General features: G+C 64.8%; 52 protein-coding genes and 2 pseudogenes (2 of these 54 running past the window's edge). 37 read left to right on the forward strand and 17 right to left on the reverse strand.

The window, feature by feature from the left end; all coding sequences use genetic code 11:
• From VZC37_RS21660 to VZC37_RS21695, 8 genes are all read left to right on the forward strand, one after another.
• Positions 1 to 176: the 3' end of an FAD-dependent oxidoreductase gene (locus VZC37_RS21660; RefSeq protein WP_330435655.1), read on the forward strand. The gene continues 961 nt to the left of window position 1, outside the view; 176 of the gene's 1137 nt are visible here — the last part of the coding sequence; its start codon lies off the left edge, out of view; its stop codon occupies positions 174 to 176.
• A gap of 23 nt (positions 177 to 199) precedes the next feature.
• Positions 200 to 1144 carry a VOC family protein gene (locus VZC37_RS21665; protein WP_330435657.1) on the forward strand — a complete coding sequence of 315 codons (945 nt, stop codon included), beginning with the start codon at positions 200 to 202 and terminating at the stop codon, positions 1142 to 1144.
• A 26-nt stretch (positions 1145 to 1170) separates the two neighbouring features.
• Positions 1171 to 2172 carry a fumarylacetoacetate hydrolase family protein gene (locus tag VZC37_RS21670; RefSeq protein ID WP_330435660.1) on the forward strand — a complete coding sequence of 334 codons (1002 nt, stop codon included), beginning with the start codon at positions 1171 to 1173 and terminating at the stop codon, positions 2170 to 2172.
• A complete protein-coding gene (locus VZC37_RS21675) occupies positions 2169 to 2945 on the forward strand; it encodes an SDR family NAD(P)-dependent oxidoreductase (RefSeq protein ID WP_330435662.1) in 777 nt (258 codons plus the stop codon). Before VZC37_RS21670 ends, VZC37_RS21675 begins: the two co-directional genes overlap by 4 nt.
• The gene (locus tag VZC37_RS21680) at positions 2942 to 3940 is read left to right on the forward strand and encodes a cyclase family protein (RefSeq protein ID WP_330435664.1); all 999 of its coding nucleotides are present in this window, start codon (positions 2942 to 2944) and stop codon (positions 3938 to 3940) included. The genes VZC37_RS21675 and VZC37_RS21680 overlap by 4 nt, the downstream gene beginning before the upstream one ends.
• A 67-nt stretch (positions 3941 to 4007) precedes the next feature.
• Positions 4008 to 5204, forward strand: a complete 1197-nt coding sequence (locus tag VZC37_RS21685; protein ID WP_330435666.1) for an alpha/beta hydrolase family protein — start codon at positions 4008 to 4010, stop codon at positions 5202 to 5204.
• A gap of 1 nt (position 5205) precedes the next feature.
• A complete protein-coding gene (locus VZC37_RS21690; RefSeq protein WP_330435668.1) occupies positions 5206 to 5736 on the forward strand; it encodes a hypothetical protein in 531 nt (176 codons plus the stop codon).
• Positions 5737 to 5881: 145 nt separating this feature from the next.
• Positions 5882 to 7483 carry an HNH endonuclease signature motif containing protein gene (locus VZC37_RS21695; RefSeq protein ID WP_330435670.1) on the forward strand — a complete coding sequence of 534 codons (1602 nt, stop codon included), beginning with the start codon at positions 5882 to 5884 and terminating at the stop codon, positions 7481 to 7483.
• A 93-nt stretch (positions 7484 to 7576) separates the two neighbouring features.
• Here the strand turns inward: VZC37_RS21695 and VZC37_RS21700 are convergent, their stop codons facing one another.
• The 8 genes from VZC37_RS21700 to VZC37_RS21735 form a co-directional block, all read right to left on the reverse strand.
• Positions 7577 to 8953, reverse strand: coding sequence for an MFS transporter (locus VZC37_RS21700; protein ID WP_330435672.1), 1377 nt, complete (start codon positions 8951 to 8953; stop codon positions 7577 to 7579).
• Between the two features lie 139 nt (positions 8954 to 9092).
• On the reverse strand, positions 9093 to 10295 hold the full coding sequence (locus VZC37_RS21705; RefSeq protein ID WP_330435674.1) for a cytochrome P450: 1203 nt from the start codon (positions 10293 to 10295) through the stop codon (positions 9093 to 9095).
• Positions 10296 to 10337: 42 nt separating this feature from the next.
• A complete protein-coding gene (locus tag VZC37_RS21710; protein WP_330435676.1) occupies positions 10338 to 11291 on the reverse strand; it encodes a PDR/VanB family oxidoreductase in 954 nt (317 codons plus the stop codon).
• 112 nt (positions 11292 to 11403) lie between these two features.
• Positions 11404 to 12165 (reverse strand): IclR family transcriptional regulator, encoded by a 762-nt coding sequence (locus VZC37_RS21715; protein WP_330435677.1) that lies wholly within the window; start codon positions 12163 to 12165, stop codon positions 11404 to 11406.
• Positions 12166 to 12229: 64 nt separating this feature from the next.
• Complete coding sequence (locus tag VZC37_RS21720; protein WP_330435679.1) at positions 12230 to 13102, reverse strand: sugar phosphate isomerase/epimerase family protein; 873 nt, start codon at positions 13100 to 13102, stop codon at positions 12230 to 12232.
• Complete coding sequence (locus VZC37_RS21725) at positions 13102 to 14076, reverse strand: sugar ABC transporter substrate-binding protein (RefSeq protein WP_330436009.1); 975 nt, start codon at positions 14074 to 14076, stop codon at positions 13102 to 13104. The genes VZC37_RS21720 and VZC37_RS21725 overlap by 1 nt, the downstream gene beginning before the upstream one ends.
• A gap of 80 nt (positions 14077 to 14156) precedes the next feature.
• Positions 14157 to 15155: a sugar phosphate isomerase/epimerase family protein gene (locus tag VZC37_RS21730; protein ID WP_330435681.1), complete on the reverse strand. Its 999-nt coding sequence runs from the start codon at positions 15153 to 15155 to the stop codon at positions 14157 to 14159.
• Positions 15156 to 15196: 41 nt separating this feature from the next.
• Entirely contained in the window at positions 15197 to 16378 is a 1182-nt protein-coding gene (locus VZC37_RS21735) for a Gfo/Idh/MocA family protein (RefSeq protein WP_330435683.1), read from the reverse strand.
• A gap of 160 nt (positions 16379 to 16538) precedes the next feature.
• On the opposite strand from VZC37_RS21735, the gene VZC37_RS21740 reads away from it, so the two are divergent.
• Complete coding sequence (locus VZC37_RS21740; protein WP_330435686.1) at positions 16539 to 17576, forward strand: LacI family DNA-binding transcriptional regulator; 1038 nt, start codon at positions 16539 to 16541, stop codon at positions 17574 to 17576.
• A 77-nt stretch (positions 17577 to 17653) separates the two neighbouring features.
• Here the strand turns inward: VZC37_RS21740 and VZC37_RS21745 are convergent, their stop codons facing one another.
• Positions 17654 to 18013 (reverse strand): nuclear transport factor 2 family protein, encoded by a 360-nt coding sequence (locus VZC37_RS21745; RefSeq protein WP_330435687.1) that lies wholly within the window; start codon positions 18011 to 18013, stop codon positions 17654 to 17656.
• A 294-nt stretch (positions 18014 to 18307) separates the two neighbouring features.
• Here VZC37_RS21745 and VZC37_RS21750 point away from each other — a divergent pair, with 294 nt between their 5' ends.
• On the forward strand, positions 18308 to 18577 hold the full coding sequence (locus tag VZC37_RS21750; protein WP_330435689.1) for a hypothetical protein: 270 nt from the start codon (positions 18308 to 18310) through the stop codon (positions 18575 to 18577).
• Positions 18578 to 18613: 36 nt separating this feature from the next.
• Here VZC37_RS21750 and VZC37_RS21755 read toward each other — a convergent pair whose 3' ends face one another.
• Positions 18614 to 18982, reverse strand: coding sequence for a hypothetical protein (locus VZC37_RS21755; RefSeq protein WP_330435691.1), 369 nt, complete (start codon positions 18980 to 18982; stop codon positions 18614 to 18616).
• Between the two features lie 444 nt (positions 18983 to 19426).
• Here VZC37_RS21755 and VZC37_RS21760 point away from each other — a divergent pair, with 444 nt between their 5' ends.
• From VZC37_RS21760 to VZC37_RS21800, 9 genes are all read left to right on the forward strand, one after another.
• On the forward strand, positions 19427 to 20032 hold the full coding sequence (locus VZC37_RS21760) for a TetR/AcrR family transcriptional regulator (protein WP_330435694.1): 606 nt from the start codon (positions 19427 to 19429) through the stop codon (positions 20030 to 20032).
• Positions 20033 to 20269: 237 nt separating this feature from the next.
• Positions 20270 to 21430, forward strand: coding sequence for an acyl-CoA dehydrogenase family protein (locus tag VZC37_RS21765; protein WP_330435697.1), 1161 nt, complete (start codon positions 20270 to 20272; stop codon positions 21428 to 21430).
• A gap of 21 nt (positions 21431 to 21451) precedes the next feature.
• Complete coding sequence (locus VZC37_RS21770) at positions 21452 to 22483, forward strand: NADPH:quinone oxidoreductase family protein (protein WP_330435699.1); 1032 nt, start codon at positions 21452 to 21454, stop codon at positions 22481 to 22483.
• Between the two features lie 450 nt (positions 22484 to 22933).
• Positions 22934 to 23701: an enoyl-CoA hydratase/isomerase family protein gene (locus VZC37_RS21775; RefSeq protein ID WP_330435701.1), complete on the forward strand. Its 768-nt coding sequence runs from the start codon at positions 22934 to 22936 to the stop codon at positions 23699 to 23701.
• Positions 23698 to 24816, forward strand: coding sequence for a zinc-binding dehydrogenase (locus tag VZC37_RS21780; RefSeq protein ID WP_330435704.1), 1119 nt, complete (start codon positions 23698 to 23700; stop codon positions 24814 to 24816). The genes VZC37_RS21775 and VZC37_RS21780 overlap by 4 nt, the downstream gene beginning before the upstream one ends.
• Positions 24816 to 25301: an FAS1-like dehydratase domain-containing protein gene (locus tag VZC37_RS21785; protein WP_330435705.1), complete on the forward strand. Its 486-nt coding sequence runs from the start codon at positions 24816 to 24818 to the stop codon at positions 25299 to 25301. The genes VZC37_RS21780 and VZC37_RS21785 overlap by 1 nt, the downstream gene beginning before the upstream one ends.
• On the forward strand, positions 25298 to 25720 hold the full coding sequence (locus tag VZC37_RS21790; protein ID WP_330435707.1) for a MaoC/PaaZ C-terminal domain-containing protein: 423 nt from the start codon (positions 25298 to 25300) through the stop codon (positions 25718 to 25720). Before VZC37_RS21785 ends, VZC37_RS21790 begins: the two co-directional genes overlap by 4 nt.
• 31 nt (positions 25721 to 25751) lie before the next feature.
• A complete protein-coding gene (locus VZC37_RS21795; protein WP_330435709.1) occupies positions 25752 to 27335 on the forward strand; it encodes an AMP-binding protein in 1584 nt (527 codons plus the stop codon).
• A 38-nt stretch (positions 27336 to 27373) separates the two neighbouring features.
• Positions 27374 to 28156 carry an SDR family NAD(P)-dependent oxidoreductase gene (locus VZC37_RS21800; protein WP_330435711.1) on the forward strand — a complete coding sequence of 261 codons (783 nt, stop codon included), beginning with the start codon at positions 27374 to 27376 and terminating at the stop codon, positions 28154 to 28156.
• 56 nt (positions 28157 to 28212) lie between these two features.
• Here the strand turns inward: VZC37_RS21800 and VZC37_RS21805 are convergent, their stop codons facing one another.
• Together VZC37_RS21805 and VZC37_RS21810 are read right to left on the reverse strand one after the other, a co-directional pair.
• Entirely contained in the window at positions 28213 to 28455 is a 243-nt protein-coding gene (locus tag VZC37_RS21805; protein ID WP_330435713.1) for a hypothetical protein, read from the reverse strand.
• Between the two features lie 13 nt (positions 28456 to 28468).
• Positions 28469 to 29035: an SDR family oxidoreductase gene (locus VZC37_RS21810; protein ID WP_330435715.1), complete on the reverse strand. Its 567-nt coding sequence runs from the start codon at positions 29033 to 29035 to the stop codon at positions 28469 to 28471.
• On the opposite strand from VZC37_RS21810, the pseudogene VZC37_RS21815 reads away from it, so the two are divergent.
• A pseudogene (locus VZC37_RS21815) lies at positions 29027 to 29601 on the forward strand (ATP-binding protein). The gene VZC37_RS21810 and the pseudogene VZC37_RS21815 sit on opposite strands and share 9 nt — an antisense overlap.
• A gap of 300 nt (positions 29602 to 29901) precedes the next feature.
• Here the strand turns inward: VZC37_RS21815 and VZC37_RS21820 are convergent.
• Positions 29902 to 31437 carry a class I adenylate-forming enzyme family protein gene (locus tag VZC37_RS21820; protein ID WP_330435716.1) on the reverse strand — a complete coding sequence of 512 codons (1536 nt, stop codon included), beginning with the start codon at positions 31435 to 31437 and terminating at the stop codon, positions 29902 to 29904.
• A gap of 153 nt (positions 31438 to 31590) precedes the next feature.
• Here VZC37_RS21820 and VZC37_RS21825 point away from each other — a divergent pair, with 153 nt between their 5' ends.
• Positions 31591 to 32559, forward strand: a complete 969-nt coding sequence (locus VZC37_RS21825; RefSeq protein WP_330435718.1) for a transposase — start codon at positions 31591 to 31593, stop codon at positions 32557 to 32559.
• Positions 32560 to 32871: 312 nt separating this feature from the next.
• Here VZC37_RS21825 and VZC37_RS21830 read toward each other — a convergent pair whose 3' ends face one another.
• Together VZC37_RS21830 and VZC37_RS21835 are read right to left on the reverse strand one after the other, a co-directional pair.
• On the reverse strand, positions 32872 to 33861 hold the full coding sequence (locus VZC37_RS21830) for an alpha-ketoacid dehydrogenase subunit beta (protein WP_330435720.1): 990 nt from the start codon (positions 33859 to 33861) through the stop codon (positions 32872 to 32874).
• Positions 33858 to 34784 carry a thiamine pyrophosphate-dependent dehydrogenase E1 component subunit alpha gene (locus VZC37_RS21835; protein ID WP_330435722.1) on the reverse strand — a complete coding sequence of 309 codons (927 nt, stop codon included), beginning with the start codon at positions 34782 to 34784 and terminating at the stop codon, positions 33858 to 33860. Before VZC37_RS21835 ends, VZC37_RS21830 begins: the two co-directional genes overlap by 4 nt.
• A 447-nt stretch (positions 34785 to 35231) precedes the next feature.
• On the opposite strand from VZC37_RS21835, the gene VZC37_RS21840 reads away from it, so the two are divergent.
• The 7 genes and pseudogenes from VZC37_RS21840 (at position 35232) to VZC37_RS21870 (ending at position 43361) form a co-directional block, all read left to right on the forward strand.
• Positions 35232 to 35459 (forward strand): hypothetical protein, encoded by a 228-nt coding sequence (locus VZC37_RS21840; protein ID WP_330435724.1) that lies wholly within the window; start codon positions 35232 to 35234, stop codon positions 35457 to 35459.
• Positions 35456 to 37501, forward strand: a complete 2046-nt coding sequence (locus tag VZC37_RS21845) for a hydantoinase/oxoprolinase family protein (protein ID WP_330435726.1) — start codon at positions 35456 to 35458, stop codon at positions 37499 to 37501. The genes VZC37_RS21840 and VZC37_RS21845 overlap by 4 nt, the downstream gene beginning before the upstream one ends.
• A 2-nt stretch (positions 37502 to 37503) precedes the next feature.
• Positions 37504 to 39444 carry a hydantoinase B/oxoprolinase family protein gene (locus VZC37_RS21850; RefSeq protein ID WP_330435728.1) on the forward strand — a complete coding sequence of 647 codons (1941 nt, stop codon included), beginning with the start codon at positions 37504 to 37506 and terminating at the stop codon, positions 39442 to 39444.
• A gap of 20 nt (positions 39445 to 39464) precedes the next feature.
• Positions 39465 to 40166: an SDR family NAD(P)-dependent oxidoreductase gene (locus tag VZC37_RS21855; RefSeq protein WP_330435730.1), complete on the forward strand. Its 702-nt coding sequence runs from the start codon at positions 39465 to 39467 to the stop codon at positions 40164 to 40166.
• Positions 40167 to 40225: 59 nt separating this feature from the next.
• The gene (locus VZC37_RS21860) at positions 40226 to 41062 is read left to right on the forward strand and encodes a mycofactocin-coupled SDR family oxidoreductase (protein WP_330435732.1); all 837 of its coding nucleotides are present in this window, start codon (positions 40226 to 40228) and stop codon (positions 41060 to 41062) included.
• Positions 41063 to 41116: 54 nt separating this feature from the next.
• Positions 41117 to 41595 (forward strand): annotated as a pseudogene (locus VZC37_RS21865) (thiolase family protein); the annotation flags it as partial.
• Between the two features lie 377 nt (positions 41596 to 41972).
• A complete protein-coding gene (locus VZC37_RS21870) occupies positions 41973 to 43361 on the forward strand; it encodes an MFS transporter (RefSeq protein WP_330435734.1) in 1389 nt (462 codons plus the stop codon).
• Between the two features lie 192 nt (positions 43362 to 43553).
• Here the strand turns inward: VZC37_RS21870 and VZC37_RS21875 are convergent, their stop codons facing one another.
• Positions 43554 to 44429, reverse strand: coding sequence for a bile acid:sodium symporter family protein (locus VZC37_RS21875; protein WP_330435736.1), 876 nt, complete (start codon positions 44427 to 44429; stop codon positions 43554 to 43556).
• Positions 44430 to 44476: 47 nt separating this feature from the next.
• Positions 44477 to 45817, reverse strand: a complete 1341-nt coding sequence (locus VZC37_RS21880; RefSeq protein ID WP_330435738.1) for a lipase family protein — start codon at positions 45815 to 45817, stop codon at positions 44477 to 44479.
• 322 nt (positions 45818 to 46139) lie between these two features.
• Here VZC37_RS21880 and VZC37_RS21885 point away from each other — a divergent pair, with 322 nt between their 5' ends.
• The 9 genes from VZC37_RS21885 to VZC37_RS21925 form a co-directional block, all read left to right on the forward strand.
• Positions 46140 to 48068, forward strand: coding sequence for a YhgE/Pip domain-containing protein (locus tag VZC37_RS21885; protein WP_330435740.1), 1929 nt, complete (start codon positions 46140 to 46142; stop codon positions 48066 to 48068).
• Between the two features lie 39 nt (positions 48069 to 48107).
• Positions 48108 to 48785: a TetR/AcrR family transcriptional regulator gene (locus tag VZC37_RS21890; RefSeq protein ID WP_330435742.1), complete on the forward strand. Its 678-nt coding sequence runs from the start codon at positions 48108 to 48110 to the stop codon at positions 48783 to 48785.
• Between the two features lie 405 nt (positions 48786 to 49190).
• A complete protein-coding gene (locus tag VZC37_RS21895) occupies positions 49191 to 50291 on the forward strand; it encodes a sugar ABC transporter substrate-binding protein (RefSeq protein WP_330435744.1) in 1101 nt (366 codons plus the stop codon).
• A 62-nt stretch (positions 50292 to 50353) separates the two neighbouring features.
• A complete protein-coding gene (locus tag VZC37_RS21900) occupies positions 50354 to 51985 on the forward strand; it encodes a sugar ABC transporter ATP-binding protein (protein ID WP_330435746.1) in 1632 nt (543 codons plus the stop codon).
• A 6-nt stretch (positions 51986 to 51991) separates the two neighbouring features.
• The gene (locus tag VZC37_RS21905) at positions 51992 to 53035 is read left to right on the forward strand and encodes an ABC transporter permease (RefSeq protein ID WP_330435748.1); all 1044 of its coding nucleotides are present in this window, start codon (positions 51992 to 51994) and stop codon (positions 53033 to 53035) included.
• Between the two features lie 103 nt (positions 53036 to 53138).
• A complete protein-coding gene (locus VZC37_RS21910) occupies positions 53139 to 54638 on the forward strand; it encodes an aldehyde dehydrogenase (protein ID WP_330435750.1) in 1500 nt (499 codons plus the stop codon).
• Between the two features lie 200 nt (positions 54639 to 54838).
• Positions 54839 to 55627: a FadR/GntR family transcriptional regulator gene (locus tag VZC37_RS21915; RefSeq protein ID WP_330435751.1), complete on the forward strand. Its 789-nt coding sequence runs from the start codon at positions 54839 to 54841 to the stop codon at positions 55625 to 55627.
• A 144-nt stretch (positions 55628 to 55771) separates the two neighbouring features.
• Entirely contained in the window at positions 55772 to 56545 is a 774-nt protein-coding gene (locus VZC37_RS21920; RefSeq protein ID WP_330435753.1) for an enoyl-CoA hydratase/isomerase family protein, read from the forward strand.
• Positions 56546 to 56656: 111 nt separating this feature from the next.
• Positions 56657 to 57671, forward strand: partial view of an AMP-binding protein gene (locus VZC37_RS21925; protein WP_330435755.1) — the 5' portion only. 671 nt of this gene lie beyond the right edge of the window; the window shows 1015 of its 1686 coding nt (coding positions 1–1015); its start codon is at positions 56657 to 56659; its stop codon lies off the right edge, out of view.

The following is a 57671-nucleotide window of genomic DNA, read 5'->3' on the forward strand; positions in this document are numbered from 1 at the left end:
GCATGCCCGTCGGCGACGAGCTGTGGCGCACCTTCCACGATCGCCGGCTCCCGCGCGCCGGAGCGGTCGTCAACGGGTCACTGCAACTCGGCCAATGGATGCTCGACAACGACCCGGCCGCCGACGTCCCCGGCCTGATGGGACGCATCGCGGCGCTCGTCAGCGCGCCCGCCTGACCATCCAGCCCACACAGGGAGACATGACCATGACCGACTACGCATTCACACATCTGCGCCACGTGGCGCTCGCCGTGCCCGACTACGAGAAGCAACTCGCCTTCTACACCGAGCAGTGGGGCCTGTCCGTTGCCGGAAGCGACGGTGACGTCACCTATCTCGCTGCCGAGGGATCGCCCGAGTCCTACATCGTCCGTATCCGTAAGGACGCCGACAAACGTCTCGACCTCATCTCTTATGGGGTCTCAGACGCCGACGCAGTCGATGCACTCGCGGAGCGGCTGGGACGTGGCGGTGTGCAGGTGGTCGGCGAACCGCACGATCTGCAAACACCTGGCGGCGGTTATGGATTCCGATTCTTCGATAACGAGGGTCGCACCATCGAGGTCTCTGCCGACGTGGCCCCGCGCGGACATCGCAAGATCGAGGAGGGCGAATCCATTCCGGTCAAGCTCTCCCACGTCGTTGTCAACAGCACCGACCCCGAGAGCACAGTCGCCTTCTACGAGAGGAACTTCGGGTTCCAGGTCTCCGACATCCTGATGCACCCGCGGATGGGAAAGATGATGTGGTTCATGCGGACCAACAGCTGGCATCACTCCATGGCGATCGCTCGAGGTCCGCATCCTGCGTTGCATCATGCGTCGTTCGAGATGCGCGGCATCGACGAGTACATGCGCGGAACCGGACGCATGCTGCGCGCCGGCGTGGAGAAGATCTGGGGACCCGGCCGGCACCAGGCCGGCAACAACACCTTCTCCTACTTCCTCGACCCCAACGGCAACACCATGGAGTACACCACCGAACTCGAAGTCCTCGAAGAGGACACGTGGCATCCCCATGTCTACGACTTCTCCGACCCGGCCGTCAGCGACCAGTGGGGGACGGCCAACGCCATGGACGAGTTCGTGGCCGCCAAGTCCTTCAATGACGTGGACAAAGGTCTGTTCGTCGCGCCACCCGTCTGACCTGAAGCTCAGAAAGTAGAAACCACATGCGTTTCGGCACCGTACTGCAATCCGAGGAACATCGATCCGCCGTCGTCGAGTCCGACGCCGGGTGGCATCCGATTCCCGGTGTCACTGTCTTGGATCTCGTCCGATCTGGCCTTGCCGAGGCCATCGCGACCGGGTCCCGGGCGATTCAGCAGGAGGCCCCCCTGCCGGACGAGGGTCTCGTCTTCGATGCGCCCCTGCAGCCGACCACCATTCGCGACTTCGTCACCTTCGCCGAGCATGTCGAGGGCGTCCGGGCCAGCATGCAAGGCGAGTCCGGTGTGCCCGATGCGTGGTATGACGCACCGCACTTCTATTTCACCAATCCGCACACCATTTCCGGTCCGAACGCCGCCATCACCATCCCAGACAGATGTGAACAGCTCGACTTCGAACTCGAGGTCGCCGCTGTCATCGGCCGCGCCGGAAGCGACCTGTCAATGAAGAAGGCCGGCGAGCACATCTTCGGCTACACCATCCTCAACGACTGGTCGGCCCGCGACATCCAACGCCGCGAGATGCAGGTGGGACTCGGTCCGGCAAAGGGCAAGGACTTCGCGAACACGATCGGCCCGGTGTTGGTCACCGCCGACGAATTCGATGACCGTACCGACGCGGCGGGCTTTCTGGCCCTCGGGTGTGTGGCCGAGGTCAATGGCGTCGAGATCGGGCGAGATGTCCTGCAGAACATGAGCTGGACGTTTCCGGCGATGATCGCGCACGCATCACGTAACTCGCGCGTCGAGCCCGGCGACGTACTCGGGTCCGGAACCATAGGCAACGGGGGGTGCCTCGCCGAACTCTGGGGCCGACGCGGCCGCCTGGACCCGCCACCGCTGCAACCCGGTGATTCCGTGACCCTCACCGTCGAGGGGATCGGCACGCTGTCCAACACGGTGGTCGCCCGAGCTGCCTCCGCGCCAGCTGTGCCTGCAGCGCGCGGGAGGCGCGACCGCGCGGCGGTTCGCGCCGGCCACTTCACTGCGGGTGCGGTGTCGTGAGTAGGGAAACTACATCGGGATCGACAGTCGTCACCGGCGCTGCCGGCGGAATCGGCGCCGCTGTCGTTGCACGCCTTCGTGAGTCAGGGCAGCACGTGATCGCGCTGGACGCCGCGCCAAACGAAAGAGACGGTGTCTCGCTCTTCGACGTCACCGACCGTCGGCAATGGCAACTCGTCGCCGATCGAGCGGGCGCCGAGGGGATTTCGGGCTTGGTCAATTGCGCCGGCATCACACGCCGGGCGAGGCTCGGTGACGTCAGCGAACGCGACATGTCAGAGGCGTTCGACGTGAACGTTGTCGGACCGACGATCGGAATCCAGACCCTCCGAACTGTGTTCACCCGTGGCGCATCGGTCGTCAACGTCGGCTCGGTCGCAGCCCTGACCGCCCACTATCCGATCGCCTACACGACGAGCAAGTGGGCGCTGCGGGGGCTGACCCACACGGCCGCACTCGAACTCGGCCCCGCGGGCATTCGGGTCAACATCGTGCATCCCGGGTTCATCGACAGTCCGATGACCGAGACTGCACCGGAGGCATTTCGTGACTCGTCCATCCGCGAGACGTCGCTGGGCCGGGCCGGAACTCCCGACGAGGTGGCCGCCGTCATCGAGTTCCTGCTCAGCCCTGCCGCCGAGTACGTGACCGGAAGCGAGATCACCGTCGACGGTGGGGCCACCTCGCACGGTGGCGTCAAGTCGATCTCCGACGCACTGGCGCACCAGAACGTCCCGACAAGAACTTCGCATGAGATGAGGATTGCTCGATGACCACCGATTCCCTCGACACTTCAGCCACGGTGATCGACCCAGCAGACCCGGAGGCGTCGATCGCAGCGACCGTCCGGCGGTGCTCCAACTGGGGGCGTTGGGGAGCCGACGACGTGCGTGGCACTCTGAACTTCATCGATGCCGACAAGCGTTCAGCCGCTGCGCAGTTGGCTCGCCGGGGTGTCCCGTTCAGTCTCTCGCTGCAGTTCAACATGGATGGGCCTCAGAAGGGTTGGCGCCGACGCACCAATCCCATCCACACGATGCTCGACACCGGCACGGACGCCGAAGCCGGTATCCAGGGGTTCCCGCATGGCATAGGTGGTGCCGACGATGTCGTGACCATGCCGTTGCAGTGCTCGACCCAATGGGACGGACTCGGCCACATCTTCGATCACGGGCGAGCCTGGAATGGCCGACGGGCGGGGGAGGTGGTCACCTCAGCCGGCGACCAGGTGACCGGTATCGAGACCGTCGCCGACCTGTTCGTCGGCCGCGGCGTGCTCCTCGACGTCGGTCGGGTGTGCGGCACCGACGGTGAGCTGCCCGATGGATTCGCGATCACAGTCGAACACCTCGAGCGAACCATCACCCACCACGGGCTGCAGGGCCGGGTGGGCACCGGTGACTTCGTGCTGGTGCGCACCGGCCAACTACAGCGAGCCAAGCGCGACGGATGGAACGACTATGCGGGCGGCGCGGCGCCGGGGCTTTCCTTCACGACCGCGGACTGGTTGCACGACACGGAGATCGCGGCCATCGCCACCGATACCTGGGGGTTCGAGGTGCGGCCGAACGAGTTCGACGAGGCGTTCCAACCGCTGCATCAGGTGGCGATCCCGAACATGGGACTGTTCCTCGGGGAGATGTGGGACCTCGACGGGCTGGCGGCCGACTGTGCAAACGACGGGGTGTACGAGTTCTTCCTCACGGCAGCCCCGATCCCGGTGACCGGGGCCGTCGGAGCGCCGGTGAATCCGATCGCGGTCAAGTGACGTCGAGCCCGCAGCCGCTGCCAACCCGCCAACAACCCGAAACCAACTGACAGGAAAAGGAACACCGATGTTCGAATACTTCGCCAAGAACAACTACGTCTGGAACTTCGCCGTCGCCGGCACGATGAACAGCCGAGGCCGGATCGACGAGGTCGACCGCGCGTGCCGCCCTCTGCGCGACATCGCCGCAGGCAACGAGGACGTCGGCACCGTCGACTTCCTACGTTCGTGGACGGAGATGGTCGATCGGCTGGTCGCCGCCGCCGACGAGGATGCCGCAAAAGGCCACCGCCGCACCGCCGGTCAGGCCTACGCACGGGCTGCGAGCTACCTGATCACGGCCGAGCGGATGCAGCAGGCCGGCACCACCGAGCGAGAAGCAACGTACCAGCGTTGCATGGACCTGCTGGAGAAGTCCTTCGAGCTCAACGACCCGCTGACCCGTCGCGTGCAGATTCCGTTCCGCGACACCACGTTGCCGGCGTACTACACCAAGCCGGCGGTCGCCGGTCCGGTGCCGGCGATGATCATGTGGAACGGTCTGGACAGCACCAAGGAGCATCAGTACCTGTCCGATCACAGCCTGGAACTCGCGGAGCGTGGGATCGCCACACTGATGGTCGACTGCCCCGGATCGGGGGAGGCGCTGCGCAAGCAGGGTTTGACGGCTCAGATCGACACCGAGGAGTGGGCCGCGGCCTGCGTCGATTTCCTCGAGTCGGACAGCGACATCGACTCGGGTCGTATCGGGCTCGTCGGATGGTCCCTGGGAGGCTACTTCGCCCCGCGCGCAGCCGCTTTCGAGAAGCGCCTGGCTCTGGTCGTGGCATGGGGAGCCAACCACAACTGGGGCAAGGTGCAACGGCGTCGCGTCGAACGCGAGGGTGAGCGCCCGGTGCCGCACTACTGGGATCACGTGATGTGGGTCTGGGGCCACGACAACCTCGACGAGTTCCTCACGATGGCAGACAATGTGCACCTCGACGGTGTCGTTGAGAAGATCACGGTTCCGTTCCTGATTGCTCACGGCGCCAACGACCGTCAGATCCCGCTCGAGTACGCGCAATGCTCCTACGGCCAGGCCGTCCACAGCCCCAAGCGTGAGCTTCGGGTGTTCACCCCCGAAGAAGGCGGCGCCGAACACATCGGACTCGACGACCTCGGCCACGTGAGCAGCTTCGTCGCCGACTGGGTGGCCGACACTTTCGCCGAAATGGACGCGGCTCCTACGGAGGCCGACGAGCGGGTCGGCGCGGGAGCCTGAGATGTCGGAATCCGGAGTCACCAAGTCCACGAATCAGCGACGCGCCTACTTCCGGCGCGAAACCGCAATCAGCATCGCCATCAACACCGCGATGAGCTTTTTGTTCTTCCTCCTGGTGTTCGGGTTCGGGGAACCAATGCAGGTCTGGGGCCTCGGAAACTATGTGTTCGACTTTGTCCCCCAGGGTTTCGCGATCGCACTGATGGCCACTTTGGTACCCGGCGCCAAGATCAGCAAGGCGCTGCGCGAGGGACGCCTGGCCCGTGGGACGGGGCGCAGTCGCCTGCCGGCGCGCCTTTGGCAGCGCGCGCTGGTCCTGGCGCTGGTTTCAGCATTCGTTGGAACGGCACTCGCCGCGGTGGTCATGTCGTTGGTCGGCTCCTCGGAGTTGTCCGTTGGGGTCGCGCTGGCGGGAAAGCTGGTGTTCGGCGCAGTCTTGGCCGCGGTCATCACGCCGGTGGGGATGCGTGCTGCGCTGTCGGCCGAGACAGCCCCCATCGGTGCGCCGGTGTCACGCGCGCAGTCGTCGTAGACAAGCGACGCTCTATGCGCGGTCCGGACACGTTCGGGCCGCGCTGTGGGGTCTGAGCCAGGGACGGCCGCGCGTTGTCCACAGGTCGAACGAGCGGACATCCTGTGTGACCGAACTTGTCGGTGGGTGCCGATAACTTGGTGTCATGCAATCGACCGCGCAGCCTCTGGCCCAGATGGGTGAGGATGAGCAGCACTCGGCCACCGAACTGGTCGAGGTCTTGCATCACAGCAATGCGGTGCGCGCGGCAGCCGATTACCGAATGCTACAGGCGGCCAGCCTGATCCACGAGGAACGCGAACAAGACCACCTGGTCAGGCTGGCCGCGGCGCTCGGGGAGGAATCCACCTCGCTGGCCGATCTGGAACGCCTCGCGGTGCGCGCCGCCGCCGGCGAGGACCCGCGGGCGCAGTACGGCCCCAACGGGCTCGAGCAGGCGGTCGCCGAAGTCGGTGCGGCCCTGACCATCCCACCGTCGCGGGCGCGGGAGTTCATCGAGGCCGGCAGTGTGCTGCGCCATCAATTGCCGTTCACCGGCGCGACCCTGGGCGCCGGCCGTATCGATCTGCCCCGATTCCTCGCCGTCGTCAAGCGCACCAGTCTGTGCACACCCGAGAACCTCGATCTGCTCGACAAACTCATGGCCGAGGCCATCGAGACCCGCGAACCGATGTCGATGACCCGCTTCCTGGCGATGATCGACAAACTGATCGCCCAGAACGATCCGGCAGCCACCCGACGCCGCCGCGAACTGGTCGACAACGACCGCAACATCAGCGTCCGCCCCGACCGCCACACCCCCGGCCAGGCACGTATCGGTGGCGCATTGCCGGCCGATCAAGCCGCCGCTGTCGATGCCCGCCTCAATGCCATGGCCGCCGCGGTCCATGCTGGCGACCCCCGCACCGCGGCACAACGGCGCGCTGATGCGTTGGTCGCCCTGGCCAATGGCGCCGCCACCCTCACCTGCCAGTGTGAGACCTGTTGCGCGAGCAGCGACGAGATCGGCACGGACGCAGATGAATCCACTGTCGGCGATTCCGAAACCGTAGGGTCTGAGGTTTCCGAATCCGAGGACACTGAAACCGAGGTCACCGAATCCGACACCACCGCGACGTCCGATCCGGTGGCACCTCGCCCGACGTTCCACATCGTGGTGAACCTGAGCACCTTGCTCGGCCACGACGACGACCCGGCGTTCCTCGACGGGCAGGGCGTCATCGATGCCGATACCGCGCGGGCACTCGTCGTCGAAGCGAAACGCTGCTATGTGAACGCCGACACCGCGAATGCTGCGCAGGTCGATCGCTACGCGCCGAGCAGAAAGGTCGCCGACCTCATCCGCTCCGGCGAACTGTGTTGCAGCTTCCCGGGCTGCAACAACCGGGCCTTCCACGCCGATGTGGATCACTCCGTCCCGCACGCCGACGGCGGCCCGACCGATCCACGCAACCTCAAGCCGCTCTGCCGTTTTCATCATCGGATCAAGACATTCGCCGCCGGGTGGCGTGACTACCAGGATCCCCTCGGGGAGGTGTTCTTCCAATCACCCACCGGCCACACCTACCTGGGCAATGCGTTCACCGGTCGTGACCTGTTCGAATCGCTGACCCGCGCCACCCGACTACCCGACGACCCCGCGCGACAACGCATCGACACCATCCGAGCCCAACGCGGCGCGGCAGTCACACGCGCCGACAAACGGGCAATGGAACGCTGGAACGAACAGAACCCACCACCCTTCTGATCAGAACATCCTTGTCGACGGCTCTGGCCGCAGTTCCCAGTCCCCAAGCGGGAAACTGCAACTGCGGCCAGAACCGGCCATCGTGTGACCGGATCAGCTCCGACTGAGGTCCGCTGTGCGATCGGTCCCGACTCCACCCGACACGCCAGTGGTGGACGGGCGACCGGCGGCCGACATCGCCATCACTGCGACGGCCGCGGCGACAAACAGAACCGCCATCGCCATGTACAGCGATGTGGGTGTCCAGTCGGCGTCGAGCAGGGCTCCAGCAACCAGGGGTGAGAGAATCGCGCCGATCCGACCCATGCCGATGGCCCAGCCCATGCCGGTCGCTCGGATAGGTGCCGGGTAGGAGGTGGCGGTCAGGGCGTAGAGGCCTGCGATGCAACCGTTCACGACGATGCCCAGACCGAATCCGACGACCAGTGCGAGCGCGAACACCCCGGCGGCGGGGACGAAGATCGTCATGAGTGCCGCGGAGACCACCAGGTAGGCGACCAGGACACGTGCGAGCCGGAAGCGGGCCGCAAGCGCCCCCAGCAGGAAGGTGCCCAGGATTCCGCCCAGGTTCAGGATCATCCCTCCGGTAATGCCTTCCTTCGCCGACATTCCCGCTTCGACAAGGAGTTTGGGTGTCCAGCTGGTGACGAAGTAGAACCCGAACATGGTGAAGAAGAATGCGGTCCAGATCAGCAGGGTGGTCCGCTTGTTCTGGCGATCGAACAGTTGCCGTGCGGTGTCGACGACGCCACCCTTGCTGGAGCCGGTGGTCGTGGCGGCAGGCAGTTCACGCAGGGGCGGATGGCCGATACGGCCGGCGAACGCATTGATGCGGTCCAGCGCGCCGGCAGGTTGCCGGACGGTGAGGAAGTCGATCGATTCCGGCAACCGCCACAGTACGAGCGGGATGAGGGCTGCGGTGCACACACCGCCGACGAGGAACACCGATCGCCATCCGAAAGTGTCGACGAGCAGCAGTGCAGCGAGGCCGCCGATGGTGGCGCCGATGGCGTAGCCTGTCGAGTTGAGGCTGACCGCGAGGCCGCGCCACCGGTTGGAGGCGAGTTCTCCGCCGATCACATTGCTGCACGCCAGAATTCCGCCGATCCCGACACCGGTCAGGACGCGGAGGATGCCGAGCTGCGTGGCGTTCTGGCTGACCGCGGACAGCATCATGCCGCCAGAAGACAACACCAGACACGCCAGGATCAGCTTGCGCCGTCCGACGATGTCGGCCAACGGGGCCAGCGAGAGCGAACCGATGGCCATGCCGAACAGTCCCGCGCTGAGCAGCACGCCGAGCACGCTGGTGGACAGGTTCCAATCGTCGGACACCGAGGTGGACGTGAAGGCCATGGCGAGAACGTCGTAGCCGTCGAGGACATTGAGCAGGATGCAGATGGAGATTGCGGTCCATTGATAGCGCGACATCGGACTTTCATCGATGGCGCGGCGTAAGTCGGTTGTCATGTGCGGTCTCCGTTCAGGTTTCGGGAAGTGGTGGACTGATGGAGGGAAAGGTCGAGGCCGGCTGATCGGGGCGTGGGTCATCGGCCGCCGGCCCGGCACTACTGGACGGCGGATGATGGAGTCGGGTGCGGAGGGCAGGTCAGGTGTGCAGGCGCAACGGAATCGATCTCCACGAGCGAAGCGTGTTGTTGAGGTGCCGCTGCGGGGTGCCGGTGAGCTCGATCTTGCTGACCCGCTTGGCGAGCGCAGAGAGCAGCGCTTCCGATTCGAGTCGCGCGACGTGCTGTCCGACGCATTGGTGGATGCCCATGCCGAAGCCGACATGCCCGGACGGGTCGCGGTACAGGTCGAACTCGTCGGGTTGGGCCCAGCGGCGGGGGTCGCGGTTGGCGGCGCCCAGGAACATGAGGATCTTCTCGCCATCGGGGATCACGACATCGCCGATGTGGATGTCGTTGGTGGCGGTGCGGAAGAACGTCTGGACCGGCGATTCCCAGCGCACGGCCTCGTCGAAAGCTGTGCGCGCCAGATCCGGGTTGTCGCGGACGCGCTGCCACTGGTCGGGGTGAGTGGCGAACGCGTAGAGCACGGCCGCGAGTCCGTTGACGGTGGTGTCGACGCCGGCGGTCAGCAGTGACCGTACGATGAGGGGTGCCTGGGTGGCGGTGATGTCGCCGCGGTCGCTGGCCGCCCAGATCTGCGCGCCGAAACCGTTGTCGTCGAGGTTCTCTCGTTGACACTGAGTGTTGACCCAGGCGGAGAGTTCGGCCACATACGGCTCGCCGGCCGCCACGAGACTGTTGTGCGGGCCGAAGGCGTTGAAGGTGTGGTTGCCGTAGGGCAGCAGGTTCTCGCGCCCTTCTTTGGGCAGGCCGACCGCGTCGGGGAACACTCGCAGCGGGAAGGCTTGGGCGAGAGCGGGAACGGCGTCGATGGTGTCGCCGCCGGACAGAACCTGGTCGACGAGGTCATCGGCGTCGGCGAGCCACGCATCCCGCAGGCGCATGAGTGCACGCGGTCCGAGCACCTTGGTCAGCGCCGCACGCGGAGCGTCGTGGAAGGGCGGGTCGGCCTCGAGCAGGACGCTCGGTGGCCGCCATGGCTTCTCGTGCCGGAAGTTGCTGAGCCCGACGCCGGCTGCGGATTGGAAGGACTGCCAATCGGTGAGGGCTGCCCGCACCTGCTCGTAGCGACCCATGGCGTACACGCTGTACTTGTCCAGGTGGACAACAGGTCCCGCGTCCCGCAGTTCGGCCTGGAATGGCAGCGGATCCTCGAGGAGGTCGAGCGCGAACGGGTCTGCGTCCGAGGTGGGCAGGGTGGTCGGGGCTGTGATGGTCATGGATGCTTCCTGGATCAGAGGTGCCGAATCGGATGTCGAGGATCAGATGTCGAGGGTCAACCGGTCGGAGCGGGAGCGGGACACGCACACCAACATGCAGTCGCCGGCGTCGCGTTCGTGTGGTTCGAGGACCGCGTCACGGTGGTCGGGCTGACCCGCCAGGACGGTGGTCTCGCAGGTGCCGCATACTCCCTCGCGGCAGGACGTGAGCACACCCACGCCCGCCGACGACAGTGCGTCGATGATGCTCACGTCTGCGGGGATCGTCAGCACGCGCTGTGATCGGGCGAGCTCGAGTTCGAACGGGGTCGTCCGGGCCGGCGCAGGATCGACGGAGGTGAAGCGCTCGATGCGCAGCTTCCCGGCCGGCCACGTCGAAGCGTGCGACGACAACTCGTCGAGCATGGACACCGGTCCGCAGGCATACACCTTGGTCACGTCGTCGACCGACGCCATGTGTGCGGCGAGGTCGACACGGCCTTCGGAGGAACTGGCGATCGTGGTGATGTGGTCGCGATGGGGGGCCAGTTCGCCGACGAATGGCATCGAGTCGAGGGTGTGGCCGAGGTAGAGCAGCCGCCATTGCGCGCCGACGATGTCGGCCTGCGCGATCATCGGGATGATCGGTGTGATGCCGATGCCGCCGGCGATGAACAGGTAGCGCTCGGCCGGCGTCATCGGGAAGTTGTTGCGGGGGCCGCCGACCTGGATCTCATCCCCGACGCGCAGTTCGTCGTGGATGAAGGCGGAGCCGCCCCGGCCGGTCCGATCCCGGCGAACTGCGACCGTGTATGTGTAGGCATCCCAGCGGTCTCCGCACAGCGAGTATTGACGTGTGAGCCCATTCGGCAGGATCAGATCCAGGTGAGCTCCCGGAGTCCAGTCCGCCAATCGACGGCGGTCGGGGTGGGCGAGGGTCAGCGTCACCACATCGGTGGCGACGGGCGTCTTCTCCACGACCTGCAGTGTGTTGCCAGAATCAGAACGGCTTCCCATGGTCTTTCCTCGACGATCGCTTTCCTTGACGACGGTTCTGTCAAGGTTCGCCGGATCGGCGGGAGCCCTACTACAGCCTTCTCAATCATTGAGAGAGAAAGAGTGCGGTGGATCACCGTGACGATGGTTGTGGCGTCGACATCACACGGCCGATGCCTCGCGCTGCGGCTTTCAGGGCCGGAATGCGGCCGAAGGCGGCGTCGTCGTTCGGGACGATCAGGCCGAGTGCGGCGACCACCTGGTCACCGCGACCGCGGATGGGCACAGAGATCCCGGTGGTGGTGGGGAAGATGTGACCGGCGCACAGCGCGTATCCCTCGCGGCGGATGTGGGCGAGCGCGGTGCGCAGCTGGGGTGCAGTGGTGATCGTCTTGTCGGTGTACGCCTTCATGGGCTGCGAGGTCACCTCGTCGGTGACGGACGGATCGGCATGGGCGAGCAGTACCAGGCCGGACGAGGACGCGTGCAGGGGCAGTCGGCCGGCGATCCGCGAGTAGTTGACCACTGGCGACGGTGAGGTGAGACGTTCGAGGAACAGGACCTCGGTGCCCTCCCGGACCGCGAGTTGGACGTCGTTGCCGATCACATGGTGAAGGTCCTGCATGAAGGGCATCGCGGCGGCGCGCAGTCCGACCGCGGGTGACGCGCGCGAGGCCACCTCCCACAGTCGGACACCGATCCGCACCCCGTGATCGGTGCGCTCCAACCAGTGCGCCCGCACCAGCTCTTCGATGAGGCGCGACGCGGTCGCGACATGCAGCCCGGACCGGCGGGCGATCTCACCGACGGTCAACTCCTTGTCGTCGACGCCGAAGGCCTCGACCACACGAATGGATCGTGCGATCACGGATTCGCCGGTGGACACGCGGGGCATGGCACCGATTGTGCGCCACTCGTGACCGCTGTGGGGTGGCTGCCGTCGAGATCAGCCGAACGGGTCAGCGGTACTTGTCCACATACGTCAGCATCGTCTCGTGTTGGTATCGGGACACCTCGGCGGCGTTCTCGTTCTCGGCGAACACCGACGACACCATCACCGTGTCGTCGCGGTCGTAGAAGCCCAGACGGCCCAGGCCGCCGAAGAACTCGTCCCAGTCGACGTCGCCGTCGCCGACCTTGAGGTGCTGATGCACGCGCACCGCATTGCCGGGCGGATTGGTGATGTAGCGCAAGCCATGTGACCGATGGTGGTCCATCGAGTCGGCGACGTGCACCAGACGGAGTTTGTCGCCGGCGGCGGCCATGATCTCGGACATGTTGCCGCCCATGTGGAATGTGTGGCAGGCGACGTACACCATGCCGAGGTTCGGTGAGTTCACCCCGCGGATGATGCGCACCGCCTCGAGTCCGTCTTCGACGAAATCGTCGGGGTGCGGGTCGATCCGGACGTCGATGCCCTCGCGTTCGATGATCGGCATCAACTCCTCCATCGACCGGAAGAACGCGCGCTCGGACTCCTCGGCGCGTTCGGGTCGACCGGAGAACTCGGTGTTCATCACATCGACCCCGAGGTCGACGGTGATCTGGATGGCGCGTTTCCAATTGCGCACCGCGGCTTCCCGGGCGTCCTCGTCTGGTCCCGACCACCGCAGCACCGGCAGCACCGACGCGATGCCCACCCCCGCATCGGCGCAGGCCTTGCGGAACTTCGCGACGAGGTCGTCGTCGGCGCGCGGGTGATTGAAGAACGGGATGAAGTCCCGGTGCGGGGTCAGCTGCAGATACTCGAAGCCGAGGTCGGCGACCAGCGCCGGGAACTCCAGCAACTCGTGACTGTGGTGGAACGGGGTCGGGTCGAGGGCGAGTTTCATCAGCGGGTTCCTTGCTCTGCGTAGTCGGCGATCGCGTCGATGTTGCTCGGATCGATGAACGCCGGACCGGTCAGGGTCGGCAGGCCACCGCCGACGACGTTGCGATTGTTCAGATACAGCCACAGGGAGTCGATCGCCAGATATCCCTGCAGAAACGGCTGTTGATCGACGGCCCACTGCACCGAACCGTCGCGGATGGCACTCACGAGTGCCGCATTGGTGTCGAAGGTGGCGATCTTCGCGTCACTGCCCGCGTTGTCGGCCGAGCTGACGGCCGCCAGCGCAATCGGCGCGCCGAGTGTCATGATGTGGTCGACGCTCGGATCTTCCTGCAGCTTCGCGGCGATGGTGGACTGCACGCTGGGCATGTCGGTGCCGTTCACGTTGAGTGTCTCCACCACCCCAGCTCCCGCCATGCCGGCTTTCACACCGGCGCAGCGTGATTCGAGCGCGACGTTTCCCTGGTCCTGGATCACGCAGACCACCTTCTGCGCGCCCTCGGCCTTGAGTCGTTGTCCGGCGGCCTCTCCCGACACCTGCTCGTCCTGGCCGAAGAACGATTTCGCGCCCATCGCCTCCCAGCTGTCGATGCCGGCGTTGAACGCGACCACCGGGAGACCCGCATCGGTCGCCTTCTGAACGTTCGGCGCCAGCGCTTCGGGCTTGGCCAGCGTGACCGCCAGGGCATCGACGTTGCTGTCCAACGCATTCTGCACGAGATTCGCCTGGTTCGGCGCCTCCAGTTCCGACGAATACCGGAGGTCGATGTTGTCCTTGGCGGCAGCGGCCTCGGCACCCTTGCGGATCAGATCCCAGAATGTGTCACCAGGAGGTCCGTGGGTGATCATCGCGACCGTGAACCGAGGTGTATCGGCGGAGCCCGCGGACATGCCGTCGTCGCTGGAATCAGGCCGCCCGCCGGTGCTCGAGCATGCGGTCAGCAGCGCGAGCACCGCTGCGGTCGAGCCGGCCATGCGGAGCAGACGACCGCGGCCGCCCGCGGTCCGGCGGTTGCTGTAGGTGGTCATCGTCGACTCTTCTCGGCAGTCCGCGGTCAGGAGACCGAGGTGGAGTTGGCCGCCTTCAGACTTTCGGCGGCGACCTGTAGGCCTTCGAGCGCACCGAATTCGACGTCTTCGTGTTCGATGTTGACCCACATGTCGGGATCGACCTTCTCCAGCGCCTGCAGGAAACGGGCCCAGAAGTCGACGTCATGCCCGCGGCCGACGGCGACGAAATCCCACGCCGAGTCCTCGGGCCACTTGTTCACCACATGCTTGCCGCCGAGACCGGTCGGGTTGTCCGAGAGCGGGATACGAGTGAACCGCTCGTCGAGCACGCCGTAGATCTTGCAGTTCTCGTTGATCCGGGTGTCCTTGGCGGCGGCGTGGAATACCAACGGACCCAGCCACTCGATGGCCGCGACGGGGTCGATGCCCTGCCAGAACAGGTGCGACGGGTCCATTTCGGCGCCGACGTGGGTGGCGCCGACCTTGTCCACGAGACGCTTGAGCGTCGACGGGTTGAACACCAGGTTCTGCGGATGCATCTCGATGGCGACCTTCACTCCGTGTTCGCGGGCCAGGGCGTCGATCTCCTTCCAGAACGGCACCGCCACCTCGTCCCACTGGTAGTCCAGCGAGTCCAGATAGCCCGAATCCCAGGTGTTGACGTGCCAGGCCGGCCACTGCCCGCCCGGATGGGCATGCGGCAGACCGGACATGGTGACCACCCGGTCCACGCCCAGCAATCCCGCGACGCGGATCGCCTTACGCAAATCCTCGGCGTCCTCGGGTCCGACCTCGGGGTCGGGATGCAGCGGGTTGCCGTTGCAGTTGAGTCCGGCGATCGAGACGCCGGTGCCGTCGAAGGTGGCCAGATACTCCTGCGGGGAGACCGCGTCGGACAGCAGGTCGTCGACCGGCAGGTGCGGGGTCGGCAGGAATCCGCCCGCATTGATCTCCGCGCCCGTCAGGCCCAGGGATCCGATGATCTCCAGTGCCTCACGCAGGGGCTTGTCGTGCAGGATCGCGGTGTAGACGCCGAGCTTCATTGTTCAAGGACCTTTCGAAAAGTGGGTGGTGCGAGCGGGTTTCAGGAGACCTTGACGGTGGCACCGCCACCGAGGGCCGATTCGGTGATCGCCGCGACGGTGCGCATGCTGTGCACGCCGGTGGCGAAGTCGGGGACCGGGGCGAGGCCGCCGTCGATTCCGGCGACCTGGTCGAGGAAGGCGCGTGCCTGATAGGCGAAGAACTCGGCCTTGCCATGTCCGACGCCGCCGGCGTCCATCGGCAGACCGCCACGGATGTAGGGGTGATCAGGGCCGATGATCACGCGGCGCGGACCGGACAGCTCGGGGCGGTCACCGACCACGGAGATCTCGTACTCGCTCGCCCGGAACAGCTGCCACGACGCCGATCCCTGCGAGCCGAAGAGCTCGAAACCGAGACCGTCGGGCAGCGCGTGGGCGACCCGGGAGGCGGAGAAGGTGCCGACGGCGCCGTTGGCGAAGGTGGCGGTGAAGGTGGCGACGTCCTCGTTCTCCACCGGTGCCATCTCGCCGGTGACCTCGGCCTTGGTGTGGCCATACGTGGTGCCGACCGGGACGGGACGTTCGGTGATGAGCGTGTGGAAGGTGGCGCCGCTGACCTCGGTGATCGGCCCGCACACGAACTCCGAGAGATCGATCAGGTGGCTGCCGACATCGGCCAGCGCGCCGGTGCCGGGGCCGCCGCGATGGCGCCAGGTGATCGGCGACGACGGGTCGAGGCCGTAGTCGCACCAGTAGTGGCCGTTGAAGTGAACCAACTCGCCGACGGTGCCGGCGGCCAGTTCACGACGGATCTGCTCGACGGCGGGCGAGCGACGGTAGGTGTAACCGACCGCGGCCAGGCTGTCGGCACGTTCGGCCGCCACCAGCATCGCCTCCGCATCAGCAGCCGAGCCGGCCAGGGGCTTCTCGCACAGGACGTGCTTGCCGGCGGCCAGCAGGCCCTCGACCATCTCGCGGTGCAGATGGTTGGCGACGACGACGCTGACCACGTCGATGTCCGACGCCTCGGCGATCGCCCTCCAGTCGTACTCGGCTCGCTCGTAGCCGTAGCGCTTGGCGGTGTCGTCGGCGACGGCCTTGTTGGCGTCGGCGATGGCCACCAACCGCACGTCGGGTCGGTGGGTGCCGAACAGGGTGCTCGCCATGCGGTAGCCGGCGGCGTGGGCGCGGCCGGCCATGCCGCCGCCGATCACGGCGACGCCGATCGTCGTGTTTGTCACTGGCACGTTCCTTCTGTGCTGATGTCCGGCTCGAGGGCCGGGTGGTCGAAGTCTCAACTGTTCCGGTCTACTAAACCGGTCTAGTTCGGCTACTATGAGCCGAGTCACAGGGGTTTGTCAAGGTCTGTCGGACGGGGTGCTAGGCAGGAGGGAGTAGAAGGTGGCCAGCAGGTCGAGTAGGCCGACGATGCAGGATGTCGCCGATCGTGTCGGGGTCTCCAAGGCGACGGTCTCGCTCGTGTTTCGGAAGGCTCCCGGTGTCGGGGATAAGACACGCGAGGATGTGCTGCGCGCGGCGGATGACCTCGGCTACCGCATGAACCGGGCTGCGGCGTTGATGACAGCGCGCCGATCTCATCTGCTCGGGGTGAGTGCCCAGATCAGCAACAGCTTTCACGCGGAGATCGTCGAGAACATCGTGACCGAAGCGGATCTCGTCGGCTACGAGGTGGTCCTCGGCGCGGTCACACCGACCCACGGGGAAGAGCGGGTGATCGAGACGCTGATCGACTTCCGCTGCGAGGGAATGCTGCTCATCGGCCCGGAGTTGCCGGGCACGTCGATCTCGAATCTCGGCAACCGTCTGCCGACCGTGGTCATCGGACGACGGGTGGGAGTCGGGTCCACCGATGTGGTCCGCAGCAACGACGGCCGCGGGATCGCCGGCGTGGTCGACCATCTCGTCGAACTCGGCCACGAGAACGTCGTCCATGTCGCAGCCGGGCGCGGCGTGATCGCCGGTGATCGGCGGCGAGGATTCGAGCAGGCGATGCGGCGGCACGGATTCGGCACCGAAGGCGCCGTGCTGGACGCGGGAGACTTTACTGAGGAGGCCGGCATGGAGGCGGCCCGCAGCCTGCTGGAGAGTGAGCTGCCGACCGCCGTCGTCTGTGCCAACGACCGCCTGGCGGTGGGTGTGCTGGAAGTCCTGCGTCGCAAGGGTGTTGACATCCCGGGCGAGGTATCCGTCACCGGCTACGACGACAGCATCCTCGCGCGAATGGGAAACGTCGACCTGACCACGGTGAGCCAACAACCGGCGGAGCAGGCCCGACAGGCCATCCAAGCTGTCGTGAGCCGGCTCGACCGGGGACGCACCGATCGCGTATCGAAGACCCTGACGCCGGAGATCGTGGTGCGAAAGACCACTGCTGCGCCCCGGGCTGGTCGGCACTCGGGTCAGGCGAGGGGCGGCTGAGGGGCCGGATCGCTGTCGAGGTAGGGCAGTGGCCCTGAGGTGTTGTCTCGGCCGTTCGGTCGGACCTACCCGTGGGCTTACAGCAGCACGGTGAACAGCTTGGCGATCTTCCCGTCCTCGATCAAAGCGACATCGAACCCGGAAGCGATCACGGCGCCGGACTCGGGCGACAGCACCCGCCAGGCGAGATGTCCCATCCCGGGCACCTGGTGGACGTCTCCGTCCTTCTCGAAGTGCAGACCCGCCAGCGGACCCGAGAGCAATCCCTCGACCTTCGCGTTGATCTGGTCGTAGCCGGTGATCGTCTCGTCGGCGTCGGTGAACTCGACATCAGCCGTATAGGTGCGGCGAATGGCCTCGAGACGGCGTACCGGATCGCGTTCGTCGAAGACCTCGAGAAGGTTCGCTTCCATCAATCGCTCGATGTCGTCGGCCATGGCAGTCCTCCGATCCGGGTGACCTGAACGCTAGCGCAGTGCCACCCAACCTGCCTCTCGGGCTGACCCGCGGCATCGTGTGATGCATCGACCTCCTCTTGTCGAATGACGATTCCGTCGAGATCGGGACTCGTGTGTGCGAGAATCGTTGCCAGGCGGCCCAGGGATCGTGTCCCGATGCGGGCCAAGGGAATTGGTTTGTGCGCGCAACGAAACAGTCCACGCCGCGGCCGATCCGAACACTTTGATCAGTGGTCTGATTCCGATCTCGAGCATGTTCAGAGGAGAGCAGCCATGACCACACTGATTCGACGGGCCGGCCTGGGAGTCGCCGCCGTGGCGGCTGCGACGCTGGCTTTCGCGCCGCTGGCATCCGCGGCACCAACAGATGCGACCCCGACGCAGCAGCCGCAGGACGTCGACACCACTATCCGGATCCCGGATATCCCGGTGCCGCTCCTTCCGGTGCCGCTGCTGCCGATCCCCGTGATCCCGATCTTCCCGTTCCCCGACGTTCCGAAGACGGCGTGCATCACGATCTTCTGCTTCCCGATCGCCGCTTAGCTCGGCGTGCTGCCTCGCAGGTCGTTGTAGCTGGGCTCAGGCCTTCGGAATGTCGTGGCGGGCCATCACGGCATCGATCAAGGTGTAGACCGCGGGCTTCGACGCGGCGTCGGTGTACTTGACCTTGACACAACCCTTGGCCGGCTGGCTGCCGCCGACTTTTGCCTTTGCGACATCGACGAGATCGAAATCGATCGCGTGCGCGGACATCGTCCGTGATGCGGCAGTGAACATCACATAGCCCTTGAGGTACGAGTCCTCGAACCGGAACATCGGGACGCCGCGAAACATGATGAGCGGCACCGAGGGATAGTGCTGCTCGACGTAGTCGTGGAACTCGCGCAGCCACTCCTGTGCGAGTTCGCTCTGCGCACCGATGTACTCCTCGGGGCTCTGGGCGCTCATAGCGCGACCTTACCGCTGATGTCACGATTCTGTTGGTAGGCAATGATGTTGGGTGGCCCACCGTGTCCGGTTTCTTGTGTTCTCGTATCTTCCAGCGTGCGTGACCACACCGCCATCAGCCACCCCGAGCCGAACGACGGATCTGACACGAGTGGCGACGGTGATGGTCGGACGGCCGTGAGGCTGCACTTCGTTCGATGGAGTGTCGTACCGGGATGGGCATGTGCCCGCATTCTTTGGGGGTGTCCGGAACGCCACGGCCGCGTGCACGGCCTGGTCGTCAGCGACGACTTCCGCTTCCAGGACATGGCGGCGAGGCATCGCTCATCCAGGTGAAGCCATTCGATCTAGAGGCGACCGACCGAACGGTTGGCGGAGCGTCGGACCGGGAGTGGTGAAACAGGTGCGGTAGATTGCCTTAGATCATGTCTGAGAGGAGTCATCGTGCCTGGTTCGCCGGCGGCGACCGGACGCAAGGCCCAGATCACAAGGGTCGCGGCGGAGCTGTTCAATGACAAGGGGTTCCACGAGACCTCGATGGATGACATCGCGTCGGCGGTGGGTATCAAGAAACCCACCCTGTATCACCACGTGCAGAGCAAGGCTCAGATCGTCAGCTGGATTCACGACGAATGCGTTGAGGCAATTCTTCCTCCGCTGCAGGGCTACCTGAAATCGGACATGTCCAGCTCAGACGTTCTCCGTCGGGTCGCCGGCGACATCTTCTCGCTGCTCGACGGACGGCCGGGCTACCTCAGGGTGTACTTCGAACACCATCGTGACTTGGACAAGCGATCCCGTACCCGCATTGCCAAGAAGCGAGACCAGTACTTTGACGCGGTCCGCCAAGCGATTGAGAACGGCAACGAGAGCGGGGAGTTCGAGGTCGAGGATCCGAAGTTCGCCACGTTGGCGTTCTTCGGCATGTGCAACTGGGGCTACCAATGGTATCGACCGGGCGGCCCGGAGACCGCTGTTGAGGTCGCTGATCACCTGTGGAGGGTTTTCCTGACGGGTGCGTTGCAGCCGGGGGTAGCCCGGCTGGGCTGACAAGACGCGCCGGGCAACTGTCGACCTGGCGCCTTTCTCTGCCGAACTCCTCATCCGGCCGCGGGTGCTGTCACGAGAGCTCGACCGATCGGTCGGTAATTTGTGTGCGGTTTCCTTGACGCTGCCGTCTCTCGGCGACTATACCTAGATCTACCCGACCGGTCGGTCGAGCGCAGTGCCTCCTCTTGGCGCGCGAACTTCTGGCGCGACCGGTGCATTGTCGGAAATGAGGACTACATGGACTTCGATCTGTCAGAAGAACACCAAGAGTTTCAGAATCACCTGCGTAACTGGGTCGACAAGAAGCTCCCGAAGTCGACCGCGCGGGAATGGGAATCGCGCGAGCACGAGTACCCGACCGAGCTCTGGGATCTCATGTCCGAGCAGGGTCTCCACGCCGTGGGTTTGCCCGAGGAGTACGGCGGGTCCGGCTCGGATGTCTTCTCGCAAGTCATTATCGGCCGTGAGTTGTCTCGTACGCTCGGGGGTCTCGTCTGGACGTGGGGTCTCTCCTCATTTTGCGCGCGGTCGATCGCCGAATCCGGCTCCGACGAGTTGAAGTCCAGCCTGTTGCCGCGCCTCGCGGCCGGAGAGATCAAGATCGCCATCGCGGTGACCGAACCGTCGGGAGGCACGGACCTACTCGGCCAGATGCGCACGGTGGCGACGAAGGTCGACGGAGGGTGGCAGATCCGCGGGCAAAAGATCTGGTCCACCGCCGCGCATGTGTCCGACTATCTATTGTTACTGGCCAAAACGGATCCCGGCGCCGAGAAGGCCAGTCGCGGCACCACCTTGTTCCTCGTTCCCAACCCGGCGAAGGGGCTCGAGATCCGGCAGATCCCGAAACTGGGGATGCGCGCAGTCGGCTCCTGCGAGATCTTTCTCGACGATGTGTTCGTGCCCGCCGCGAACGTGCTCGGAGAGGTGAACAAGGGGTGGCAGGGCATTCTGACCAGCCTCAACAACGAGCGGATCATCGTCGCATCGCTGTGTCTCGGCGTCCTGGACGGTGTCCTCGAGGACGCGGTCGACTACATGAAGACGCGTGAGGCGTTTGGTCGTCCGATCGGTCAGTTCCAGGCGCTGCAGCACTACGTGGCGGACATGGCGATCGCCCAACGAGAGTCCGAGCTGGCAATCTATTACGCTGCGTGGCTACAGCAGACTGGCCGTCCCATCGGAACGGCCGCGACGATGGCCAAGGTCATCGCGTCCGACCATGCCACGACGGCAGCCGACCAGGGCATCCAGATCCTCGGTGGGATGGGCTACGCGCAGGAAACCGACATGCAGCGGTACTGGCGTGATGTCCGGCTGTACCGAATCGGACCGATCACCAACGAGATGGGTCGCAACCTGATCGCGGAATCGTTCGGCCTCGGCCGATCATTCTGACGGGTCGTCGAGGGGTTTGCGATGAGATCGGTACCAGCCTGGATGGGCGCCTGGGTCTACCAGTCGACGGGCGACCCGAAGGACGTGCTGCGGCTCGAGAGCCGAGTTCCGGTTCAACAACCAGGTGAAGGTCAGGTCCTCATCCGTGTGGATGCCGCGGCGGTGAACTTCGCCGACTCGCTGGTGATCCGGGGTTCCTATCAGTCGACCCCTCCGTTGCCTGCGGTCGCCGGAATGGAGATGTGTGGACGCATCGTTGGAACGGGGCCTGGCGTCGACCTCGAAGTGGGGGAAAGAGTCGCCGGACTGGGTGTCAGCATGAGCGGCGCCTTCGGTGAGTATGCAGTGATGGACAAGGGCAGCGCATTTCGTTCGCCCGCAGACTTCTCGGTGGTGGAGTCGGCGTGTTTCACCGTCGCCTATCAGACCGCATGGTTCGCGCTACACGTGCGCGGCGAACTCGGGCCGCGTGAGAGCGTTGTGGTGCACTCCGCTGCCGGTGGGGTAGGTCTCGCGGCGGTGCAGTTAGCGCACGCGAGTGGCGCCCGGGTGATAGGGATTGTCGGCAACGAGGCGAAGATCCCCACGGCTCTCGACGCCGGGTGCGCCGAGGTCTTCGTACGCGGCACGCCCGGACTCGTCGACGAGGTCAAACGGGTGACGGGCGGAGGGGCTGATGTGATCATCGACCCGGTCGGTGGGCCTGCCCACTCGGTGTCCGAGCGCGTGGTGCGGTTCGGTGGTCGCATCGTGATCGTCGGATTCGCGAGCGGACACCTCCCTAGAGTTCGTCCTGATCTGCTGATGGTGAAGAACTACTCGGTGGTCGGCCTACATTGGGGTCTCTACCGATCACGACGGCCCGACATCGTCGCGGCTGAATACGACCGATTGCACAGATGCGTGTCCAAAGCGTCGATCCGTCCGGTCGTCAGCACTGTCTACGACTTCAGTGAGGTACCGAAAGCACTTGCTGAGGTGGAATCGGGCGGCACTGCTGGCCGGGTCGCGGTCAGCGTCTGGCCGGCGACGGGCGACGGGGGTCCGAGATGAGTTTTCCGAAACAAGCTGCGCCCCAGCGGGTCAGCCGATCAAGTGAAGGTAGGGCACAGTCCTCGCGCGTCGGCGACATCGAGGCGCAGTCCATCATCGATTTCGCGCTGGCATGGTCTCCGTTCGGTGGACCAGCGGACGACGAGATCTTCGTCAGATTCGGAATGACGCGGGCGAGATTTGTCGATCGTCTGTGGCAAGCGGCGCCGGCCCTCGTCCGGGACCCCAGGCAGCGACGATTGCTGGCGCGGGCATACCCGGTGAACGTCCGCGGCGGAAGCCGTCAGGCTCCGCTTCGTCCACACAGGTAGGCGTCAGGGCTCAGGTCGCGTTTCGTGCGCGGAACAGTCTTGACGCTCGCCGAAGTCGGCCGATAGAATTCTGCGATATCGACCGACTAGACGGTCGGGAAAGTTGAGAAGAATGTCCAGCAGCTACGAATGCATTCGGGTGAACAGACTTTCGAAAGCCACGGTGGTGACCCTCGATCGTCCGGAGAGGCTCAACGCGCTGAACCCGCAGATGCTCGAGGAACTGCTCGATGCGTTCGCAGCGATCGGTTCCGACACGCACGCTGTGGTACTCACGGGTAGCGGGAGACTGTTCTCGGCGGGTGTCGATCTGGATACACCGTTTTTCATGGAACACGTCGACGACGATTCGGTCTACTCGGGAAAGCGTCTGCTCGACCACCAGCACAAGGTGATCGAGGCGATCTACGACATGTCGATCCCAACCTTGGCGGCTGTGAACGGGCATGCATGCGGAGGTGGCGGACTCGGGCTGGCCATGGCATGCGATCTCCGGTTCGCCGTCGCAGGGTCCCGACTGTGGATGGTGCCAGGAGCACTCGATGTGGTCCAGGACTTCGGACTGTCCTGGTTGGTGCAGCGGGTTGCCGGCCCGTCGCGCGCCCTGCACATGGCGATGACCGGCTACCGGCTTCCTGTCGAGGAGGGCCTGACCTGGGGCGTGGTCAACGAGGTCCACCCCGACCTGAAGGCGATGGAAGCGGCGGTCCAAGCATTTGCAGACAACGTCTCGTCGATGAGCCGGGACTCTGCGCAGATGCTCAAGACCATTGTGCGGCTGGGCAACTCCAGCAGCCTCCACGAGCAACTGCAGGTCGAGGCGATCGCCAACGGTCTCGCCTTCCAATCCGACGAATTCAAGACCAAGAAGAAGCTCTACCTGGACACGCTCGGAGGTAAGAAATGACCGCTGTCGACGACCCCGGACTCGCGGTCATACCCACAGTGATGCGGGCGGCGCGCCTCCACGACTCAGGGAACGGCCTCGAGCTGCGCGTGGATTCCGATGTCGCGGTACCGCACTGCGGCCCGGACCAGGTGTTGCTGCAGGTCCGTAGTTGCGGGCTGAATCAGGTGGACCTCTTGACGCGTTCCGGGCAGACCCCCCAGTCGGTGCCGTTGCCGCACATCTCCGGCACGGAGGTGGCCGGCGACGTCGTGGCGATCGGCGACAACGTGAACCCCGACTGGTTGGGGCAGGCGGTGGTCGTCGACCCGGTGGTGTCGTGCGGCGAGTGTCGGCAGTGTTATCGCGGCGAGACCAATCAATGTCGCACCGGCTTGATCTTCGGCGTCCAGACACCGGGCGGATATGCGGAATACGTCGCCGCGCCGGCTCGCCAGCTGATCGCCCTGCCTGACAATCTGACCTACGACCAGGCCACGGCGATAGCCGTCACCGGCCCGACGACCTGGCATATGCTGCACACTCGCGCGGGCCTCCGCGCCGGAGACGATGTGCTGGTCATCGCGGCCGGGTCCGGCATCGGCAGCCTCGCGGTCCAGGTGGCACACGCCAGCGGCGCGCGAGTGATCGCCACCGTCGGTGGAGCCGCGAAGGCCAAGAAGGCGGCGGAACTCCTGCCCGTCGACCTGGTCGTCGATCACAGCGATCCCGATTGGCCGCGTCGAGTACGGGAGTACACCGACGGCCGCGGAGTGGACCTGGTGTTCGAGCACGTTGGCGCCGCCACGTGGAAGGGTAGCCTCGCATCGATGGCACGCGGTGGACGCCTGGTGACCTCTGGCGGACACTCGGGCTTCGAGGTCGATTTCAACCTGTGGCACCTGTTCATCAAGGAGCACACGCTCATCGGTTCGTACGCAGGTACCCGCGACGACTTCCTCACGATCCTGGATTTGGCGAATCGCGGTGTCATCACCCCGATTGTGCAGCAGGTGTTTCCTCTCGAGGAGATCGTGGACGCCCAGAACCTGCTGGCCGACCGAAAAGTGTTCGGCAAGTTGCTACTTGATCCCCAGTGTCCGGGAAGCTCGGGCGTCACCTCACGGGGGCGGTGATGGGTGGGTCGGATCTCATCGCCGACGTATGGTCATCGGCGCAGGGCGCGCTCGGGTCGACCACCCGAGTTGATCTGGGAAATGTTCGCGATCTCGACCTGCAACGTTATGCGGTCGCCGTCGACGGAAGCATCGATGGCGGTGCCGCCGGCCTGTCGCTGCAGCTGTACCTGTCGTCGGTGCTGGCATGGGGCTCCGGGCCGGCAGAAGCCGACCTTCTTGCCGACGGCAACGCATCTGACCCATTCTCCGGTTTCGACGTGGCCGGGCTCAGACTAATGGCCGGTGGACAGGAGTTGCAGTTTCATCGAGATCTGCAGGCCGGGATGAACGTGGTCCTTGATGTGACCCTGACCGGGGCCGACCTCAAGGACACCAAGTCCGGCCGGCTGCTCGTGCTGCTCGTACAGCGCACGTACTCCGACGAACACGGCCCGTTGATCGAATGTCGGGAGACATTTCTGGGACGGGAGGCGCTGGGATGAGTGACCTCACTGTGGGAACCGAGATCACGCCGCTCGTCGTGCGTCCGACACCTATCTCGCTGTTCCGGTTCAGCGCAGTCACCTGGAATCCGCATCGGATCCACTTCGACGAGGCGTATGCGGCCACCGAGGGGTATCCCGGGGTGCTCGTCCAGGGTCACCTGCACGGGGCGTGGCTGCTGAGCGCGGTGCGGCGATGGATCGGGGATCGCGGGAGGATCGAGCAGTTCGCCTGGCAGAACCGGCACTTCGCCACCCCCGGTGACACTTTGACGATCACGGGGCAGATCGTGTCGGTCGATGGTGACCTCGTCGAGGTCGAACTATCCGAGACCAATCAGGACGGCGTCGTCTGTGCGCCGGCCAGAGCAACCTTTCGGGTGCACCCCGGTGGTGCGTTCGGTGACGCAACTCGTTGACGACGTGTCGACGACGTGAAAGGGAGTCAGTATGGCGACCGCCGGCATTGACATCGTGGGAGACCGGACCCTGCGCGATCTCCTGGACGAGAGAGCCGATCGATACGGTCCGAAGACGTTCCTGGTCTTCGAGGACAGGGACGGGAACGTCACTGAGACCAGCTATGCCGATTTCCGGTCCAGGGTGGATCGGGTTGCAGGTGCGCTGACCGACCTCGGAATCGGTTCCGGCGACAGGGTTGCCGTCCACCTCGCGAATTGTCCGGAGATCCTCGAAGTGTGGTTTGCGCTGGCCACCATCGGCGGCGCAATGGTGCCGTCGAACACTGCCAACACCACCTCCGAACTCGAATACGTGCTCGACTTCTCCGGCGCGGTTGCAGTGGTCACCCAGCCCTCTTACCTCGAGACCGTAGAGCGTGCGGCGGACGCGGTACCGACGGTCAAGCACAGGATTCTGGCGCGTTCCGACTCGCCGGCGAGCGGCACGGTACTGCTCAATGAGCTGTCGCGCACCGAGACGGTGGCGCCGCGACCAGTGGTGGGCAGCGAGGACGTCGTCCAGATCCTGTTCACGTCGGGTACCACCGCGCGACCGAAGGGTGTCCTTCTCACGCACGCGAACGCACTGCATGGCGGCGAACGTGAATCACGAGGGCTCTTGCTCGATGAGAGCGACCGCTGTCTGACCTCGCTTCCGGTCTTCCACGTCAACGCTCAGGTCATCACGGTTCTGTCGAGTATGACCGTGGGAGCCACCTGCATTGTGCTGGAGGAGTTTCGGGCTACGAAATACTGGGATCAGGTGCGTCGACACGCTGCCACACAGACGAGTCTGGTGGCAATGCAACTCCGTACCCTGTTGGCGCAACCGGAACGAGAGACCGATCATGACCACCGCGTGCGCCGACTCTTTTACGCTCTCAATGTGTCCGACGAGGAGAGGGACACCTTCGAGGAGCGATTCGGGGTCGAGCTGATCAACGCATACGGGTCGTCGGAGGCGATGACTCTGGTATTGCTCAGTCCGGTGTTCGGGCCGAAACGATGGCCGTCGATCGGCAAGCCGCTGCTGGGTCGGACCGTCCGCCTGGTGGACCTGGACGGGAACGACGTCCCGACCGGTGAGGTCGGGGAGATCATCGTTCAGGGTGTTCCGGGACGCACTCTGATGAAGGGGTACCACAACAATCCGGAAGCGACTGCGCGCGCTCTTCGGGACGGGTGGTTGTGGACGGGGGACAGCGCCTACGCCGACGCCGACGGCTACTTCTACTGGTTCGACCGCAGGTCGGACATGATCAAACGCGCCGGCGAGAACATCTCGACTGCCGAGGTGGAGTTCGTCATCAGCGATCACCCCGACGTTGCCGAGGTCGCAGTGATCGGCGTGCCGGACCCATTGCGTGACCAGGCCGTCAAAGCTGTTGTGGTACCGCACGAAGGTCGATTGTTGAGCGAGGAAGCGATCCGCGAGCATTGCGTCACGCGACTGGCGAAGTTCAAGGTGCCGACAATCATCGAACTGCGGAGTGAGCTGCCGAAGACATCGATCGGAAAGATCTCGAAGGGCGTGCTGCGCAAGGAGGCGGCCCACGTGGCGGCCTCGGAGTGATGTCCACGGTGACCCAAGTCGATCCAGAGGAGTCAGTCATGGACTATGCAGGGCAAGTGGCAATCCTTACCGGCGCTGCGGGCGGGATCGGGCAGGGCGTTGCCCGGAAACTGGTCGATCACGGCGCACATGTGGTGCTCGTCGACCGTGACGAAGACAAGACGCGAGCCCTGCAGGCGGACCTCGGCGACCAGACACACTGCGTGGTGGTCGATCTCACCGAGGAGTCCGCTGTGGACTCGGTCGTCGACACCACGATGCGCCGATACGGCCGGGTGGACATGCTCGTCAACAATGCCGGCACCTCGGCACATAGCCCGATGGTAGACGTGCCGCGTCACGTGCTCGATCAGGAGATCGCGGTGCACATCACTGCCCCGTTCCGGCTCATCCAACGTGTCGCGATTCCGATGACCGAAAACGGCTACGGCCGGATCGTCAACATCAGCTCCGTCGCCGGATTGATGGGACCGCTGGACCTTTCTCCGTACGGGGTGGCAAAAACGGGGCTGATCGGCGTCAATCGTGCGGCGGCCACCGAACTCGCACAGCACGGAATCACTGTGAACGCGCTGGCGCTCGGACCCATTGCAACCGATCTTCTCCGAAGCACATGGCCTGCAGAGCAACTCGCCGCCCGCGCAGAACACCTCCCGATTCGCCGCCTGGGTGAGGTCGAGGATGTGGCGCACGCCGTGCACTTCCTCTGTCACCCCGACAGTGGGTTCATCACCGGAACGGTGTTGCCGATCGACGGTGGCTCCGTCGCCGCCGGCGCGTACATGGTGGAGCAGTTTCGACGCTGGAATGCCGACACGTAGAGTCCGTCGGACGACCACATCGGTCGTGCAGACCTTGGCGACCCAACGTGCGGCGCTCAAGGGCGCCGGGCGTCTTCTATGACCTCGTAGAAGTCGACTGACACGTCCCGGTCCATCGCATCGATGAGCGGAATCCTCCCCTCCTCGAGTGCCCGTTCCAAATTCTGGGCGGCGGTGGCTAGATCGTCGACCTCGACCTCGTAGATCGCCAGGTAGCGAAACCGCGACTTGTCGACTCCGGCCAGCGGACGAACTGGATCGAGTCGGTACTGGGCCGCGCTGTGGAATCCTGGCACCACCCTCGGGACTGGTTCACATGGCCAGGCACCCCGCGTCGACGGCGAGGTGTGTGCCTGTGACATACCTGGCGTCGTCGGAGGCGAGGAAGAGAACTGCATTGCTGATGTCGTCGCACTCGACCCAGGGAAACTCGTCGAACACATGCACCGCCGACATCGGCTCCTGAACGTCGTCCTCGGTGGGCGCGGTGAGGTCCGGCCGCCACATACGCATGGTCGCGGTGTTGAGGATCATCGGTGTCGCCACGTTGGTGGGCAGTACCGCGTTCACCCGAATCCGGTGCTCGCCCAACTCGTTCGCGAACGCCTTGGCGAGTCCGATGACACCGTGCTTGGCGGCGACGTAGTGTCCAATCGTAGTTCCGCCCTTCAGTCCGAAGACCGAACTGGTCAGCACGATCGAACCGCCGTTACCGCCCGCGATCAGGTGTTTGACGCCGGCCCGTGCCGTCTTGAAGACGCCGGTGAGGTTCACGTCGATCATTTGCTGCCACAACGCATCTTCCATGTCCGCGAGTGGGCTGAAGCTGACGATTCCGGCGTTGGCCACAACGATGTCCAACCTCCCGAAGTGGTCCACTCCGGCATCGACCGCCTCGGCCTGGCGGCCCTCAAACTCGACGCCGCCGCGCAAGCGCTGTCGAAGGTCCTGGCGACTGCAGGCGAGTATGAGTGGTCGATGACCCAGCCCCTCGAACACCTTCTGGGCATCGAGGTCGATGCCACCGAGGCCCGCCGGCCTCCTGGCGGCTGCGGTTCGCGTGCCTGCTCACCCCCGCCACTTTGGACGGGTTCGACTACGACGCCGCCCCCCAGCGTGGACCGCGCCCTGATCCGGGAGCTTGACACCTGCGCCTACCTGGAGTCGGCGGCGAACGCGCTGTTCATCGGCGCGCCGGGCACCGGCAACACCCACCTTGCGGTCGGTTGGCGCACGCCGCGGTGCACGCCGGTAAACGCACCTACGTCACCACCGCCGCCGATCTGGCCGCCCGCTGCCACAAAGCCGCCATCGAAGGCCGCTGGGCCACCTGCATGCGGTTCTTCGCCGGACCAACTCTGCTGGTGATTGGCGAACTGGGGTATCTACCATTGCCCGCCGAAGCCGCCTCGGCGTTGTTCAGTTTGTCTCGCAACGATATTTGAAAACGAGCATCGTGAACACGACTAACAGGCCCGTGGCTGAGTGGGGTGAGGTCTCGGCGACACGACTGGTGCCGCCGCCACGCTCGACCGGCTGCACCGCTCGGTCGTGCTCAGAGTCGACGGCGACTCCTACCGTCTGCGCGACCACCACGCCCGCAACCAAAACCAGCGCTCCGCGACCGCGCCAACCCGGCGGGCGTTACAGCAGGAGCCGCCCACGGGTGGGAATGTCAGTGAGCACACCCGGGGATTCATCTTGAGCCTCGTCACCAGAATGCTAATGAGCGTGGAAACCGAAGGCTAGGACCGGACTTCCTCGCGCAGCGCGTGCTTATTGATCTTGCCGACCGATGTCCGGGGAAGGTCGTCGACCACTCGGATCTCGGCGGGGACCTTGAAACTCGCCAGGCGACTGGCGCAGTACGCACGAAGCTCGGATTCCACGATCGTATGCCCGGCCGACGGCACCGCATAGGCAACGATTCGCTCCTCTTGGTGAGCGTCGTGCACCCCGATCACCGCCGCGTCCTCCACGGACTCGCAGCCGACCAAGACCGTCTCGATCTCGCTTGCCGCGACGTTCTCGCCCTTGGGCTTGAGCATGTCCTTCTTGCGGCTGGTGAAGTACAGGTAGCCGTTCTCATCCAGGTAGCCCAGATCTCCTGTTCGGAACCAGCTGTCGATGAACGCCCCTTGTGTGGCGTCCTCTCGGTTCCAGTAGCGGGTCATCAGACCGGGGCCCTTGAGCAGGATCTCACCGACTGAGCCGGAATCCAGGATCTGGCCTTCATCGTCGGCAATGGCTACGTCCCAGCCCGACTGGGGCAGACCGAGTGACTGCCAACCGACATGGGGTTCGGCAAAGACGGGGGTCCGAGTACCCCCGGACGACGATTCCGTGAGTCCGTAGCACATGTACACCGGGGCGCCGAGTCGTCGGCTGAGGTCCTTGATCTCGGATTCTTGAAGCGGCAGTCCGAAAGTGATCATCCGCAACGAGTCCACTGCCTCATCAGCGGATTCCGGCTGCGCGAGGACACTCCGAAGGGCGCCTGCAGTGAGGTTCGCCATCGTGATGGCGTTGTCTCGCAGGGTCTGGACATACCGGCTTGCACTGAAACGATCCGCCAGGACGGCAGTTGCGCCGGAAACCAGCAAGGGCAGTAACTGCATGAACATTCCGTTGCAGTGGAAGAGGGGAAGAATCAGCAGACCACGATCGTCAGCGCGCATCCGCCAACCCTCAGCATTGATCAGCGATGTCGCGAGCACCGCTTTGTGACTCAAGACCACACCTTTGGGTGCGGACGTGGTGCCCGATGTGTAGAAGATGAGTGCATCTGCGTCTCGGTGCAGCGGGGCGCTCGGCGGACGCGCCCCGGAGGCGTCCGCTGCCAAGCGGGCCAGATCGGTCACGGACGAGTCGTCAGACTTGTGTGCCGACACTGGAGTGACGCCCTGCGGCAACCCAGCAACAAGCCCGGCATGGTCAACGTCGTCGAACACCAGGACTTTGGCTCCGGAATCGACCAAGGCGTGGTGGAGCTCCTGGTCTGAGTACTGACGAATCGTGGGCACCGCTATCGCGCCCAGGCGGAGCGCAGCAAGAAGCGTGACAATGAACGACCACGAGTTGGCCATGCGAATGACGACACGATCGCCCTTATCCACCCCCAGGTGCGAGAATCCAGCAGCCAGCGCATCAGTGGCGACGAGTGCTTCACTGTAGGTGACTACTTGGCGTCCGTCGTTGGTCAGTTCCACCACGAACTCATGGTTCGGAGTTCGGTCGGCGTGATACTCAAGGGCGGAGAGGATGGTGACATGTTCGGGCACGTGCGAAGTCCTTTGGCTGGCGATGCTGCGAGGCCTGATATTCCACGCCGGACCGTGGCGTTCGCGTAGGACTCGGGGCGGATTCCGACCGTCCAGCCGGTTGGTTCAATCTACTTTAAATGTAGTGTGCCTTGCAAGAGGTAGGAGGACGTCATGAACAGAGCCGACGAGCGCCGTGGTGAGATCGCCCGTACGGCGGCGCTGCTCTTCGAGCGGCACGGATTTCACAACGTGAGCGTCGGCGACGTGGCCGAGGCCGTCGGACTGAGCAAGCCTGCGTTGTATCACTACGTCAACAGCAAGGCCGAGATCGTCGCGTGGATACATGACGAGTTGATCGACGAACTACTCGCGCGGCTCGAGCGCGATGTCTCCGCGAATTGCGATCCGCGAGCGGGTTTGCGGCAGGTGCTGGTCGGTACCGTCGAGATCGTGGCGACCAGACCGGGCTACCTCGGGGTGTTCCTGGAGCATCAACGCGAGATCCCGCGCGAGTTGCGCGCTCACGCTGTCGCCCGTCGAGATCGATTCGAGCAGCTGGTGGTCACGCTCGTCGAACGTGGCATGGACCAAGGGCTTCTCGAGCAGAGAAGTGCGCGTATGACATCGCTGGCTCTGCTGGCGATCACCAACTGGTCCTATCAGTGGTATCGGCCCGAGCTGGGGGCACCTGTCGAGGTTGCCGAGCAGATGTTCGAGACCTTCCTTGCGGGTGCGGCGACACCGCTCGGCCTGGACGAACCTCTCGAAGGCATCTCTGTGAGTCCGACGGAGGTGGAAGTGTCGGAACCTCGCGAGTTGCTCTCCGATGATGCCTGGGCTGAGATCTCGCCGATGCTTCCTCCGCAAGGCACGGGGCCCGGGCGCCGTTGGCGCAATCACCGAGAGGTGCTCGACGCGATCGCGTGGAAGATTGACAACGATCTGGCATGGCACGAGCTCCCTGAAGACTTCGGGCCCTGGCGAACCATCTATCAGCGATACGTGCGTTGGCGCAAGGACGGTACGTGGGATCGCCTCAGTGAGGTGGCGCAACAGCGGGGGCGGTTCACCGAGGAACTCGATTGGGTGCTGAAAGCCGGCGGGAACCGTCGCAGCGAGAGTCATCGGGGAGTGCGGTGACCACCTCGGCGGTGTCGCTGATAGACCTGAGAACGTACGAAGGTCGACCTGAAAAGCGTTGTAGCGCATGTATTGTCAATTGAAACTTTGTCAAATACACTGTTAATCAAGCCGATTCGATGGCATAAAAGTAGACTGTGTGCCGCCATCGAGTGCGGCCGATCCGTCGCAACAGCGATGGACGAAATGCGCGAGTGGTTCTTGCCACTTGGCATGGCGAAACCCCGATGCGAGTGATCCCCGCATCGGGGTTTCGTGCACATCTGTTTGCGGAGAGACTCTTTCAGCTGTCCGTCATGGAATCTGCCAGAGCTAGAGTACTTTCGAGATCGCCTGAACGATGTCGTCGATCTGCGGCACACGGGCTTCGACCAACTCTGCGGGTGTCGGCACGTTCACGAAGTCTGCGGTCAACCGGACCGGTGCCGCACGCAGACTGTCGAGGCAGTTCTCGGCTACGAGTGCGCACACTTCCGATGCGATGCTGCAGGGGGCGGTCGCCTCCTGCACGACAATCACCCGGCCAGTCTTCTCGACCGACTCCAGGATGGTCTGGCTGTCAAGGGGGGCGATCGTTCGTGGGTCGATGACCTCGACAGAGATTCCGCGTTGCGCCGCGTGTTCGGCCGCCTCCAGCGCACGATCGACCATCCGTCCGGTCGCCACGATGGTCACGTGATCGCCGGGACGCCGCACTTCCGCTACCCCGAGGGGAACCATGAAGTCCGTATCGAGCGGGGTATCGCGCCGAACTGTCAGCAGTCCGTTGATCTCGATCACCAAGGTGGGACTGTCACTCCTGATCGCGGACTTCAACAGTCCTTTGGCATCGCGCGCATTCGACGGCATGACGACGTTGAGCCCCGGGATCGCGCAGTACCACGCCTCGAAGCTCTGGCAGTGCTGAGCACCGTACGATCCGCCGGCGCCGCTCATGGTTCGAATGGTGAGCGGTAGTGGGTTTCCCGTGAAGTATTCGTATTTCGCCGCCTGGTTCACGATCTGGTCCATAGCGATCATGCAGAAGTCGAAGAACATGAGCTCGACCACCGGCCGGAAGCCCATCGCGGCAGCACCGACGCCCATGCCGACGAGGGTGGCCTCGCTGATCGGGGTGTCGCGGACTCTGTCCTTGCCGAACTTCTTCTGGAGGCCGCGAGTCACGCCGTATGGCCCGCCCGGCGCCCCGACGTCCTCCCCGAAGAGGATGACGCGCTCATCGCGCTCCATCTCCTGGAGTAGGGCCTGGTTGACGCCCTGCCAGTACTTGAGTTCTTTCGTTTCCTCGACGGTTGTGGTCATGCGATATCCCCTACTGAGACCGGCTCACTCTTGAGCGCGCGACTGAGTGCATCCTGAATGGCGGCTTCGACCTCGGATTCGATCTGTGCTGCCTGGCTCTCCGGGAGCACCCGGCGCGCGGTGGTCAGCGGGTCGCGCTTTCGCCACCGGTCGGCCATCGCACTGTCCCGATTCGACGGATCGCCGACGAAGTGTCCCGAGAGTCGATATGTCATGACCTCGAGGAGCGTCGGCCCGTGTCCGGCGCGGGCGCGGGCGATGGCGGCGGCAGCGGCATCGGCGACGATCTCGACCTCGGTGCCCTGGACCCGCATCCCGGGGAAGTCGTGCGCGTCGGCACGGCGCCACAGCTGGCCGGCGACGTGCACCGACGTGGGCGTCATCTCGGCGAATTGATTGTTCTCACAGACGAAGACGATGGGGAGCTTCCACAGGCCCGCGATGTTCATCGCCTCGGCGAAGTTGCCCGTCGCCGTCGCCCCGTCGCCGAAGAAGCAAACCGCGACGTCGTTCGAACCTCTCAGCTGCAGGGCGAATGCGGCGCCCACCGCGATGGGGATGCCACCACCGACGATCCCGTTGGTGCCGAGCAGCCCGACTGAGGTGTCCGCGAGGTGCATGGATCCGTTGCGTCCGCGAGAGTAGCCATCCCGGCGGCCGAGTAGTTCCGCCATCAAACGGCCGAGGTCGGCCCCTTTGGCGACGCAGTGGTGGTGGCCGCGATGCGTCGAGGTGATCACGTCGGTATCGGTCAACGACGAACAGACACCGACGGCGACGGCTTCCTGACCGATCGAAAGGTGCAGTGGGCCTGGAACGTTACCGAGGTCGTGCTGCTCATGGACGGTCTCCTCGAAGCGCCGACACATGAGCATCCCCCGATAATGTTCCGCAGCGACGTCGGCTGAATCCAGTCCGGACATCTATTCGAACCTCCTGTTGCTGCTGCGTGTCGCCCCGGAGTGTGAGACCAGGGCGACAGTCGTTCGATAGCACTCGACCGATCAGTCGGTCGATCTACTGTAAATCAAATGGCCGGCCACCTGCAACCAGCGAACTGGCGTGATTCGCCGCGGCACTTAGCCCCGGGCGGCGTTCAGAGGGCCCCGTTCGTCGTCATCGTCGCTGCGCTGCGAACCCATAAACCGTCTGGGCGGTCGGTAGGCCGCCGTCTCGCCGATGGCGTGGGAATCCCGTTGCGTCCGAACGAGTCGACGGTATCGAGATCTGAGTGTGCAGGAAAGCGATTGGGATCATTTGGATAAGTGTCGAACCTGCCGCCGTGCGGGTCCGAGGCCTTGACAAGTGATCGTCGTCACGTGCTAACTTGAACCGACCAGTCGGTCTATTCTGTGTTTGAAGGAGCTTTGATGACGGCATCCGAACCGGCCTCCGAGGGGCTCGTGGTCGAGAAGAATCCGATTGCAGGTGAGTGCACGCAGTGTGGTGCGGCAACCCTGGCCGCATACCCGGTGCTCAGCGAAGGCGGGTGGTTCCGAGTCGTGAAGTGCCAGACCTGCCTGCATTCGATGGATAGAGAACCCTGGACCCGCCTGGGGCCGGTGTCGCTGACCAGTGAAGGGATCGCGATCGCATGAGCGCCAACAACAAAGCGGCTGTCGTCGGCGTCGACGTGGGCGGAACATTCACCGATGTCGTCGCTGTGCGTGGCGGCAAGATCGAGGTGGCCAAAGTGCCCACCGTCTACGGGAACACCGAAGCAGCTGTGCTAGACGGCGCACGAGAACTCGGTGTCGGCGACATCACGCACTTCAACCACGCGAGCACACATGGCCTCAACGCAGTGCTCACTCGAAACCTGCCGAAGATCGGCTTCCTGACGACGCACGGCCACCGCGACATACTCGACATCGGTCGAACGTGGCGTCCGCAGGAGGGCCTGACCGACCCCACCTGGCGCCGCTCCTTCGGAGACGCTGATCGCCCCCTTGTGGAACGGTACCTGCGGCGGGGCGTGCGAGAACGCATCACCTCCAACGGCGAGGTGATGACACCGTTCGACGAAGATGACGCTCGCGCTCAGTTGGAACTCCTTGCGCGATGCAACGTCGAAGGAGTGGCGATCTGCCTACTCAATGCTTACGTGAATCCTGCTCACGAGGAACGGCTGCGGTTGCTTGCACGCGAGATCCTCGGTGATGTGCCGGTTTCGGTGTCGAGCGAAGTGTCGCCGTTGGCGAAGGAGTTCGCGCGGGCTTCGACCACAGTCATCGATGTCTTGATGAAGCTGATCTATTCCGACTACGCGCATCGTCTCGACCAGGGGCTCGCGGCGCAGCAGTTCGCCGGTCAACTCAACTTCGCTGACTGTGCGGCGGAGCTCCTACCCGTTGATGTGGCGATGGAGAAGCCTTTCCGGATCGTGTTCGCAGGTCCTGCAGCGGGAACGATGGCGAGCGCACACTACGGCGCGCTCATCGACTCGGCGAATCTTCTCTGCTGCGATGTCGGTGGGACATCGAGCGACATCAGTGTTGTGGTCGACGGGGATCCGTTCGTTCGGACAACTTTCGAGCTCGAGCACGACCTGATCGTCAACACGCTGTCCAACGAGATCTCCAGTATCGGCGCCGGTGGTGGAAGTCTGGTCAAGGTCAACAACTTCGGCGAGCTGACGGTCGGTCCCGGTAGTGCCGGGGCCGACCCGGGCCCGGTCTGTTACGGCCAAGGTGGCACCGAGCCGACGATGACCGATGCATGCCTGTTGATCGGCATCCTCGACGCCGACGGCTTTGCCAGCGGCAAGAGCCTCGAGTCGGAACTCGCCCTACAGTCGTTCGGTGCGCTCGACTCCAGCCTCGACATCGAATCGCGGATAGGCCAAGCCTTCGCCATCGGCGTCAACAACATCGCGGAGGGTGTCACCAACATCGCGGTGAAACATGGACTGGACCCACGAGAATTCTCGCTGATGGCTTTCGGTGCCGCGGGGCCGATGCTGTTGCCGGCGGCACTCGAGTTGGTGAATGCCAAGGAGGTGATCGTTCCTCCCAATCCCGGACTGTTCTCGGCGGTCGGGCTCACCAGTACAGATCTCGTCTACTCCGACGTCGCGAGCTCGTACACGACTCTGGATGCCGGTGCAGCCGAACACATCAACGATGTCTACGAACAGATGGAAGCCAAACTACGCCGGCAACTCCCCGCGGATGCGGGCGATGCGACGATCGCCCGGACCTTCGACGGACGACTGGCGGGGCAGACGTGGGAGACGCCGCTCGTCACGGTGCCGGGTGGACGGATCGACGAGCAGGCCATCGACACCATGATCACCAACTTCCACGAAGTCTATGCAGCGCGTTCGGGTAGCTCCTTCGAGGCCATGCCGGTGCAAGGTGTGTCTTTCCGGGTGTCTGCTCGAATCGAGACGCCGAAGGTGACATTCCAAGAAGCGAGCCGTCGAGCACCTGACACGACTCTCGAGGGCGCCGCAATCACCCTGCGCTATCTCTACGGCGACGATGTGGACGCCACCGCCTACGACCGCGACGCTCTGTGCATCGACGACCAGATCGTTGGGCCGGCGGTGGTCCGGGAACACACGTCGACAACCTTCATCCCGCGTGGTCAGGTCGGACTGATCGGGCGGCTCGGCGAGATTCGTATCAGAAAGGCCTGAATATGACGACCATCGCACCCGAATCCGATGTTCTCCTCCGCGACCTGAGCGAAACCCAGTTCGCGGAACTGTACGGCGCCGATCGATTCACGATGACCGTGTTGTCCGGCCGCATGCGCTACATCGTCGAGCACATGTGCGGCCAACTGCTCAACAACACCTTCTCGGCCATCCTGCGCGACTGGTACGACTTCGCCGCGACAGTTCATGGGCCCGCCGAGCTCGACTATCCGATGTGCTCGGTGAGCAACAGTCTCGCGGCATTCTTCGGCACGATGTGCGACGGCGTTCGCAACGCGCTCGAGGAGTACGGTCCCGAGCGTCTGAATCCGGGCGACGTCCTGATCTGTAATGACCCGTACCGCACAGGGACTCATGTCAATGACGTCCTGTTTGTGCGTCCGGTCTTCTCGGACGGCAACATCATCTCATTCGTGTCGTTGCGCGCTCACCAGATGGATATGGGCGGCATCGTGCCGGCGGGGTTCAGTTCGACCAAGCGTGACGTGTACGAGACCGGACTTGTCGTGTCGCCCCAGCTGCTGTACGCGGCCGGCGAACCGGTGATGTCGGTCTTCAACCTCTTCCTCGACAATGCTCGGTACGGCGCAATGGTGATGCCCGACATCACAACCATCCGGCAGAACCTGGATCTCGCCGAACGCCTCATCACCGAGACCGCCGAGCGCTACGGTGTCCCAGCCCTTCTCGGATCCATGCGCTACGCGTGTGACATGTCCGCTGAGTCGATGGCGACCGCGTTGCGCAGTCTGCCCGACGGCGAATATTCGAGCTCGGGGTACATCGACGCGGACAGCATCGACGACACCGAGTACAAGATCGTCGTGAATCTCAAGAAGGCGGGTGACCGGCTCGAGGTGGACCTCAGCGGCACGTCGCCGCAGGCGAGGACCTCGATCAACGGCAGCGTGCTCGATGCGAAGACCGCTGTCGGCGTGGCCCTGAAGATGCTGATCGACCGCGACACCCCCTTCACGAGCGGGACCTATCGGCCGGTCGACATCGTCCTGCCCGCGGGGACCATCGTCAGCGCGACACCGCCCGACGGTGCGATCTTCATGTTCTGGGAGCCGTGCTGTGTCATCACCGCGGCCATCTTCGACGCCCTGCAGGAGGCGCTGGGCGACCGTGCGATCGGCGGCGACTATGGTTCCTTGAGTCTGCACAACGGTAATGGAACGACCGAGGACGGCACCCCCTGGGTGACGACGGGGCAGTGCGGCGGCGAGCACGGTCCGTGGTCGGGGACCCAGTACGGCGACGGTGACAGTTATCAGGTCATCTACCTGGCCAACAACCTGGACCCGGCCACCGAGGCAATCGAAGCCGACCTCCCGGTCGTTGTGCTGCGCAAGGAGTACGTGGCCGACAGCTGCGGCGCCGGGTTCAACCGTGGCGGCGCAGCCGTTGTCAAGGACACCTTCTGGCGTCGTGCGAGCGAGCATTGGACCAGCCCGCTCCGGGTCCGCGACGACGTGGGCTTCGGTGTCAACGGCGGGTGTGACGGCACGCGCACCGGAGTGTGGCTGTTCGACGATGCTGAGGATCGGGTCGTCGCCGGCGGCGGCCAGATGTCGCTCGACGGTGAGGTTCTCGCTGATTCGACCCCGGTCGCGGGCATGTTCGATTCTGACGGTTTCGACCTCTCCCAGGACGGTGGAACGTTCTTTCACTATGGGAAGAATCAGATCTGGCGTACGCGTCCCGGTGCCGTCTGGCGATACCGCACGGCGGGGGCCGGCGGCTGGGGCGCGGCAAAGACGCGAGACCCACAGCGGGTGCTTCGCGATGTGCGCAACGGGTACGTCACCGTCGCCGGTGCCGCTCGCGACTACGGCGTCGTTGTGATCGGAGACCCCGAGATCGACCCCGAAGGTTTGTCCGTCGACGAGATCGCCACCGCCGAACTCCGATCGGCCTAGGGAACACAATCGGAGGAGACATGCAGAGCGCACAGAGAGTGATCGTCACGGGCGCGGCGAGCGGTGTGGGTCGCGCAGTGGTGGAACTGCTGCTCGACCGCGGCGCCGAGGTTCTCGGTGTCGACATCGAGCCCGACCCTGGGGATCAGTGGGCCAGATACCGGTACGTATCGTGCGATGTACGCGACCGGGACCGGGTCGCCGCCGTCTTCGACAGCTTCGCGTCGGACGGGGGTGTGACCGGGCTCGTGACGTCGGCGGCCGTGTACGGCCGTGATATCGCGATCGACGACCTGAGGCCTGACGACGTCGACCGTGTGCTCGGCGTCAATGTCGCCGGAACCCTGTGGTGTGTCCAAGCGGCTCTGCCTCATCTGAGGGCGTCGGGCGGCAGCATCGTGGCTGTGGCGTCGGTGGCGGGGCGCATCGGCGGGGTGCTGGCCGGTGCCCATTACTCGGCCAGCAAGGGCGGCATCCTCAGCATGATCCGTTCATTGGCCAAGAACGAGATCCGAAACGGAGTGCGGGTCAACGGTGTTGCACCCGGACCCGTCGACACCCCGATGATCGAGGGCCGTGGGTACACGGTCGACATGTTCCCCATCGGCAGATTCGCATCTCCCGAGGAGATCGCTCGTCCGATCCTGTTCCTCCTTGGTGAGGAGGCAAGTTACGCCACGGGGGCGGTGCTGGATATCAACGGTGGAGTGGCGTTCAGCTGAACCGGGCTACAGGGATCGATGATCCCCGGGCCCACGTATCGAGCGAAAGGAAGATTCACATGAAGCCACTCGAGGGCCAGGTTGCTCTCATCACCGGCGGCGCCCGCGGTCAAGGGCGTTCGCACGCAGTGCACCTCGCATCATTGGGCGCCGACATCGCACTCGTTGACTCGCTGAAGGCGCCGTCGACCACCGCCTACGCCGCCCCGGACCGTGCCGATCTCGAGGAGACGATTCGCCTGGTGGAGAAGGAGGGCCGCCGAGCGTTCGCGCGGCAGGTCGATGTCCGCGACGTGCCCGGGCTGACCGGATTCGTCGCCGACGTGGTTGCCGAACTGGGCCGCGTCGACATCCTCATCGCCAACGCGGGCATGCTCTCGACGTCGGAGATCTCCGCGATGAGTCCCGAGGTGTGGGCGGAGATGATCGATATCAACCTGACCGGCGTATTCAACTCGTTCCGCGCCGTGCTCCCTCATATGATCGCGTCCGAATACGGTCGGATCGTGGCGATCTCGTCGGCAGCGGGCCACATGGGTTTCGCCCAGCTCGGCCACTACACCGCGGCGAAGTGGGGAGTGATCGGACTGGCGAAGGCCACCGCACTCGAGGTGGCGCAGAAAGGGATCACGGTCAACGTGATAACGCCGACGAACGTCAACACCGCCATGATCCGGAATCCCGCAGTCGAAGAGATGTTCCTGCCGGGTGTTGCGAACCCCACCGAGGAGCAGGTTCGGGAAGCGTTCGTGCACAACCCGATGGGCGTCCCGTGGGTCGAGTCGATCGACATCTCACGAGCGGTCGCGTTCCTCGTTTCGCCAGACTCCAAGTACATCACCGGGGAGACGATCGGCCCGCTCGCGGGTATGGCAGCCACGAACGGTGCTGCGTGACGAACTCGTTCCCGCACAACGCATTCTGGGTAATGATTGCGGTCGTCACGTGAGCGCGAAACGCTCCGCCGCTCCGACGTGGCGCTCGATGAGCCCGGCGAGGTCGTGATGCGGTGTAACGGCCGGGTCGGCGGTGCCGCCTAGAATACCGGAGGGCGGTATTGGCGGCCGGTCTGCCGAAGTCGACTCCGCCATTCACCGTCTACCGACTCTGCGGCGGTGGACTGCAATCTATCTGGTCCGCGGCTCAGGAGATGCGGTGGAATGCGCTGGGCTTCGCGGTGGCCGGCGGTGACGAGTCGATGTCACGGATGCCGTTCTACGACTTCCAAGCCCGAGATGGCCGCAAACTCGGTGATCGCCGGCTGGTTGACGGGCACGGTCGCGCGATCCTCACCGACCCGTTCAGCGGCGAACACATGGGCGTCACTGCCGAGGCGGTTGCAGACAAGTACGAGGTCTCCCGGACAGAACAAGGTGAGTTTGCCGCGGAGTCGCAGCGCCGGGCAGCAACGGTCGCCGCCAGTGCGGCTCTCACGCGAAGACGTAGTGTCCAGCGGCACGGACTGGCAGGGAATCGTCTTTAGACAAGGTACTCGGGGCGCGACCCCACTGGGGCGTTCAGCCCGCCGTCCATCGTCGACCCGTCGCGCGGCGTGGATTGTTCAGTGGCTCAACCACAATCGGTGATATGGAGACCGGATCGCCGACTCATCGCGCTGCGGCAGTCGTTCCGACGTCCGGTCAATCGGACGTTGAATACCAGTGACGATTGACTCTCGGAGGAAACGCGTTTAGTGTCGGAGACCACACCGACCGACCGGACAGTCGGGAATCACAATTTCAGTTGGCGTGTCGTTCGCTCCTCTGAGGCAGAGGTTTGAACCCGCAATCGTCTCAAGGAGAACTGATGAACGTCGTGACTGCTGTGCAGCACAGTCGGATGTCGATCTGGCAATACGTGGTGGTGGGTATCTGTTTTCTCGGCAACATGGCCGACGGGTTCGAGCTCGCCGTCATCGGATTCGCTCTGCCCCGTCTGCCGGACGGATACGCGACGACCGGCGAGAAGGGGTGGCTCGCCAGCGGGGCACTCATCGGCATGGGTATCGGCGCGATGTTCTTGACCAAGTACGCCGACACCTACGGCCGCAGGAGAGTGCTGATCGCTGCTTCTGCGACCAGCACCGTGGGGATGACTCTGAGTGCGATGGCCCCCAATGTCTGGACGATGTTCGGCCTCCGCGTACTGACCGGCCTGGGCGTCGGCGTTATTGGCGCATTGACGATCATTGTGGCTCAGGAGTATTCGTCACTCAAGAACCGCAACATGAGTACTGCGATGACGACGATTGGTTACGCTACCGGAGCGTTCCTCGCCGGTTCGTTGGGGCTCGTGCTCTTCGAGGCTCTGGGCGGCGCGTGGCAGAGCCTGTTCGTGACAGGTGCGGTGATCAGCCTTATCGGCACCGTTGCGATGTTCTTCCTGCTGCCCGAGTCACTCGAGTACCTGATGGCGCGAAACGATGAGAAGTCCCGAGCTGAGATCATGCGCATTGCCGCGCGGCTCAACCTGGCCGGGGTGGATCCGTACGCCAAGCCGGTGATCTCCGGAGGTGCTACCACTGCCGACGCGGGTGCAGGCAAGGTGACTCCATTCTCCAAGCCCTACCGAAGCACGACACTCAAGATGACATTCGGCTTCACCATGGTGATCGCGGCGTACTACTTCGTCACAAACTGGACCCCTCAGCTCATCACCGATGCAACGGGTGACGAGCAGACAGGCACTCTGGTCGGAACGATGGTCACGTTCGGTGCGGTCATCGGCGCTGTGGTATTCGGCATCCTCGGTATGAAGCTCTTCTCGACGCACGTCGCGTGGATAATGCTGCTGGTGGCGGTCATCGCCCAGCTGACGTTCGCCCTGACGATGGAGGGAACGGTTGCCATCGTCGCCGCCGGACTGCTCGGCTTGGGTGGGTTCGCGGCCATGTCGTCCTACATGGCCTCGGCGCCGCCGCTCTTCCCGGCCTTTCTGCGCGGTCGCGCCGTCGGCGCCATCGTCGGGCTGAGCCGTACCGGTTCGATCATCACGCCGATCGCAGCCGGCTACCTCTTGTCCTACGTCTCCGGGTTTACCTTGTACGTCGGTGCCTCGATGCTCTTCGCGATCAGCGGGGTGACGATCTTCCTCATCTGGCGTAGTACGCGAGATCAGTTCGCCAAGGAGCGGGACTCCGGTGCCGCGGTGGTCGCCGGCGAGCGCCTCGCAGGTGTTGCGTCGCCTGGAGAGTAGGAATGGGGCTCCGAATCGGTGCAGCTGCCGCTGCAGCGACCATCACCTCATTGATACGGAGCCACCTCCTGCACCTCATCGATCGCGCGCTACGCGATCTCCGTTGGCGGCCAGGAGTGTTGAGTACACAACCGCGTCTCGCAGACGTGACCCGCTCAGCGAATCAGGATGGTCACGTCTGTGTGGCGTTGGTCAGCGCGACTGCGGTGTCATGGTTCGTCGTTCCGACCGGCGGACCGCCAGACCGAACAGTGCCGCAAGCGGGAACATCAGGATTCCGTACACCGCCGGCGCAATCGCCATCTCCGTGTTGTCGAGCGCTGTGAGTGCCACCGCGATGGCCAGAGTCGAGTTGTGGATGCCGACTTCGAATCCGCTCGCGATCGACTGGGCCCGGGTCAGACCCGTCAGGCGGGGCACGAAGTAGCCGAGCGTCAGGGATGCGACACAGAACAGGGTGGTCACGACGCCGACACGGGCCAGGTAATCCATCGCGTTCTCCTCGCCGAGGAGCGCGCCGAGGACGACCCCGACCAGCAGGATGATGGAAACGATGCGCACCGGCTTGTCGGCCCGCGCGGCGAAGTCGGGACGTCGATGCCGCGCCAGCATGCCGAGCAACACCGGGATCAGGACGACCGCGAACACCTGAAGCAGTTTGGTGGGCTGCATCCCGACGGAGTCGTCGGAGTCGACGAAGTAGGCCAGGGCGAGGTTGACGACGATCGGGAGGGAGATGAGCCCGAGGAGCGAGTTGATCGCCGTGAGGGTGACGTTGAGGGCGACGTCACCACGGAAGAGGTGGCTGTACACGCTCGCGGTGGTGCCGCCCGGAGACGCTGCGAGGATCATCAGCCCGACGGCCAGGTACGGGCCGAGGTCGAATGCGAGGGTCAAGCCGAACGCGACGACGGGAAGGAGCAACATCTGGCAACCCAGGATGATCGCGATGGCCCGAGGGTTGTGGGCGACCCGGCGGAAGTCTTCGACCGTCAGCGACAGCCCGAGTCCGAACATGATGACTGCGAGGGCCACGGGCAGGCCCACCGTCACGAATGATGATTCCATCGAAACTCCTCGCTCAGGTGATTCGGGGACGTACGGGCGGACTCAGATCACGACATCGAACATCCATGAATCGGTTTGTCGTCGAGGCGATCCAGCAGGAACTGGATGGCACCATCGGGGCTGTAGCCGTCGATCAGCTGTGGGCCGAAATGGTTCGGCAGGGTGGCGCCGGGCAGGATGGGTGGGAGCTCGTTGGTGCGGAAATCGACTGTGGCACCGCGGTCGCACCAATCGGAAGCCATCTCACGTACCTGTCCGTAGGGCACCGAGTCGTCATTGCGGCCGCTCGTCACCAACACGGGGATCTCCGGGGCGATGTTCCCGATGCGTTGCTCGACGAAGACCTTCATCGACTCCGGGGTGGACCGGACATTGTCGAGCAGTGATCGCCCGTCTCGCATGATCGATTCGGTGCGGAAGAACGCGTGCCGACTGATGACATCGCCGATGCACTCGTTGCTCATCGTCTCCAGCAGCTGTTTCCCCGTCGGCGTGATCTTCTCCTGCAGATCGGATTTCAGCTCAGGGTAGTGAGCAACGATGCTGTTGACCGCCCACCCGATCACGCCGCCGATCAATGCGCCGTCGATCTCGGCGAGGACGTCGACCAAATCCGCGGGCGGCGCCCCCGCCCACGCGCCCTTGATGTTCAGCTCGGGAGAGTAGGTCGGTTGCAGCTCGGCGGCGGACGCGGTGGCGCCACCGCCCTGGGAGTATCCCCACAGGACCATTGGTGTGTCGGAGGCGCTGCGGGACACGCGGATCGCGGCGCGACCTGCATCGAGGATCGCACGCCCGTACTCGATGCGGTTGGTGTAGGTGTGGATTCCGGGCGTGCCCATTCCGACGTAGTCGGTCACCACGACTTTCGCGCCCAGTGCACTCCAGTATGCCGCGGATGCCGCTTCTTGGTTGGGTGAGAAGGACATTGGGTCATGTTCCGGAATGTATCCGCCGGTGCTGAAGGCGAGCGATGGCGCGCAGTGATCGCCCTGCCCGATGGCACCGGGGCCGATGACGACGACGGGTGCAGCACCCTTGCCGCGCCAGGGTCCGGACGGTTCGAGGAACGTCCCCGACACCGCCGTCGGAGTGCCCTCCTGGGTGAGGGATGTGTACAGGATTCGTTGTGCCGTGCCAGGCCAGACGGCATCGCGGGGTGAAGCGGTGTCGGCGCTGCGCGGAACGGTCAGGAATGCGGGCATCGACTCGGTTCGGATGATCGATCCGGGTTCGGCCGGGATCTCCGCGGGGGCGACGTAGAACGGTGTCTGCGGTGTTGCGGACGCATCCGTGACTCCGCCCGCCGCGCTGATGGCAATCGCTGCGAGCGTTGCGGCGAGGACGGGCGCAGGCGTGCGTCTGGCGACTGCGTTCCCGGACCTCATCGAGCGCGCGAATCGGAGACAACCGAGACGTGGCGACACACGGCACCTGTCTTTCTGGGAGGGCACGGGCGGGAGATCTTCCGCCCGCACCGTGGCCGGATTCTCGACCATTCAGGCACATCGGTCAGGTGTGCGTCAAGTCACTGATGCCCCCATGGTGAGACTTTTGCCGGCACGGGAACGCCCTGAACAGGAAACTGTCGGTGTGTTACTTGCAACTTGTCAGTTACTTGCGAGTAGGTCTACGATCCGGCGTGACTCCGGCCACTCCTCTGGGCGGCCGGCGTCCACAGCAGTTCACCCATGTCGGCAGGATGGCACGTTGTCAGAAACACCCCCGCAGATCTCTCGTTCATTGCTGCAACGCTCGCGCCTGGCGCGGGTGATCGTCGCGGTCGTCGTGACGGTCCCCTTGGTCGTGTCCGCCCTCTACATGTGGATCATGTGGGACCCGACCAAGAAGGTCGATCGGCTGCCGGTGGCCGTGGTCAACGCGGACATCGCGGTGGGGGAGGCGGACTCACGCATCTCGGCCGGCGAGGATGTCACCAACAACTTGCTGGAAACCGGCGCGTTGGACTTCCGCCCCGTGGAGCGCGCACAGGCGATGTCGGGTCTCGCGGCCGGCGACTACTACTTCGTGCTCGAGATCCCCGAGGACTTCAGCAGTACCCTCGCCGGGATCGGCGACACCTCGGTTGCGCCTGCCCTGATCACCGTGACGTTCAATGACAACAACAACATCAAGGCATCCAGTATCGGCGCGGCCGCCATGGGCAAGATCAGTGCGGCCGTGCTCGAGGGTGTTTCGGCGACCACCGTCGGCACCGTGCTCGACGGGGTCGGAGAACTGGGCGGCGGCCTGCAGGAGGCCGCCGACGGATCGGTGCGTCTGCACGCGGGAACCCAACAGCTCTCCGACGGCGTCGATGAACTGACCACCGGGATCGTCACGCAGCTCGCGCCCGGAGTGCAGCGGGCCACAGCGGGTTCGCAGCAACTCGCAGCCGGCGCCGGTGAGCTGTCGGAGGGGCTGGTGACCCTTCAGGGCGGCACCGACCGCCTCGGGTCGGGGGCCGACCAGGTCGCCGATGGAATCGAACAGCTCGTCGGGCGAGTGGATATCGCCTCGCTGCGATCGGCGATAGCGAACCTCCGTTCCACGGTTCCGCCGGGCAGTCCTGCAGCCCAGGCGGTTACGCCGCTCGATCGGAACCTCGCGACAGTCGACGAACTCCTCGACGGGTTGTCGCGCCTGCAGTCCGGCAGCAGGCAGATCGCGACGGAACTCAATGACCCGTCGGCGGCCTACCGTTCCGGGGTCGACCGACTCGTGGCCGGGGGCCGACAGCTGAACACCGGAAGTGGCGAGCTGGCGCAGGGTATGAACGAGCTGAGCTCCGGCACATCGGAACTGGCGGCCGGGGCGACGCGGCTACAGGACGGAACCGATCAGGTCGACGACGGCGCGCAGGCCCTGGCCGACGGCCTGACCGAGGGCGCCGAGCAGGTGCCGGACCTGGGAGATCAAGCCCAGCAACAGAGTTTGGCAGAACTGGTCAGCACCCCGGTGGAGACCGAGACGGTCAACGTCGCACGCGCACAGTTCGCCGGTCCGGGTGGCGCACCCACCTTCCTGATCATCGGCTCGGCCCTGATCGCCGTCGTCGTGCTGATGTGCTTCCGCGGCGCGCGCTTCGTGCGTGGACGCGAGCAGGCGCCCGACAGGGCGTCGTTGGTGCGACGCGCCCTGACGGCCGGCGGTGTCAGTGTGGTCGCCGTTGGCGTGATTGCGGTAGCGGTGTGGAATCTCCTGTCGCCGACGCCGGATCCGGCGTCATTGGGCGAGGTGGTCGTCGCGACAGTGGTTGCCACGCTGATGAATGTGGCGGTGTTCGCAGTGCTGTTCACGGTCCTCGGCTACGCCGCCGGAGCGCTGGCCTCACTGTCGTGGTTGATGTTGCAGGTGTTTTCCTACGGCGGTGTGTGGATGGTCGAGACCGTACCCGCGCCGTTCGGGTGGCTCCATCCGATCAGTCCGATGACATACGTGCGCGACAGCATGATCGCAGCGTTCAACGGAGCGCCGGGTTTCTGGTCCTCGACGTTGGTCGTCGCGCTGATCGGAGTGGCGGCGTTCATGCTGCTCATGTTCCTCACCCGCACGCGTGGCGGGGGCGAGGATCGCGACGTTGCCGACGAGTCTGTGGAATTCGGTGGAGCGGAGAATGTTCCGGACCCGGTGAGATGAGTCCGGCGGCTGCCGGGACCCGACGGATACGATCGTGGCATGACGGCGTCCGATAGCGGCCCGCAGCGGCCCCGCCGACCTCGAGAACGCCTCACCGGGCCGCAGCGCGAGACCCAACTCCTCGACATGGCCGAGATGTTGTTCAGTGAGCACGGCTACGAGGGCGTGACCGTGGACAACATCGCCCAGGCTGCAGGCGTCAGCCGGGCGATCGTGTACCAACACCACGGAACCAAGGACCAGGTGTTCATCGCGTGTGTGCGTCGGGCACGCGCCCAGTTCGAAGCGGCGATCCTAGAGAAGGTCGCGACTCCGAGTGACGACTGGAGGTCCAGGATCGAGGCCGGCGGTGCTGTCTATCTCGATCTCGTTGCCACGAACCCGCAGCGGTGGGGATTGCTCTTCACCACCTCGGCGAGCCTTCGCGGCGATCTGGCCGACGAACTGACCGCCCTGCGCAAGGGCACGATCACCGCGATCGCGAACTCGCTCCGGCCGTATGCTCCCGATGTTCGTCGGGAGGCGTTGATGGCGATCAGTTATGCCCTCTCCGGGATCGGGGAGCAACTGTGTCGATGGTGGCTGAGCAACCCGCGGATCTCGCGCACCCGGGTGCTCGCCTACTACACGGCTGCGGTGGAGGGTGCGATCAACGGGATTCTGGCCACGCCGCATGTGCGCCCGGCCGCCCCATCCTCGACTACGCCGGGCCGCTGACCTCCCTTCGGTAGCACCCGGGATCGATCCGAAACCTGCCTTGTTGCATGGTGCCCGGGGTCTCACCGGCGCTGATGTGCGCACCGTCAAAAGAGTCGGGGTGGCGGCCCCTCGGTGGGCGCTGTCGATTCTCTCTCGACCTTTCCCGGATGGCCGCGGAGGTCGTCGCGTTGTTGCTGCTCGTCGCGGTCGGACGAGAACTCTTGACAGTATGCAGTCGGTATGTTGGAGTTACTTGCATCACATTGTCAGACAGATGCCAAGCAGTTCATCAATCAGCAAGTACGGTGACTGCGGTCACAAAGGGTCGACGACCCTTGTGAACAGCGTTACTGACACGTGGACCGTCGCGCCGGCCGATCCGGAACCACGGGCTTCGCGATACCGAAACGAAAGGGATTCACGATGAAGAACTGGGCACGCCCCCGTCCGCGGGTGTCCGGCAAGCGGGCGCTGATGAGCGTCGCGGCGGTCGCTGCTCTGGCCGCCGGAGTCAGCGGGTGTGGTGCTGGGGGCAGCGTCGGGACCGGAAACACCGTCCCCGTGGATGTCGGTGATGGCATGACGGTCAACCTGCCCGAAGGGGAACTGCGCATCGGCGTCTTCATGAACGGCCTCACCGATCAGTGGACGCAGAACTTCTCCAAGACGGTGCAGGCCGAGGGTGAGGCCATCGGTGCGCAGGTGTCTGTGCTCGACGCCGGCTGGGACATCAACACCCAGCTCAACCAGTTGCAGACCGCCGCCACCAACAAGAACTACGACGCCGCAATCGTGGTGGCCGTCGACGGTCGCCCGGTGTGCAATCAGCTGACCAAGACATTGCCGCAGGCGAACGTCCTCGTCGTCGACGCCACTCTGCAGATCTGCGGACGCGTCTTCAACGAAGGCGACGAGCTCTATGCACCGGGCACCCTCACCTACGTCGGCGGCGACTCGACCGTCGAGTACCTGACCGCCTGGGCCAAGGCCGGCGGTCAGTACAACCCGGGCCCGCAGAAGGTTCTCGCGGTGGTCGGGCCCCAGGTGGCGACGAGCACGCAGGTCTCCCAGAAGGGACTCGAGAACTATGCGAAGGACCATCCCGAGTTCGACGTCCAGTCCTACCTGTACACGGACTACACGACGCAGGGCGGCTACAACGCCACGCTCAACTACCTGAAGGCGAACAAGGACATCTCGCTGATCATGTCGGCGTACTCGCCGGACCTCACCCGGGGTGTCATCAACGCCCTCGAGTCGCTCGGACTGGCCGGCAAGATTCCCGTCGGTGACGTCGGCGGGTCGCAATACACGATCGACCAGATCAAGGCCGGCAACGTTCAGTTCACCCTGCCCTACAACCCGATCACGACCGCCAAGCGGTCTGTCCAGTCCATCGTGGACGCGCAGAACGGGCAGGAGGTCGACGAGGTCGTCAGCAACCTGCAGCCATGGATCGGTCCGGTGAGTGATCCGAAGTACGTCACCAAGGAAAACGTCGACACCTTCACCCCGGAGTACTGAGGAGCGACATGTCCGCCAAACCGTCCGCATCGGCGCCAAAGCCCCCGGGAAGGTGAGAACACATGTCTGACAAGGACAGTCCCGCCATTGAGATCACCGATGTCTGTATGGACTTCGGTCCCATGAGGGCCCTCAACCAGGTCAGCCTCACGGTGGCCACCGGATCTGTGCATGCATTCGTCGGCGAGAACGGAGCCGGCAAATCGACCACTCTCGGCATCGTCGCCGGCCGGATCGCGCCGACGAGTGGCCGGGTCGAGGTCGAGGGGAACGAACTGCGCTACGGCGATCCCCGGGCGTGCCGCAAGGCGGGTGTCGTCGCGATCTACCAGGAACTGACGATCGTGCCCACCCTGACCGCGGAGGCGAACGTCTTCCTCGGTCAGGATCTGAGTCGTCGCGGAATGCTCGCAGACCGCGACATGCGGGCCCGATACGTCGAGATGTGCGAGCGCTTCGGAATCGCTCCGGCGCCGGCTCGGACACCCGCGTCGAAACTGTCGGTGGCCGAGCAGCAGATTCTCGAGATCCTGCGGGCCGTCGTCAGCGAGGCCCGGATCATCCTCTTCGACGAGCCGACGGCCGCGCTCGCCGAGCCCGAGCGGGAGGCGCTGTTCCGATTGATGCAGACCCTGCGCGAGGAGGGCGCGACCCTGGTCCTGGTCACCCACAACCTCGACGAGGTGCTGAACCTGTCGGACACCATCACGGTGTTCCGGGACGGGGAGGTGACGACCACCCGACCGAGGTCGGAGTTCACGAAGAGGCTGCTGGTCAACGCGATGCTCGGCGACACCGCCGACGATCGGGTGTTGCACGAGATCGTCGACGAACTCGTGGAGGACATCGAACAGTCCAGTGCGGCTGCCACGTCCGATGACCAGGGCAAACAGCGCGGGACGCCACTGCTCGCGGCCCGGGAGGTCACCGTGCCCGATGCGGTCACCGACCTCGAGATCGAGGTGCATCCCGGCGAGATCGTCGGGATCGGCGGGTTGGTCGGATCGGGCCGCACCACGTTGCTACGTGCGCTCGCCGGGGTCGAGGAGCGGTCCAGTGGTCGGCTCTGGCTCGACGGCGACGAGGTCGCGTGGCCGCGCACCGTCCGGCGCGCGCTCAAGCACGGGATCGCCATGATTCCCGAAGACCGCAAATCGCAGGGACTCGTCATGTCCATGAGTGCGATGGAGAACATCGCGCTCAGTAACCTGCGGGGCGCAACCCGGCGAGGCATGTTGACCGACAAGAGCATTCGTGCGGTCACCGAGAACGAGGCGACCTCTTTCGGGTTCTCGTCCAAGCGACTCGACGCCGCTGCGGGACAACTGTCGGGCGGCAACCAGCAGAAGCTGCTGTTGGCGCGCTGGAGCTATGTGCGTCCGCGCGTCCTGCTCGCCGACGAACCGACCCGGGGCATCGACGTCGGCGCCAAGGCCGAGATCCTCAAGTCGCTCGAGGCGATGGCCGCGGCCGGCGTCGGGATCGTCATCGTGTCATCGGAACTCGAAGAGGTCGCGGCGATCAGCGACCGGGTGATCGTGCTGTCCGAAGGGCGAATGTCCGGCGTACTGCACCGCACCGATGACCAGCCCGTCCGCACCTCGGACATCCTGCATCTCGCGTTCAACTCCGCCGAACCGGTGGCGGCCCATGCCGGCACCGCACCCACCCCGTCCTCGTCCAACCAAGGATGATCCACCATGAATCAACCGAATGTCGCGCCACTAGAAGCGCCACCCGTCAACGAGCGGGTCTCCGCCACTCCGCCGGGTGATCAACGATCCTCCGGGAAATCGCCGCTCATGGCGGCTGCCCGAAACCTGCTCGTCCGCCACGGGATGGTGCTGGTTCTGCTCCTGCTCGTCGTGGTGTCGGCGATCCTGTACCCCGGCTTCCTCTCGCCCGGCAACCTGAACAACCTGCTCGATCAGGTCGCACCCGTGGGCATCGTCGCGGTCGGCATGACCTACGTGATCATCGCCCGCGGATTCGACCTGTCGGTCGCCGCGATCTTCGCCGGCGCGGCGGTCTTCTATGCGAGCTTCTCGAACTCCATGCCCCTGTGGGTCGCGTTCGTCGCGACGGTGCTGCTCGCAGTCGTCTGCGGTCTGTGCAACGGCTTCGTCATCACCTTCATCAAGGTGAACCCGCTCATCGCCACCCTCGCGACGGCATCATTGATCAGCGGTGTGACATACCTGTATTCGAACTCCACACCGGTGGTGAGCGAGAACCCGGGCTTCTCCGCGCTCGGCACAGGCCAATGGGGCGGGATCTGGATATCGATCTACCTGCTCGCGGCCCTTGTCCTGGTGGCAGGCATCATCCTGGCGCGGACCCCGTACGGCCGCTCGCTGTACGCCGTCGGAGGCAACGAAGAGGCGGCCCGCCTCGCGGGTATGCGAGTGCGCTGGATCAAGATCAGCACCTTCGTGATCACCGGTGTGTGCGCCGCCGTCGCCGGTATGCTCATCGCCTCGAAGACAGGTGTCGGCCAGGCCAACATCGGGTCCACCGTGGCGCTGGATGCCATCGCGATCGTCATCATCGGCGGTACCTCCCTGCTGGGTGGTGAAGGCTCGGTGTGGCGCACCGTGACGGGCATCCTGATCTGGGGCACGGTCACCAATCTGCTGAGCTCACTGGCCCTCGACACGTCCGCGCAGCTGCTGATGACCGGCGGCATCTTCCTGATCGCCGTTTCGATCGATTCGCTGGCGCGGCGCGGACGGTCCTCGGCATGATCGGGACACCGGCGGGCGGCGACCCGCCGACGGCGATCACGTCAGTCCGTCACGCGTCCAATCCGTCAATGTCCGCAACAACCAACGGCACGAAGGACAGAACATGAGCATCACCACCGAAACCGCCCGGACCGACGTCGATCTGAAGAATCTCGACCGTTTCTACATCGGTGGCGAGTGGGTGAAACCGTCGACGACGGCGACGTTCGATGTGCACGACCCGTCGACCGAGGAACTGTTCCTGACGGTGGCCGAGGCCCAGGAGGCGGACGTGGCGCGGGCAGCCGCTGCAGCGCGCGCGGCGTTCGACGACGGTCCGTGGCCTCGGATGACCCACGCCGAGCGGGCCGGCTACCTCCGCGCGATCGGGGAAGGGTTCCGCAAGCGCCTGGGCGAGGCGAGCCAGATCTGGCCGCGCGAGTCCGGCGTGCTCTACAGCCTCGCCCAGTCCGAACTCGCAGGAATCCCCGACGTGTGGGACTTCTACGCAGACCAGGCCGAGAGCTTCCCGTTCGAGGAGCCGATGGCGCCCACCGCGGGCGGGTCGTTCGGCATGTTGGTCCGGGAGCCGGTCGGTGTTGTCGCAGCGATCATCCCGTGGAACGGGCCCAGCGCACAGATCGCGTTCAAGGTCGCTCCCGCCCTGATCGCCGGTTGTACCGTCGTGCTCAAAGCGGCTCCCGACGGCCCGGGCGTCGCGTATCTCGTGGCCGAGATCGCCGAGTCGGTCGGCCTGCCGCCGGGTGTGCTCAACGTGGTGACCGCCGACCGGGAGGCATCCGAGGCCCTCGTACGGGATCCGCGGATCGACAAGGTGTCGTTCACGGGGTCGACTGCCGCAGGCCGGAAGATCGCGTCCATCATGGGTGATCGGATCGGTCGCTACACACTCGAACTCGGCGGCAAATCGGCGGCGGTCGTGCTCGATGACGCCGACATCGCCTCTGCCTCTGCCGAATTGTCGGGCTCGGAGTGCTTCCTGTCCGGTCAGGTCTGCGCGTCACTCACGCGGATCGTGGTGAGTCGCAAGCGGCATGACGAACTCCTCGAATCGCTGGCGTCGACCTTCGCGCAGGTCCGTGTCGGCGACGCGTTCGACACGCAGTCCCAGATGGGCCCGCTTGTCGCACAACGTCAACGGGAGCGCGTTCTCGACTACATCGCGCGCGGGAAGGCCGATGGCGCGACGCTGGCGACGGGAGGAGGCCGGCCGGCCGACCTCGACCGCGGTTGGTTCGTCGAGCCGACCGTGTTCGGCAACGTCGACAATGCCTCGGCCATCGCACAGGATGAGATATTCGGTCCGGTGCTCTGCGTGATTCCGGTGGAGGACGAGGCCGCTGCCGTCCGAACCGCCAACGACACCATCTACGGACTCAACGCGTCGGTCTTCACGGAGGACGTGGAGAAGGCTCGTGCGGTCGGACGACAGCTTCGATCGGGCACCGTGGGCCACAACGCCTTCCGAATGGACTTCGGAATGGCGTTCGGCGGATTCAAGCAGTCGGGAGTCGGCCGCGAAGGCGGTCGCGAAGGGCTGCTTCCGTACCTGGAGACCAAGACGATGATCCTGGACGCGGTCCCCCAGGACTTCCAGGCATGACCCGCTGACCAGGCCGTGTGCCCCGACGCCCGCCGGCGTCGGGGCACACGTTTCCGATGGCAGGTCATGCAACCGGTGGTCAAGCGCTCGGTTCTCGAGCTGGCGGACGGGGGCGTGACGGCCAGAATTGCCGTGCGCTGGTTATGGCCGTTCACGGCGCCGATGCCCTACATTTGACAAATGGAGTGATTTGTTACTCCGTGTCGAAACCGACGATGATTCGGAAGGAATGGGGCGGGGCCATGGGCAGCGGGGGCAAGCAGATCGGGCAGCGGGTACTGAGACCTCGGCAGCAGGTGGAGGATGCCCTGCGCCAGGCGGTGCTCGAGGGGCGATTGCGCACGGGGGAGCGGTTGCCGGCGGAGAGTGAACTGGCGCGCCAGTTCAGCGTGAGCCGTCCGACGATCCGCGAGGCGCTGTCGGCACTCGAGAGCCAGGGCCTGATCCGCAAGACACCGGGCGCCGGTGGGGGCAGTTTCGTACAGACCGTGGACCACCACTCGCTGGGCGAGGTGGTGCAGGAATCGATGCACAACCTGATCCGGCTCGGCACGTTGAACTTCGACGAGGTCGCAGCCGTCCGGCAGCTGCTCGAGGTTCCGTCGGCTGCGCTCGCGGCGGCGAACCGAACTGCTGACGACGTTGCGGAGTTGCGGGCGATCGTCGAGAAGCAGAAGAGGCTCTCGGTCGACTCCGACGAGGTTCCGCAACTGGACGCGCAGTTCCACACCGCGATCGCACGGATGTCGGGCAATCGCGTTCTGGCGTCGTTGGTCTACGCGTTGCACAGCGAGTCGGAGCCCGTGAGCTATCTGGATCTGTCGCCGGACGTCGGTCGGGAGACCGTGGTCCAGCACCAGCGCATCGTCCACGAGATCGAGGCGGGCAACGCACAGGCGGCGGAAGAGGCGATCGCGGCGCATCTGACCTACCTGCGCGCGCACATCAAGGCGGCGTCGGCCGGCGACGAACCTGCAGAGACCGGGTAGCCGCACGCCGTGTGATCGAGACCGGCGAGGGCGTTCCCCCGTGGCCTGGGCAACACTCGGCTATTGCCTGACATTCACAGCGATGTTAAGTTGTGGGCAAGAGCTTTGACATGCCGGGACCAGGCGTTCACGTGAAGGAGAATCATGACCACCGACGAACCGGTCTTGCTGGTCGAGAAGAAGGACGGCCTCGCGCGGGTGACGCTCAACCGTCCCCGCCGCCTCAACAGTCTCGACAGAGAACTCCAGAAGGAGTTGCGGCGGGCGTTCCTGGATCTGTCTGAGGATCGCACCATCCGGGTCATCCATCTGACCGCGGCTGGTGAGAAGGCCTTCTGTGCGGGTGCGGATCTCAAGGAGTCCGAGACCCACGACTTCGCCGGTCTCGGTGAGTTCCTCGAGGGCCAGCCCGGCGTGTGGGACATGATGCAGCGCTGTCCGCAGGTCATCGTGAGTGAGGTCAACGGCTGGGCGATCGGTGGCGGGTTGCAACTGGCGTTGTTCTCCGATCTCGTCTACGCATCCCAGAGCGCGGCGTTCAAACTGACGCAGGTGAGCCTTGGGCTGGTTCCGCCCTACGGCACCACCGTTCGGCTGGCCCGGCACATCGGCCAGGGTCGAGCGATGCGGATGATCATGCTGGGTTCGACCATGACTGCCGACGAGGCGCTCTCCGCCGGACTCGTGCAGGGCGTCGAGCCCGATGCCGCCTCGTTGAGCAAGACGGTCGACGAGGTCATCCAGCAATTGTTGAGTCTCCCGCCCGAGAGCCTCCTGGTGTCGAAGAACGCGCTGGTGACCGGATGGGATATGAGTGCCGAAGCGATGTCGGCGGCCGACCGCTTCCGGTCCTACTCGCTCAAGCAGAGCTCCGACACCAAACGACTGCATACCGAGTGGGCCGCGGCGCGACAGTGACGCGCCTGCGACCTTGACGGGATCGCAACCAGACGGCCGCGACGCACGGTTGTCCCCCGCCGCCGTGCGTCGCGGTCTCCCACCACACTCCCCTGACAGAGAGGTCGCAGCATGACGATCGCATCGTCTGACACACCCTCCGCGACGCCGTCCCTGGAGTCGCTGATCGACGGACAGTTCACGCTGCTGGATGAGGCGACGGCCACCCGGTACCGCGATGAGGGGTGGTGGGAGGGGCGGACGATCGGTTCCCTTCTCACCGCCGCCGCGAAGACACACCCGGATCGGGTCGCGCTCGTCGGGCGACTCAGTACCGGCGAACGGTTGACGCGGACGTATGCCGAGTTCGAGAGCGGAGCACGCCACGCCGCCACGGTGTTCGCATCGCTCGGCGTCGGACCGGGTGACGCGGTCGCGATCATGCTGCCGAACTGGGTCGAGTACCCGGAGCTCATGTTCGGGGTGCTCGAGGCCGGTGCGATCTACACCGGAATCCCGGTCGCCTACGGCGAATTGCAGACCGCCGCCATTCTGCGACGCTCCAAGGCCAAGGTGCTGGTCATCCCGCGGAGCTGGCGCAGTACCCATCACCTCGAGCTGTCCCGCACGTTGCGCGCACAGATCCCGACGATCGAGCACGTGCTCGTCCTCGACGATGACGGCAGCGACCTCGGCGACGGTGAGTCGCTGTGGCGGTCTCATGACGATGTCGCCGATCATGCACTGCCCGAGGTGGATCCGGGCCGGATCTGCTACCTCGGATTCACTTCGGGAACCACCGGTGAACCCAAAGGTGCGATGCATGGGCACGAGTCGCTGATCTACTCGGCACGTCGTCAGGCCGAGCATGTCGGACCCGCCGTCTACGGGGATCCGATGGTCCAGCTGGTCGCCTCGCCGGTCGGTCACCACACCGGTTTCATCTGGGGAGTCGTGTTCACCGTGCTCCTCAAGGGCACGGGTGTCCACGTCGATCGCTGGGACCCGAAGTGGGGGACACAGGTGATCCGCGACGAGGGTGTGACCACGTTCTTCGGTGCCCCGACCTTCCTGCAGGACATGATGCGAACGGATTTGGCCGGCGATCCGGATTGCCCGCTCACCTGCCTGGTGATCGCCGGTGCGC

The organism is Gordonia sesuvii, assembly GCF_036350415.1.
In the GTDB taxonomy this organism is placed as follows: Bacteria; Actinomycetota; Actinomycetes; order Mycobacteriales; family Mycobacteriaceae; genus Gordonia; species Gordonia sesuvii.

Bases quoted from the DNA above. Each gene is read 5' to 3' on its own strand.
- VZC37_RS21665 (WP_330435657.1), top strand. From the start codon at position 200: ATGACCATGACCGACTACGCATTCACACATCTGCGCCACGTGGCGCTC.
- VZC37_RS21670 (WP_330435660.1), top strand. From the start codon at position 1,171: ATGCGTTTCGGCACCGTACTGCAATCCGAGGAACATCGATCCGCCGTC.
- VZC37_RS21680 (WP_330435664.1), top strand. From the start codon at position 2,942: ATGACCACCGATTCCCTCGACACTTCAGCCACGGTGATCGACCCAGCA.
- VZC37_RS21685 (WP_330435666.1), top strand. From the start codon at position 4,008: ATGTTCGAATACTTCGCCAAGAACAACTACGTCTGGAACTTCGCCGTC.
- VZC37_RS21690 (WP_330435668.1), top strand. From the start codon at position 5,206: ATGTCGGAATCCGGAGTCACCAAGTCCACGAATCAGCGACGCGCCTAC.
- VZC37_RS21695 (WP_330435670.1), top strand. From the start codon at position 5,882: ATGCAATCGACCGCGCAGCCTCTGGCCCAGATGGGTGAGGATGAGCAG.
- VZC37_RS21700 (WP_330435672.1), bottom strand. From the start codon at position 8,953: ATGACAACCGACTTACGCCGCGCCATCGATGAAAGTCCGATGTCGCGC.
- VZC37_RS21705 (WP_330435674.1), bottom strand. From the start codon at position 10,295: ATGACCATCACAGCCCCGACCACCCTGCCCACCTCGGACGCAGACCCG.
- VZC37_RS21710 (WP_330435676.1), bottom strand. From the start codon at position 11,291: ATGGGAAGCCGTTCTGATTCTGGCAACACACTGCAGGTCGTGGAGAAG.
- VZC37_RS21715 (WP_330435677.1), bottom strand. From the start codon at position 12,165: ATGCCCCGCGTGTCCACCGGCGAATCCGTGATCGCACGATCCATTCGT.
- VZC37_RS21720 (WP_330435679.1), bottom strand. From the start codon at position 13,102: ATGAAACTCGCCCTCGACCCGACCCCGTTCCACCACAGTCACGAGTTG.
- VZC37_RS21725 (WP_330436009.1), bottom strand. From the start codon at position 14,076: ATGGCCGGCTCGACCGCAGCGGTGCTCGCGCTGCTGACCGCATGCTCG.
- VZC37_RS21730 (WP_330435681.1), bottom strand. From the start codon at position 15,155: ATGAAGCTCGGCGTCTACACCGCGATCCTGCACGACAAGCCCCTGCGT.
- VZC37_RS21745 (WP_330435687.1), bottom strand. From the start codon at position 18,013: ATGGCCGACGACATCGAGCGATTGATGGAAGCGAACCTTCTCGAGGTC.
- VZC37_RS21750 (WP_330435689.1), top strand. From the start codon at position 18,308: ATGACCACACTGATTCGACGGGCCGGCCTGGGAGTCGCCGCCGTGGCG.
- VZC37_RS21755 (WP_330435691.1), bottom strand. From the start codon at position 18,982: ATGAGCGCCCAGAGCCCCGAGGAGTACATCGGTGCGCAGAGCGAACTC.
- VZC37_RS21765 (WP_330435697.1), top strand. From the start codon at position 20,270: ATGGACTTCGATCTGTCAGAAGAACACCAAGAGTTTCAGAATCACCTG.
- VZC37_RS21770 (WP_330435699.1), top strand. From the start codon at position 21,452: ATGAGATCGGTACCAGCCTGGATGGGCGCCTGGGTCTACCAGTCGACG.
- VZC37_RS21780 (WP_330435704.1), top strand. From the start codon at position 23,698: ATGACCGCTGTCGACGACCCCGGACTCGCGGTCATACCCACAGTGATG.
- VZC37_RS21785 (WP_330435705.1), top strand. From the start codon at position 24,816: ATGGGTGGGTCGGATCTCATCGCCGACGTATGGTCATCGGCGCAGGGC.
- VZC37_RS21790 (WP_330435707.1), top strand. From the start codon at position 25,298: ATGAGTGACCTCACTGTGGGAACCGAGATCACGCCGCTCGTCGTGCGT.
- VZC37_RS21795 (WP_330435709.1), top strand. From the start codon at position 25,752: ATGGCGACCGCCGGCATTGACATCGTGGGAGACCGGACCCTGCGCGAT.
- VZC37_RS21800 (WP_330435711.1), top strand. From the start codon at position 27,374: ATGGACTATGCAGGGCAAGTGGCAATCCTTACCGGCGCTGCGGGCGGG.
- VZC37_RS21825 (WP_330435718.1), top strand. From the start codon at position 31,591: ATGAACAGAGCCGACGAGCGCCGTGGTGAGATCGCCCGTACGGCGGCG.
- VZC37_RS21830 (WP_330435720.1), bottom strand. From the start codon at position 33,861: ATGACCACAACCGTCGAGGAAACGAAAGAACTCAAGTACTGGCAGGGC.
- VZC37_RS21835 (WP_330435722.1), bottom strand. From the start codon at position 34,784: ATGTCCGGACTGGATTCAGCCGACGTCGCTGCGGAACATTATCGGGGG.
- VZC37_RS21840 (WP_330435724.1), top strand. From the start codon at position 35,232: ATGACGGCATCCGAACCGGCCTCCGAGGGGCTCGTGGTCGAGAAGAAT.
- VZC37_RS21845 (WP_330435726.1), top strand. From the start codon at position 35,456: ATGAGCGCCAACAACAAAGCGGCTGTCGTCGGCGTCGACGTGGGCGGA.
- VZC37_RS21850 (WP_330435728.1), top strand. From the start codon at position 37,504: ATGACGACCATCGCACCCGAATCCGATGTTCTCCTCCGCGACCTGAGC.
- VZC37_RS21855 (WP_330435730.1), top strand. From the start codon at position 39,465: ATGCAGAGCGCACAGAGAGTGATCGTCACGGGCGCGGCGAGCGGTGTG.
- VZC37_RS21860 (WP_330435732.1), top strand. From the start codon at position 40,226: ATGAAGCCACTCGAGGGCCAGGTTGCTCTCATCACCGGCGGCGCCCGC.
- VZC37_RS21870 (WP_330435734.1), top strand. From the start codon at position 41,973: ATGAACGTCGTGACTGCTGTGCAGCACAGTCGGATGTCGATCTGGCAA.
- VZC37_RS21875 (WP_330435736.1), bottom strand. From the start codon at position 44,429: ATGGAATCATCATTCGTGACGGTGGGCCTGCCCGTGGCCCTCGCAGTC.
- VZC37_RS21880 (WP_330435738.1), bottom strand. From the start codon at position 45,817: ATGAGGTCCGGGAACGCAGTCGCCAGACGCACGCCTGCGCCCGTCCTC.
- VZC37_RS21890 (WP_330435742.1), top strand. From the start codon at position 48,108: ATGACGGCGTCCGATAGCGGCCCGCAGCGGCCCCGCCGACCTCGAGAA.
- VZC37_RS21895 (WP_330435744.1), top strand. From the start codon at position 49,191: ATGAAGAACTGGGCACGCCCCCGTCCGCGGGTGTCCGGCAAGCGGGCG.
- VZC37_RS21900 (WP_330435746.1), top strand. From the start codon at position 50,354: ATGTCTGACAAGGACAGTCCCGCCATTGAGATCACCGATGTCTGTATG.
- VZC37_RS21905 (WP_330435748.1), top strand. From the start codon at position 51,992: ATGAATCAACCGAATGTCGCGCCACTAGAAGCGCCACCCGTCAACGAG.
- VZC37_RS21910 (WP_330435750.1), top strand. From the start codon at position 53,139: ATGAGCATCACCACCGAAACCGCCCGGACCGACGTCGATCTGAAGAAT.
- VZC37_RS21920 (WP_330435753.1), top strand. From the start codon at position 55,772: ATGACCACCGACGAACCGGTCTTGCTGGTCGAGAAGAAGGACGGCCTC.